Consider the following 57,671-nt stretch of genomic DNA (forward strand, 5'->3'; position numbering starts at 1 on the left):
GTCGCAGCAAAATGGCACAAACCAACACCACAATAGGTGGGATTAGACTTAACGCTGTCGGTTCAGACATGCACTTAGGTCCTCAAATTTAAAGGGCCGCAAGGCCAAATAGTTTAATGGTGCTTTGTTGTTATTCCGTTGCACCCGTTAACTGTCTGGTAGGTTATTCCTTGAGCAATTAAGCATCAGGACACCATCCCAATAACATCTGGCTGAAAATAAATCGCTTATGAACACTAGTCAACCAAATATCTATGCTTAACAACACAAGTGCTTAAGCTCTCGCTAACATTAACCACTTTACAAGTTAATTCAGTTCATTAACTGACCATACCATGCAATTTTAAATGGGGTACTGTTGGGTAATTATACGAGTTTAACGCATATAGATTTATTCATTGGCCTGACGGTTTATTAGTGGAAAATCTCCCCACATGAGAAAATGTCAGCACTATATTTTGCATCTATGAAATTATTTTGAAATTAGCGGATAAATCATCTGAAAAATATAGATATTTTTTTATTTACCTCTTTTTATATGCTTTGAAATTCGCTATTGTTCTCCGTCCAATCTATTTGTTTTAAGCCATCAGCTTCGAGGTAATATGCGGCCCGTAATAAAATCCCATAAACTGGACAGTGTTTGTTATGACATTCGTGGTCCAGTTCATAAGGAAGCCCGCCGCCTGGAAGATGAAGGTCACCGAATCCTCAAGCTCAATATCGGGAACCCAGCCGTTTTTGGTTTCGAAGCCCCCGAAGAAATTGTCCGTGATGTGATCCTGAACCTGCCATCTTCTCAGGGTTATTGTGAATCAAAAGGTCTGTTCTCCGCTCGTAAGGCGATTGTGCAGCATTATCAGTCCAAAGGTATTCACGGCGTGGATATCGAGGATGTTTATATCGGTAACGGTGTATCTGAGCTCATCATGATGTCTATGCAGGGTTTGCTAAACACTGAAGACGAAATACTGTTGCCCTCACCTGACTATCCTTTATGGACTGCGGCGGTGAATCTGGCGGGCGGCAAAGCTCGGCATTATATTTGTGATGAAGAAGCGGACTGGTTCCCGGATCTAGATGATATTCGCAGCAAAATCACCCCTCGCACACGTGGTATTGTAGTCATTAATCCTAACAACCCAACGGGTGCGGTTTATCCGAAAGAGCTTTTGTTAGAAATTGTAGAGATTTGCCGTGAGCATTCATTAATTCTGTTTGCCGATGAGATTTACGACAAAATTCTGTATGACGGTGTACAGCATACTCATGCTGCCAGCTTATCCGATGATATCCTGACCGTGACCTTTAATGGTCTTTCAAAAGCCTATCGTGCTGCGGGTTTCCGCGTCGGCTGGATGATGTTGTCTGGCAATCTCAAGGCGGCAAAAAGCTATATTGAAGGGCTAGAGATGCTGTCCTCAATGCGTCTTTGCGCCAACGTGCCTAATCAGCACGGTATCCAAACGGCATTAGGTGGTTATCAGAGTATTAATGAACTCACTGCGCCCGAAGGCCGGTTAACTTTACAGCGTGATACTTGTTACGATCTGCTGAATCAGATCCCTGGGGTAAGCTGTAAAAAACCTAAGGGAGCCATGTACGCGTTTCCGAAATTAGACGCTAAACGTTTTAGCATTCGTGACGACGAACGGCTAGTGCTCGATCTGTTAAGAGAGAAGAAAATACTATTAGTACAGGGAACCGCCTTTAACTGGGCAGAACCCGATCATTTACGAGTAGTATTCCTACCGTACAAAGAAGATCTACAACGCGCCTTGTTCGCCTTTGGAGATTTTCTCGGGCATTACCATCAGTAATCTGTCAAAGAAGCCGTGCCCGTCACGGCTTCTTATTATTGTCACCACGTCACTGCCATTCCCCTTGCGCTTGCGTTAAAGTACTTAAAAATTCAGTATCATCAAAGAGGATAAGATGAGTCATCTGTTTGCCCACCTCGCCAGGATGAAACTCATCCAGCGTTGGCCGCTGATGCACAATATTCGCCAAGAAAATGTACAGGAACATTCGCTGCAGGTTGCGATGGTAGCCCACGCGCTCGCCATTATCAGTAATCGTCTTTTTAATGGCGCTTACTCACCTGATCGCGCGGCAACGTTAGCCATCTTTCATGATGCCAGTGAGGTGCTGACCGGTGATTTACCCACGCCAGTGAAGTATTTCAACAAAGATATTGAAACTGAATACAAAAAAATTGAAGCCATTGCCGAAGAGCGACTGTTGCAGATGGTGCCGGCAATCTTTCGGGAAGATTATCAGGCATTATTTATCAGTGATGAAAATGAAGCCGATTATCGTAAATTGGTAAAATCGGCGGATACCTTGTGTGCTTATCTTAAATGTCTGGAAGAAAAGCATGCGGGCAACAGTGAATTTAATTCAGCGAAAAAACGTCTGGAAGAGATGCTGGATAATAATCCCGATCCGGCTGTACGTTATTTTCGTAAAGAATTTATCCCCAGTTTCACTCTCGATCTAGACCAGATCAATCAACTGTTATAAACAGGGACGCTATCAATGGAAACTAATCCTTGGCTAGAACGCAGAGAACAAGACCTTAGCCAACGACGAAATGATCATCGGTCACCTTATCAGCGAGACCGAGCTCGTATCATGCACTCGGCTGCATTTAGACGACTGCAGGCCAAAACCCAGGTTTTGGGTGTAGGCATGAACGACTTTTATCGCACTCGCCTCACTCACTCGCTGGAGGTGTCTCAGATAGGGACTGGTATTGCTGCGCAGCTTAAGCAGCGTTATCCAGAAATGGAGCGCTGGCTCGATTCTATGAGTCTGATTGAATCTTTATGTTTAGCTCATGATATTGGTCATCCACCTTATGGTCATGGTGGCGAAACCGCACTCAACTATATGATGCGAGATCATGGCGGTTTTGAAGGCAACGGCCAGACGTTTCGCATTCTGACCAAGTTAGAACCTTATACCGAACACTATGGTATGAACCTGACCCGTCGCACTTTGTTGGGGGTGATGAAATATCCAGCCCTGGCGGAATCGCTGAGAGCCAAGACAACTCAGGCAGCAGTGGTTAATTATCGACAACTGAAACCCAGTGAATGGCCACCGGTAAAAGCAATATTTAACGATGATTGTGCCGTGTTTAACTGGGTACTGGCGCCACTCACTGATCATGATCGTGCGGAATTTATTCGCAGCACAGAAACTGCGACAGGCAAACATCAGCGCACCCTCCACAAATCTTTTGACAGCACCATTATGGAACTGGCAGACGATATCGCCTATGCCGTTCATGATCTGGAAGATGCGATAGTGATGGGCATCGTCAACCGTGAACAGTGGCTAGAGTTTGTGTCTCCCAGGTTGTCCTGTTTGCAGGAGCCCTGGATAAAGGAGCAACTGGATAACATTGACGGTCGCCTATTTTCCAGCAAGCATTACCGCCGTAAAGATGCCATCGGCACACTGGTAAACGCCCTAGTCACCGCGATCTGTATCAAAGAAATCAATGGGTTTACTGAACCATTATTGCGCTATCAAGCAACGATTGAAGCGCCATATGATGAATTGCTAGAAATTCTCAAACAATTTGTACTGAAATATGTCGTGCGTAAGCCGGAGATTCAGATGCTGGAATACAAAGGACAGCAGATTGTCATGGAATTATTTGAAGCGCTGGCATCCGATCCACTGCGGCTATTACCATTCAATACCCAGGAGCGCTGGCAAGCAGCACAACAGCATGGCGGAAATAGCCTGCGAGTTATTGCGGATTATATTGCCGGAATGACGGATGAATTTGCAGCCCGACTGCATCAACAACTGTTCAGCCCTCGGGCAGCATCACTAATGGAATTTAGTCACCTGTGAACTACCCAGCGACACGCGAAGCGTGATCACTGGGCTTCGGTAGCGTTATGCTGCCGATTTTTCCTCAGATCCCGTACTTAACTTTGATAGTTCAAAGACTTTCGTTTTACCAAGTAATTTCTGCTGAGGCATGGGTTTAACCCTGACGATGGTTCCATTCGCCATTAAATCTCGTTCACCTGAGTTTCTGATACTGATGGAGGCTGAATAGTCTCGATCATTGTGTATACCACAATTAACGCAGGTGAAGGTTCTGTCTTTCAAGGTCAGCTTATGTCGGTGATTACATTCGCAACATATGCCTGTTGAGCGTTCGAATCTGCCTATCTCATGATGGATTTTACCTTCAAGCTCAACCTTGTACTTGGTTAAGTCGGAGATCAAGCCCATGATGTTGTCAGCCACCATCTGACCGTTGAATTTCTGCATTGCCTTTACGTTCAAATCTTCAAATACCACAATATCACTCGCATTGGTTATCTGTCGGGCTGTCTTGTGGGCAAAGTCTAATCGTTGTCTGGAGACTTTTCCGTGTAAAGTGTTGATGCGGTTTTTTGTTTTATTCCATCGGGCAGAGCCTTTCTTTCTTCTGGCTAACTGCCGCTGTAGGGTGTTTAGTTTTTCTTTAGATTGCTTGAGGAACTTAGGGTTGCTCACGGTCAACCCATTTGATCCAACCACTGTTTGTTTGGAGTTGATGTCATAGCCGACAATGGAACTAAGTACCTTTTTAGCCTCTTTGCACTCCACTTCCTGAGTAATGCTGCATTCCCATTTCCCATGTCTGAACTGAACGGTGACTGTCTTTATATTACTTACAAGTCTGCGATGAAGAACGATATCGACCCGCCCAATTTTAGGTAGGCTGATGGTGCCATTTTCTATTCTGATGCAGTTGGAGTTATTTACGGCTCTGAAGCTGTCATTATGAAGCTTTTTGATCTTGTAACTCACTTTGAACTTCGGGAATTTCTGGTGTGCGCCCTTAGACGTCCCATTTCTGAGTGCAGTATCTAAGTCGCGGGCAACTTGTTGAGCTGCTGCGGAGTCAAACGCCTTTACCCACGCAAACTCAGGGAGATTTTTAACTTGCTTAATATATGAGGTCATATCCTTGTAAAAAAGAAATGTGCCATCTTGTTCGTATTGGCGCTGATTTTCAGACAACAATAGGTTCCATAATCCACGGGAATAAGAGCCAAACTCAATGAGTTTAGCTTCCTGATCCGGTGTAGGCTTGAGGCGATAATTGTATCTGAGCGTCTTTTTCATATACTGGTATTATGTACAGTATATAGGGGTTGTCAACTATGGAATTCAGCACAAGTTAACATTGTAAGTGACTAATAATATTACATATTATTCTCGTTGTTAAATAGTGCTGACACGGTACGCAAGTACATTCAAGAACAGGGCTAGGCGATTCATCCCAGCGACAGCAGAGCTGATCACTGGGTTTTCTCGCCAACGTTATATAAATCACTAGCCTAGCAAACTTGGGAAAAGCCCTTTTAAGCCGGCGGCCATGACTTCAATACCGATGGACAACATCAGCAATCCCATTAGACGAGTAATGACGTTAATGCCGGTTTTACCCAACAGTTTGTTAATTGCGGTGGCCATACGAAACAAGGTAAAGCTGAGTAATCCAAACAACAACACTGTTACCGACATCGCCAGCACATTAAGAATGCCTTTGTGTTCAGCGGCAAAGACAATGACAGAACTGATGGCACCAGGACCTGCCATCAACGGTAAGGCTAATGGCACAACAGCAACGGAATCCATCATTGAGGCTTCGCGGTCTTCCTCTGGATTACGCTTAACTTCACTGAGTTTTCCTTGCAGCATCGACATAGCGATGATGGCAATCAAGGTGCCACCGGCAATACGAAATGCGGACAGTGAAATACTGAACATATTGAGGATCAGTTGGCCGGCGACAATAGTACTTAGCAAAATTATCACTACTGCAAAGTTAGCGACTTTAGCGGTTTGGTCACGTTCAGCGGCCGATTGATGGCTGGTAAGACTGACAAAGACGGGCAAGAGTCCGATAGGATTGATAATTGCCAATAAACCCAAAAAGAATTTCACGTAAAGAGTGAGTTCCACTTTGTTAACCCTTACAAGACACCAGAATAAGCCACCACGGCATTTCGAGGCGCATAATCTACTCCAGCTTGGGTTAATTACAAAATGAGATTTTTTGTAGTTTTTCCCTTAATTTCTTTATGGATAAATTCACTGGGAAAAGACGCACGATCTAGCAACAACATGCACTTAAACACACGGCTCCATGAGGAGCCGCCTTGATTACCACATCAGATCGTCTGGGATCACATAATCCGCATAGGGATCTTCATCATCATCTTTATTTGGTTGGTCTGCCTGCGACTGCCATAAATAACCCAGCCACTCTGGCACCAACATGTAAACGCGTTCCGCCAATTTATGGGGTACCAGGTAACTGTGCTCTTCGATTCGCACAATGCCGAGCTTTCCGTTCAATAACTGCTGCTGTTGTACATTATCAATGTACACGGAATAAATTTTATTAACTAAGGTGTAATTAAATTTAATATCACCTTCTTTAGCTAAGGTAATTGCCTGTTTTTTGACCTCATTAACCAGGCCTTTAACCAGACCTTTTTCGGTCGCTTCTGCAAAACGCTGTTCGTTTAAATCTTTATCACGCTTGGCCTGTTCGGCTTTTTGCGCTGCAACCTGTTGCTTCAGAGCTACGCTACCGTCATCGATATTAGACTTCCGATTGCGCTTTTTTTGTGTTTTTACATCTTTAACTTTTTGCTTATTCGTCAGGCCAGCTTTGAGTAACTGCTCCTGTAATGCATTTGCCATATTTACGACCTTAAGCCAATCGACTGATAAATCGCTTCAAGTGTGGCCAGCGGATCCTCAGCCTGAGTAATTGGGCGGCCGATGACCAAATAATCCGCACCGGCATCCAAGGCGGCTTTAGGTGTCATTATCCGCTTTTGATCGGCAGCGTCGCTGCCGATTGGACGTATTCCCGGAGTCACGAGTTTGAAATCTTCACCAAACTGGTTTTTTAATGTGTGCGCTTCCTGTGCTGAACATACAACCCCATTGAGCCCAGCCTCATAGGTAAGCTTCGCCAGACGTTTTACCTGCTCTTCAGCACTGGCGTTAATCCCTAACATTTGTAGTTCTTCACTGCTCATCGAAGTTAGCACGGTTACGGCTATCAATAATGGCGCATTCTCTCCATAGGGTAACAGGGCTTTACGCGCGGCTTCCATCATCGCCAAACCACCACTGGCATGGACATTTACCATCCATACCCCGAGTTCTGCTGCTGCAGTTACTGCTTTGGCGACAGTATTTGGGATGTCATGAAACTTCAAATCAAGAAATAAATCAAAACCCCGATTTTGAATGTCACGCACCAGTTGCGGGCCAAACAGAGTGAACATCTCTTTGCCAATTTTCAACCGACATAGATTAGGATCTAGTTTATCAACGAGTTGTAGCGCATTGAATTTATTATCAAAATCAAGTGCCACTACAATAGGTTTTTCCAACATTTGAACTCCAATGGATCAGTAATTCCAGTGGTCTATTCACCATCAAGACCACGAATACGTTTAATGCTGCCCCAATTTTTACAAGAGGGACAATGCCAGTAAAGAGTATGTGACGGAAATCCGCATTCCCGACAACGATAACTGGGCCGAAATTTTATTTGCTGTTCGACTAACTGCTCAAGCATAGCCAAGCTATCACGCGCCTGCCCTTTTTCTGCCTGTTGAATATGCATTTGCATCAATAATTGAAAGCCGCGCATTGTCGGGTGACGATATAGCTTGTCCAAGACCATTGCTTCCGCCACTTTCAGATCACCTCGCTCAATCATATTCAATGCTAAGGCGACGACAACTGACGCTCCGGCACCACTACTTATTGCGCGCGTCAATAACTGCTGATATCCCTCTTTGTCACCTGTGGCTTGGGTCATTTGCTTGGCAAACCCCAAACCATCAGCAAACAGCTCAACATCGGCATCAATCAACTTTTCTAGCATCTCTCGGCATTCATCAAATTGTTCAAATGCCAAATAGATACCCGCAAGTTCCAACAATGCCCGGCCACATTTCGGATCGAGTTTTAGCGCCTGACGTAAAATTTTGATTTTTCCCGACTTGTCAGGATTTTCTTCAGCAAGTTGACAATAAAAATGTGCAATAACGGGTTTTAACGTTTGCTGACTTTTACGAGGTAGTCGCCGCGTAATATCAATTGCCTTTTGCCACTCTTTGGTCATCTGATAGATAGCAATAAGCGCATTTTCAGCGTCTTCAGAATGATCTTCCTGACCAGCAAGATTCAAAAAGATCTCCTCTGCACGGTCATAAAAACCCGCTGCGAGGTAGTCTTTTCCCAACTCCATCATAGCTAAATCACGTTGTTCGTTTGATAGAGATGGCCTAGCAATAAGATTTTGATGAATGCGTATAGCTCTATCGACTTCGCCGCGCTTACGAAACAGCGAGCCTAATGAAAGATGGGTATCGATGGTTTCATCATCGACATCCAACATACTGATAAACAGATCAACTGCTTTATCGGATTCATTGGACAACAGGAAATTAAGCCCGGTGAAATAATCACGGCTCAGCTTTTTTTGCTGTAAATTCTGCTTTTGTCTCAGGTTGCGTCGGCCCATGTACCAGCCATAAGCGGCGGCTATGGGCAACAGCAGGAAAAGCAGTTCCAACATATCAGGCGTCTTGCTCCTGCTGTGAAGCGGTTAAGGCCATAATTTTTTTTCGGGCACTTTTCAGCGAAAACTTCAACCGTAGTATGTAATAAAACGCGATGATCCAACTTACCAGAAAGCCTGCTAAAAATACTACGGCAAGTACTATAGGCAACCGATATTCACCTTGTGCGACAAAATAACTGATTGTGACAACTTGCTCGTTACGGGATCCAAAGATCAACGCCAGCACAAATAACAGTGCCAACAGTATAGTGGCAATAAATGACTTCATATCTGACTCCGGAAATCGTCACTTTCAATCTCCTGATTATCCAGTAATTTGCAGGTACTGACCAGTGTTGCCTTATCGTAGATATAAAAAAGCCTCCAACAAAGGAGGCTTTTCTTAGCAGCAATAATTAAACAATAGTGGCATCTACCCGTTCGCGCAGCTCTTTACCTGGCTTAAAGTGTGGGACGTACTTACCATCGAGTTCGACAGAAGTTCCGGTTTTCGGATTACGACCTACACGAGGTGCACGATAGTGTAGCGAGAAACTGCCAAAGCCACGGATTTCGATACGATCACCGCTTTCCAATGTCTTCGCCATTTGCTCCAACATTTCTTTGATGGCATTTTCCACATCTTTCGCTGACAACTGAGATTCTGCTGTAGCGAGTTTTTCGATCAGTTCGGATTTTGTCATCCTTGCTACCCCTATATTCAAGCCAAACACTGGTGCCTACGAGCAGGAGCAAAGCTCCTGCCATTAAGGTTCATTATTTGCGGGCTGCCTTGAATGCTTCAGCCATAGCGTTAGTCATAACAACGTCTTCCTGTTTGTTCAGGGTCGCCATTACTTCTTTCTCTTCGGCTTCGTCTTTCGCACGTACAGACAAGCTGATGCTGCGGTTCTTACGATCCACACCCATGAACTTGGCTTCAACGCTATCACCTACGTTATAAACGGTAGACGCGTCTTCGATGCGTTCACGGCTGATGTCTGCTACACGGATGTAACCTTCAACAGTGTCCGCCAGTTCTACGGTAACACCTTTAGCGTCAACTGCAGTAACTGTACCAGTTACAATAGAACCTTTCTTCTTATCTGCCAAGTAGGCATTGAAAGGATCATCTTCAGTCTGCTTCACGCCGAGGCTGATACGTTCACGTTCTGGGTCAACAGACAGTACAACTGCAGTGATTTCATCACCTTTCTTGTATTCACCAACAGCTTCTTCACCGTTGCTGTTCCAAGAGATGTCTGACAGGTGAACCAGACCATCGATACCACCGTCCAGGCCGATGAAGATACCGAAGTCAGTGATTGACTTGATCTTACCGGAAACCTTGTCACCCTTGGCATAACGGTTAGCAAAATCTTCCCATGGATTAGTTTTGCATTGTTTCAGGCCCAGAGAGATACGGCGACGTTCTTCGTCGATATCCAGTACCAACACTTCCACTTCATCACCCAGGCTAACAACCTTAGATGGGTGGATGTTCTTGTTGGTCCAATCCATTTCAGATACGTGTACCAGACCTTCAACACCTTCTTCGATTTCTACGAAGCAGCCATAATCGGTCAGGTTAGTAACGCGACCAGTCAGCTTGGTGTTTTCTGGATAACGTTTGCTGATTTCCAGCCATGGATCTTCGCCCAGCTGTTTCAGACCCAGAGATACACGAGTGCGTTCACGGTCGTATTTCAGGACTTTAACGGTGATTTCGTCACCAACATTGACGATTTCAGAAGGATGTTTAACACGCTTCCACGCCATGTCAGTGATGTGCAGCAAACCGTCAACACCACCCAGATCTACGAATGCACCGTAGTCTGTCAGGTTCTTAACGATACCTTTAACTGCTTGACCTTCTTGCAGGTTTTCCAGCAGAGCATCACGTTCAGCGCTGCTTTCAGATTCGATAACGGCGCGGCGAGAAACCACTACGTTGTTACGCTTCTGATCCAGTTTGATAACTTTGAATTCGAGCTCTTTGTTTTCCAGGTGAGCAGTGTCGCGAACAGGGCGAACGTCAACCAGAGAACCAGGCAGGAATGCGCGGATACCATTCAATTCAACAGTGAAACCGCCTTTAACTTTACCGTTGATGATACCGATAACAGTTTCATTGTCTTCGTAAGCTTTTTCCAGAACGATCCATGCTTCATGGCGCTTGGCTTTTTCGCGAGACAGTTGGGTTTCACCAAAGCCGTCTTCTACGCTGTCCAGCGCTACATCAACTTGATCACCAATTGCAATTTCTAGCTCGCCTTGGGCGTTCTTGAACTGCTCGGCAGGAATTGGGCTTTCTGACTTCAGGCCAGCATCAACCAGTACCATGCCATTTTCGATGGCAACTACAGTACCGCGAACGATAGAACCTGGACGAAATTCCAGTTGTTGAAGGGATTGTTCAAACAGATCAGCAAAAGATTCAGTCATGTTAATTACTTAAATTTTAAAACCATACTGCTTCCTGAGCATGGGGTCAGTTCACTAATCTCCTGCGTCCGTGCCGGAGATACCAAAACCGCTGGTATCAGATACCCGCGGCAGATAATTTTTGTTCAATGTGCTTCAGCGCTCGCTGAAACACTTCTTCAATACCAAGACCTGTGGTATCAATCACTAGTGCTTCTTCAGCGGGAACTAGTGGTGCCACGGCGCGATTCATATCTCTGAAATCACGCTCTTTAATCTCGGTTAAAAGGCGTTCGATGTTAACATCAAAGCCCTTGTCTCGCAACTGATTATAGCGCCGTTGCGCCCGTTCTTCCGCTGTTGCAGTTAAAAACAATTTAGCGGGAGCATTAGGGAAAACTACCGTGCCCATATCACGACCATCGGCAATCAGTCCCGGCGCAGTTTTAAATGCTCGTTGGCGACGCAAAAGTGCTTCACGCACACGTGGGAAAGCGGCTACGCGTGATGCGGCATCAGAACATTCTTGAGAACGGATGCTATGCGTAACATCCTCACCCTCTAGTACAACTTTAGTGGCGTCCTTATCTGTTGCTGCCAAAAATTGCACGTCTAAATGAGAAGCTAACAACGTAATGGCTTCTTCATTATCTAATTCCACATTGTGGTGTATCGCTGCGAGAGCCAGTACCCGGTAAATGGCACCACTGTCGAGAAGTTTCCACCCATAGTGAGTGGCCAACATCTGACTAATAGTTCCTTTTCCGGCACCGCTAGGGCCATCAATAGTGACGACAGGCGCCCGTTCAGACATAGATTCCTCCGCAATTTAGTATCTTCCTTGAGAACATTATCCGCTCCTCCGGAATTAAGCGGGCCGTATTATACATGAATACGGCCCGCAGCATCGGCAAATTTTCAAACAAATCAATCGTCGCTGTTAAGCTAACGTGACAACGCGCTAAAGCGTTCAAAATAATCCGGGAAGGTCTTTGACGTACAATCTGGATCATTAATTGTGACGCCGCATTCTGCAAAGGCTAGCAAGGAAAAGCACATTGCCATCCGATGGTCATTATAGGTGTCAATGTCAGCATGAATGACGTTATCTGGAGGGGTGATTTTGATGTAATCATTACCCTCTTCAATATGGGCGCCAACTTTGCGTAACTCGGTTGCCATTGCAGAAAGCCGGTCGGTTTCTTTGATACGCCAGTTATAAATATTGGTCATGCAGGTTTCGCCTTCGGCAAAAATAGCTGCGGTCGCGATCGTCATAGCTGCATCCGGAATATGGTTCATATCCATATTGATACCGTGTAATTTGCTTCCGCGCGCGATGATAAAATCATCACCCCACTCAATATCAGCCCCCATCTTGGCTAAAGCATCGGCAAATTTGACATCTCCCTGAATACTTTGCAGACCGACACCGGTTACTTTGACTTCACCGCCAGCAATAGCGCCTGCCGCGAGGAAATATGACGCGGAGGATGCGTCGCCTTCAACCAACAGCTTTCCTGGCGCAACATATTGTTGTCCAGCCGGGATCTCGAAGCGTTGGTAGTTGTGATTTTGTACCGTAACGCCGAATTTTTGCATCAGCGCCAAAGTGATATCAATGTAGGGTTTTGACACCAGGTCACCCAGCACTTCGATTTCAACCGCAGTTTTTGCCATTGGCGCGACCATCAGCAACGCCGTCAAAAACTGACTCGACAGTGTGCCGGCTATCTGGACTTTGCCGCCATTTAGCCCTGTACCGTGGATTCTCAATGGTGGGAAACCCGGATTTTTAAGATATTCAATATCCGCACCTAGCTGCTGCAGCGCATCAACCAAATCCCCGATGGGTCGCTCTTCCATTCGCGGTTCGCCGGTCAAATCGAATTGGCCATGCCCAAGTGTTAATGCGGCGCATAATGGCCGCATAGCGGTTCCCGCGTTGCCTAAAAACAGTGTTAATGGCGCTGCCATATCAAACGGAGCGGCATTACCGTCTACCAAACAACGAGTCTTATCTTCAGAAAGTTGATAGCTGATACCTAATTTACCTAACGCCGTGAGCATATAGCGGATATCATCTGAATCGAGCAAATTGGTAAGTTCAGTGCGACCTTTTGCCAATGCGGCCAATAATAATGCGCGATTGGAAATGCTTTTAGAACCGGGGATATTGACTTCACCATTAAAGTGAGCGACATGGTCTAGGTGTAATTGTTTCATGATTCAACTATTGCACTCGCCTGCGGTTTTTCAGCAGGTACTGATTTCATTAATGATCGATAAATCTTGTTATCGTTCCCAACTAGATACCCTTACAATTCAGCAAAGGGGTCCTCAAATAAAGCGTAAATCGGTATTTTTGAGCCTAATTAATAAATTGACTGATAAACTGCAGTAATTCAATAGAACTTCCGTTATTAGAAATATTATTTCCAATAGTCGCTCAAAATAACTGCAGATTTAATAAAAAAACCACCAGATTTTCGTTGTACCCAAAAAGAAACCCAATGTTTACAAAATAACACAGTTGCAGCCCTTTCGGGTGATTAACATTCTCGCAAAATGCCGTTATGCTACGTGCACAAACCACTACAAAGACAGAAGTACCGATGTTTAACCAATTACAGCCAATGCCCGCTGACCCAATTTTGGGTTTGCTCAGTCAATTTCGTGAAGATCCTCGTCCTGTTAAAGTCGACCTTGGGGTCGGCGTTTACAAAGACGCTCATGGTAATACGCCTATTCTTGCGTGCGTAAAGACTGCAGAGCGGATACGCACCGAAACTGAAACAACGAAGGTATACATTGGTCCTGCTGGCAGCGATAAGTTTAATCGGCTTATATGCGATTTAGCATTTGGTGAAGGTCACAGTGTCATTGAACAAAATCGTGTTCGTTCAGTATCTACGCCTGGCGGTACTGGATCGCTGAAAGTTGCAGCTGACTTTATCAAGCGTTGTAATCCCAACGCCACGATGTGGGTGAGTGATCCGACTTGGGCTAACCACATCAGCTTGTTTAAAGGCGCTGGTCTGAAAGTAGAAGCTTATCCATATTACGATCAACAAAATAATGTTTTGAAGTTCGACGAGATGTTGGCCGCCCTCAAATTGTTAGGGCCAGATGATGTGGTGTTGTTGCATGCCTGTTGCCATAACCCTACTGGACAGGACCTCAGCGAAGCACAATGGGATCAAGTGGTAGAAGTTGCCGCTGAGCGTGGGTTCACCCCACTGATCGATATGGCTTATCAAGGCTTTGGCGACAGCCTGGATCGCGACGCTTATGGTGTCCGTAAAATGGCTGCTGCAGTTGATGCCATGTTGCTTTGTGCATCCTGCTCCAAAAATTTCGGTTTGTATCGTGAACGTATCGGCGCTTGTGCGGTAGTAACTAAAGACTCTGTCAAAGCCGATATTGCGTTATCCGTGATGCTGCATGTGATTCGCGCCATTTATTCTATGCCACCTGCACATGGTGCTGCACTAGTGGAAACCATTCTGGGCTCCGCTGAGTTAACTCAGCAATGGCACGAAGAACTTGCCGTTATGCGTGACCGTATCAACGGGAATCGTGCAATGCTGGTCGACAAAATTAAAGCAGCGGGAGTTAATCGCGATTTTAGTTTTATTGCTCGCCAGAAAGGCATGTTCTCATTTTTAGGGATCACCCCAGAACAAGTTGAGCTGCTTAAGCGTGATTATGCTATTTATATGGTCGGTTCAAGCCGTATCAGCGTTGCTGGGATCACCGAAGAAAACGTGGATTATTTAGCAAATTCAATTGCCGCAATTCTTTAACTAATTAAAAGATCAAAAAAGCGACTGATTACAGTCGCTTTTTTATTGTTTTTCGTGTGTTTAAGCACTGTGTTTTTCAGCAAAATCGGTCATAAAATCAACCAACTTTTGAACACCTTCTAACGGCATCGCGTTATAAATGCTGGCTCTCATACCGCCAACGATACGGTGGCCTTTCAAAGCAACCAATCCTTGGGCTTCAGCATCTGCCAAAAATACTTTATTTAAGTCTTCATCGGCAAGCTGGAACGTCACGTTCATACGTGAACGGTTTTGCGGATCCACGCCATTTTTATAGAATGGGAGATGATCAATACATTGATACAACAGCTCGGCCTTCTGCTTATTCATCCCTTCAATGGCAGCTACCCCACCAATCTGCTTTAACCACTTAAATACTTCAGCAGCCAAATACCAAGCAAACGTCGGCGGGGTATTAAACATAGAATCGTGCTGCGCAGCGATACGATAATCCATGATAGAAGACGGATTCACGATCGGCAGTTCCAATAGATCTTTTCTGACAATAACAATGCTCAAACCAGAAGGACCGATATTCTTCTGAGCCCCAGCATAGATCAACCCAAATTTGCTCACATCCACGGGACGAGACATTATTGTGGATGACATATCCGCAATGACAGGCCACGGAGCATCTATCTCTTCAAACATTTCGATGCCATTGACTGTTTCATTAGGACAGTAATGCAGATAGCGATATTGTTCAGATGATACGCTGAAATCAGGGACTGTGACTTTATTTAAGCCATTAACTTTAGACACAATTTCAATAGTATCTACTTGGCTTTCACCTACTAATCTGATGGCTTCATCTGCAGCCGATTTTGACCACTGACCGCTGATTAAATAGAGGGCTTTGCCATGATTGCCGAGAAAATTATTCACAACAGCGGCAAACTGACCACGGCCACCTCCGTGCATGAATAATACATGATAGTTATCAGGGATATTCATGAGTTCCCGTAGATCTGCCTCTGATTCTTTAGCAAGTGCAATGAACGGTGCGCCACGATGGCTGACTTCCATCACCGAAACACCCTGCCCCTGCCAATCCAGCAGTTCAGCCTGAGCCTTAGCCAATACCGGTGGAGGCAACATTGCTGGTCCGGCACAAAAATTATATACGGTACTCACTCATTTTCTCCTTGGAACTTAAAACGGTTAGAGACAAAACGAGCGTCACTCAGGACGCCCGTTTTTCACTCTTGCAAGTTATTCAGTAATATCTTCATCCGCGGTGGTATCATCATCCGCGTCCGGAACATCTGGCAATGTATCTACATCAGCTTCATCAACGCTATCATCGTCTTCTGATTGAATTTCGTCAATGCGTTGCAGTCCGACCACTGTTTCATCATCAGCCGTCCGGATAATGGTCACGCCCTGCGTGTTACGGCCAATCAGTGATACGCCGGAAACCGGTGTTCTCACCAAGGTGCCTTTATCACTGATCAGCATGATTTCGTCGTTTTCTGAGGCTTGAACCGCTCCCACTACCTGACCATTACGGTCAGTAACTTTAATAGAGACTACCCCTTTAGTGGCGCGGCTCTTGGCAGGATATTCATCCAGCGCAGTACGTTTACCATATCCATTGGCAGTAACGGTAAGAATGGCTTCATCGCTACGAGGCACAATCAGCGATACGACTTTTTGGCCTTCTTCCAACGCGATACCACGCACACCAGTAGCAGTGCGGCCCATAGGTCGTACGCCTTTGAAGGTAATCTGCACTTCGCCATTTTCATCCAGTATTGGATTGCCATCTTCATCGGTTACAGACGATTCTTCAGCTTCTTTAAAGCGCACCACTTTACCGGCGTCGGAGAACAACATAATTTCGCTGTTACCATCGGTAATATCCACGCCAATCAGTTGGTCGCCATCTTTCAGATTTACCGCAATAATACCGTTGCTGCGTGGACGACTGTATTCGGTCAGCGCAGTTTTCTTCACGGTACCGTTGGAAGTCGCCATGATGATATATTTGCCCTCTTCATATTCCCGTACCGGCAGAATAGCGGTGATGCGTTCATCACCTTCCAACGGCAGCAGGTTTACAATTGGACGACCACGAGACTGACGGCTTGCCAGTGGCAGTTGATATACCTTCAGCCAATACAGCTTACCAAAGTCAGAGAAACACAAAATAGTGTCGTGGGTATTGGCGATCAGTAACTGTTCGACGAAGTCTTCATCTTTAACTTTAGTTGCCGCCTTACCCTTACCACCGCGACGCTGAGCCTGGTAGTCAGTTAGCGGCTGATACTTGGCATAGCCCAGATGTGACAGTGTCACCACTACATCTTCTTCGTTGATCAAATCTTCCAGACTAATATCTGCAGCAGACTCATTAATTTCTGTACGACGAGCATCACCGAACTGGGTCAGCACTTCTTGCAGTTCTTCTTTGATGACTTCCATCAGCCGTTCAGAGCTATGGAGAATATGCAGCAGTCCAGCGATGGTTTCCAGCAGCTCTTCATACTCCTGCAGGATCTTTTCATGTTCCAGACCGGTCAATTTCTGCAAGCGCAGATCCAAAATGGCCTGGGCTTGTTGTTCCGTTAGGAAGTACAGGTCTTCATGAATACCAAACTGCGGTTCCAGCCATTCAGGACGAGCCGCATCATCGCCGGCTTTCTCCAACATTGCCTTCACATTACCCAACGCCCATCCCTGTTCGGTAAGACGTTGTTTGGCTTCGTTTGGACTTGGAGAATTTCGGATAAGCTCAATTATCGGATCAATATTAGCGAGCGCGACCGCTAACGCTTCTAAAATGTGCGCGCGTTCGCGAGCTTTACGCAGTTCAAATACGGTGCGACGGGTGACGACTTCACGGCGATGCAGGATGAAGGCTTCCAGCATCTCCTTGATGTTAAATAACTTAGGCTGGCCATTTGCCAACGCCACCATATTAATACCGAAGGAACATTGCATCTGGGTCTGTGCGTACAGATTGTTCAGTACGACTTCACCCACTTCGCCGCGTTTGATTTCGATGACGATACGCATACCGTCCTTATCGGATTCATCACGCAGGCCACTGATCCCTTCAATTTTCTTGTCTTTAACCAGTTCGGCAATTTTTTCAATCAGGCGAGCTTTATTCACCTGATATGGGATTTCAGTGACGATGATACGCTCACGGCCATTGTCTTCGGTTTCGAAGTCTGCCCGTGCGCGCATGATGACTTTGCCACGACCAGTACGATAAGCCTCTTCAATACCTTTGCGACCATTAATAATCGCAGCGGTTGGGAAGTCCGGGCCGGGGATACATTTGATCAACTCTTCAATTGGCAGTTCTGGATTTTCAATCAACGCCAGACAACCATTGACGACTTCAGTCAGGTTGTGAGGCGGAATGTTAGTGGCCATACCCACCGCAATACCAGATGAACCATTGACTAGCAGGTTAGGAATACGGGTTGGCAACACTTCTGGGATCTGTTCAGTACCGTCGTAGTTAGGTACAAAATCCACGGTTTCTTTGTCGAGGTCAGCGAGCAGATGATGCGCCAGACGCTGCATGCGAATTTCTGTATAACGCATTGCCGCTGCAGCATCACCATCAATGGAACCAAAGTTTCCTTGCCCATCAACCAGTGTATAACGCAGGGAAAATGGTTGCGCCATACGCACGATAGTATCGTACACAGCACTATCACCATGAGGGTGATACTTACCGATAACGTCACCGACCACACGGGCGGACTTTTTATAGGGTTTGTTCCAGTCGTTTTTCAACTCATTCATCGCAAAGAGCACACGGCGATGAACCGGTTTCAAACCGTCGCGGACGTCCGGCAAGGCCCGGCCTACAATTACACTCATGGCATAATCGAGGTAGGAAGTTCTTAGTTCGTCTTCAATATTAATTGGCGAAATGGATGAAGCCTGATCAGTCATAAACTGCTCGATCCCCTTATATTAAGCTGACAACTTTTTGTTCCATGTCGTTGTCGAGCCCTACTAACGTAATGGGCCATTCTAACACAGTTATTGAACCCAGGTAGCCCTGATAACGGTTAGAATTCTACATTTACTCAAACTGCTGTTTATCTGCCGCTTTCAGTGAAAAACTTGTGAGAAATTTGCTTAAAAAACGCCGAGTTGGATGTTTTTTAAACAACACCAGTGTCTTGCCCTTTTTAAATACGACAATCTACCTAAGTTGCTTACCCATTGGTGGTCAAACTGTGGTTATAATGGTGCGTATTTTTATTTATCTCTTAAGGTATTGCCATGCAAGAAAATGCCAACGTAGACCCTCAGGAAATTGCCAAATTTGAAAATATGGCTGCTGGTTGGTGGGATCCTCAAGGGGAGTTTAAGCCATTGCATGAACTCAACCCATTGCGTCTGAATTATATTGATCTCAAGGCCGGGGGTATTTTTGGCCAGCAGGTTTTGGATGTAGGCTGTGGCGGCGGCATTTTGTCTGAAAGTATGGCGAAAATCGGTGCAAAAGTTACCGGGTTAGACATGGGCCATGAGCCCCTGGAAGTGGCAAAACTTCATGCGCTGGAAACCGGTGTTACCATTGACTATCAACAGCAAACTGCTGAAGAACATGCTATCACTCACCCAGATTTCTATGACGTGGTCACCTGCATGGAGATGTTGGAACATGTACCAGAACCTCAGTCCGTCATTCATGCCTGTTGTAACATGGTTAAACCAGGCGGATGGGTATTCTTCTCAACCATCAACCGCAATCTGATGTCGTGGGTGCAAACTATTGTTGGTGCAGAATACTTACTAAAAATGCTGCCAGTAGGTACACATGTTCATGGAAAGTTTTTGCGCCCATCAGAATTGATCGCCATGGTGGAACATACTGACCTGATCTGTCGCGACGCGTTGGGTATTAAGTACAATCCGATTACAAGTATTTTCAGCTATACCCCAAGTGTTGAAGTCAATTATATGATTGCCTGCCAGAAAGTAGATTAAAACTATGTTGCCAACGACCTACTCTGCACTGCTTTTTGACCTTGATGGCACCTTGGTGGATACGGCGCCCGATCTTATCGCGGCAGTAATGGCGACGTTGGCAGAGTCCAGACTCGAGAGTGCTGCCGATTTCGCTGAACTACGTGCTCAAGCATCAAATGGGTCACTGGCAATGCTCCAGGCAGCAGTGCCACTAGCAGATCAGGCACAGCAGGAATCGCTGAGGCAATTAATGTTGCGGCACTATCAGCAAATAAATGGGTCACAGGCCACACTCTTTGATGGACTTAGCGGATTGCTGTCTATCGCGGCAGAGCGTGGTATAGCACTGGGCGTTGTCACCAATAAACCTGCAATGTATAGCAAACCCCTGCTGACAAAACTCGGCTTGTTGTCGAAACTCAAGTCAGTAATTAGTGCTGATACCACCTGTTTTCGTAAACCTCATCCTGCCCCAATGTTACTTGCAGCGCAGCAGCTCAATGCCGCACCAGAGAATATCTTGTATATCGGTGATGCTAAACGAGACATCATCGCCGCTAAAGCGGCTAGTATGCCTTCCGCCGCTGCGTTATGGGGTTATATTGATGCCAATGACGATCCATTACAGTGGGATGCAGATGTGTTGTTACCGCAACCATCGCATTTGACGACGCTATTAACGAAAAGCCGGATGCCAGATCGTTAACGATCGCTGCATATTTTAGCAATCAAACTTCGATAATCTGTTTGCTTAAATTTTACCCAAAAGCCACTAATCCCCGTATTGACGGCGTTTGCCGCATCTGTCAGGGAAGCAAACTAAAGATATCCACAAGATATGCCCCGAAACGCCACTTGCAAAAAGCCGTCAGCCTCACTATCTTGGTATCTTGTAAACACAAAAACACCACATATTGTGTGTAGGTGACAATCACACCCACTAGTCCATGACTAATAAATGACAGTAGTTTGCCGCTAACAATCCATAAAAACAGCGGTGTACGGTCAGAGCTTGATTGTTGTACAAAGGAAGTTTTGATGGTGTTTGCCATCATCATTAAATATAAAAATCAGGGCCTATCTCCAATGAATAGCAATATGACAGTTACCAAACGCAGTGGCGAAAGAGAGAAAATTGATCTCGATAAGATCCATCGTGTTATCACCTGGGCCGCTGAAGGGCTGGCTAACGTGTCTGTTTCAGAAGTCGAATTGCGGGCGCATCTGCAGTTCTTCGATGGCATACCCACAGAAGCCATCCACGAAACCATCATTAAAGCTGCAGCAGATCTGATCTCTCCTGATTCTCCTGATTATCAGTTCCTAGCTGCCCGCTTAGCTATTTTCCATCTGCGTAAAAAAGCATTTGGTCAATTTGAGCCGCCAAAGCTCGCCGACCATGTCACCAAACTGGTTGAAATGGGCAAATACGATAAGCACATCCTTGAAGATTACAGCCTTGAAGAGCTGAATGTCATGGATGGTTATATTGATCATTGGCGTGATATGACGTTTTCGTATGCTGCAGTAAAGCAGCTCGAAGGCAAATATCTTGTGCAAAACCGCGTGACGCATGAAGTCTATGAGAGTGCTCAGTTCCTCTATATGCTGGTTGCCGCCTGTTTGTTCTCAGGTTATCCGCGCGAAACCCGTTTGCAGTATGTTAAAGATTTCTATAACGCAGTTTCTACTTTTAAAATCTCGTTACCGACCCCGATCATGTCAGGCGTGAGAACTCCAACACGTCAGTTTAGTTCCTGCGTATTGATTGAATGTGGCGACAGTCTCGACTCTATCAATGCCACCTCTTCCGCTATCGTTAAATATGTCAGTCAGCGCGCGGGGATTGGTATCAATGCCGGTCGTATTCGTGCACTCGGCAGTCCAATTCGTGGCGGCGAAGCGTTCCATACCGGTTGTATTCCTTTCTTCAAGCACTTCCAGACGGCGGTTAAGTCCTGCTCACAAGGCGGTGTTCGTGGTGGTGCTGCCACACTGTTTTATCCGTTATGGCACTTGGAAGTCGAATCATTACTGGTGTTGAAAAACAACCGCGGTGTTGAAGACAACCGTATCCGCCATCTGGATTACGGGGTACAAATCAATAAGCTGATGTATCAGAGATTGATCAAGGGTGAAAACATTACGCTGTTCAGTCCATCTGATGTGCCGGGTCTTTATGATGCATTCTTTGCGGATCAGGATGAATTTGAACGGCTATACGTCAAATATGAGCAGGATGAATCGATCCGTAAACGCTCGTTGCGTGCTGTCGAACTGTTCTCATTGATGATGCAGGAACGTGCTTCCACCGGCCGTATTTACATTCAAAACGTCGACCACTGTAACACTCATAGCCCGTTTGACCCTCAGGTCGCGCCAGTACATCAATCAAACTTATGTTTGGAAATCGCACTACCGACCAAACCGCTTAATGATGTTAACGACGCAACTGGCGAAATTGCTCTGTGTACATTGTCAGCATTAAACCTCGGTGCCATCGAAAATCTTGAAGAGATGGAAAAGCTGGCAGACTTAGCCGTTCGTGCATTAGATAACCTGCTGGATTATCAAGATTATCCTATCTTGGCTGCGCGTACAGCCTCGATGAATCGTCGGACGCTGGGTATTGGTGTCATCAACTTTGCCAACTATCTTGCTAAACATGGTGTGAAATATTCTGATGGCAGCGCCAACGGTCTTACCCATCGTACTTTTGAAGCCTTCCAGTATTATCTGTTAAAGGCATCCATGGAATTGGCGAAAGAGAAAGGTGCGTGTCCGTTATTTAATGAAACAACTTATGCGCAAGGCATTTTGCCAATCGACACCTATAAGCGTGATCTCGATAAAATCTGTAGCGAACCGTTACATCTTGATTGGGAAAAATTACGTGTCGATATCAAACAATATGGCCTACGTAACTCTACGCTGTCAGCCTTGATGCCTTCAGAAACTTCTTCGCAGATTTCCAATGCCACCAATGGTATTGAACCACCACGAGGACTCATCAGCGTTAAGGCCAGTAAAGATGGGCAGCTGAAACAAGTGGTTCCCGATTTCGAACAACTGAAGCATCGCTATGAATTATTGTGGCAAATGCCAAGTAATGACGGCTATTTGCAATTGGTGGGGATTATGCAGAAGTTTATTGACCAGTCTATTTCTGCCAATACCAACTATGACCCATCAAAATATGACAATGGCAAAGTTCCGATGCAAACTCTGCTCAAGGACTTACTGACAGCCTATAAGTTGGGTGTTAAGACCCTCTACTATCACAACACGCGTGATGGTGCATCGGATCAGCTTGATGATATCAGTATCGAAAAAGAAGATGACGGCTGCGCTGGCGGAGCCTGCAAAATTTAAGGTTTAACGGGGCCTGATGGCCCCTTTGTTTGGACGAACGCAATATGGCTTATTCAATTTTTTGTCAAACACCCAATGACGCCACTCGTGAACCGATGTTTTTTGGTCAGGCTGTTAATGTGGCACGTTATGATCAACAAAAATATGAACTGTTTGAAAAGCTGATTGAAAAGCAGCTGTCTTTCTTTTGGCGTCCAGAAGAAGTTGATGTTTCTCGGGACAAAATCGATTTTGTGCAGCTACCTGAACATGAAAAACACATCTTTCTTTCTAATCTGAAATATCAGACATTACTGGACTCAATTCAGGGGCGTTCGCCGAACGTCGCTTTTTTACCTTTAGTGTCGATTCCAGAGCTAGAGACCTGGATTGAAACCTGGTCGTTTTCCGAAACGATCCATAGCCGTTCCTACACTCACATTATCCGTAATATTGTGAATGATCCTTCGGTAGTCTTTGGTGATATTGTCGTCAACGAAGAGATCCTCAAACGTGCCACGGATATTGCCGATTATTATGATCACCTGATCCAGCTGACACAGGTTTATCACTTGCATGGCGAAGGTATTTTTAATATTGCCGGTAAACAACTTTCAGTGACCACTCACGATATTAAGAAAGCATTGTACTTATGTATGATGTCAGTGAATGCACTGGAAGCAATCCGCTTCTATGTAAGTTTCGCCTGTTCATTTGCCTTTGCAGAACGCCGGCTGATGGAAGGTAATGCCAAGATTATTCGCCTTATTGCGCGTGATGAAGCATTGCACCTGAATGGTACTCAACACATCATCAATTTGATGCAAGGTGGCCGTGATGACGCAGAAATGGGTGAAATAGCCAAAGAGTGTCAGCAAGAAGCGTACGATCTGTTCCTGCGCGCTGCCGAACAGGAAAAGGCCTGGGCAAAATATCTATTTAAAGATGGTTCAATGATTGGCTTGAACGAAGCGATCCTCAGCCAATACGTGGAATACATTACCAACCAACGGATGAAAGCCGTCAACCTCCCGTTGCCTTACCCAGAACGCAGTAATCCATTACCGTGGATGAAAAACTGGTTAGAAAGTGACGCCGTACAAGTCGCGCCACAGGAAGTGGAAGTCTCCTCCTACTTGGTGGGACAGATAGATTCAGCCGTGGATGAAAATGAGTTCTCAGACTTTGATCTTTAAAAAGCGACCAATCGTGCTGCTGCAAGGAGAACCACTGTTGCTGTGGAATTGGCAGCAACAGCCACAAACTTTGCTGCAGGTGCTGGAAGCTAAAAAAGTGCGAATTTTTTCTGAATGCCGCAGCGGCTATTGTGGCTGTTGTCGCACTAAAATCCGCAGTGGTTCCGTATGTTATCTTACGGAACCATTAGCAGAATTACAGGACGATGAATGTCTACCCTGCTGCTGCATTCCAGAAGAAGATCTAGATTTAGAATTATCCTGTCGTGGCGCAGATATGCCATTGTTAGCAGAAAAATACCGCGCTTAAGCCAGTAAAACCGTGTAGTCAGTCAACCACATGGTCACACCCGCATTGCTAATTCGGCGGCATCACGAATGGCCCGCTTTGCATCAAGCTCAGCGGCAAGTTTAGCACCACCGATAATGTGCACAGGAATACCCAGTTGCGCTAATGCTGGTAACAAGCTGAGGTTCGATTCTTGTCCTGCACAAATGACCACATTATCGCAGGGAATGACTTGAGCCTTGTCTTCCACCATAATGTGCAGTCCTTCACTGTCAAAATGATGGTAACTTACACCTGAAATGGTTTTCACCCCGTGACGTTTTAGCGTCATTCGGTGGATCCAACCGGTGGTCTTTCCCAACGTTTTGCCAGGATTACCCGGCTTACGTTGTAATAGCCAAATCTCCTTTTGTGGCTTTTCGTCAGTCATTTCCGCTAATAGTCCACCGCGATGCGCATATAGAGTGTCAATGCCCCAACGTTGATACCATTTAACCGGTTGCAGGGTGGCTGATTGTTGTTCGGCCAGAAAATGTGCCACATCGAAGCCGATGCCACCTGCGCCGATGATAGCAACACGATTGCCTACTGTTACTTCACCACGCAGTAACGATTGATAGCCGACCACCTTTTCTGAGTCAAAACCGGGAAAATTCAATGCCCGCGGGACGACACCAGCGGCGAGCACCACTTCATCGAATTGCTCCGCAGCTAATGTTTGCACCGTCGCCAATGTATTTAATTTGAGGTCAACGCCCAGATGTTCAAGCTGGTAGCGGAAATACCGTAAGGTCTCACGAAATTCCTCTTTACCGGGAATATTTTTCGCCAGATTAAACTGGCCGCCGATTTCACTGCGCGCTTCGAACAAGGTGACTTGATGGCCACGCTGCGCGGCATACACGGCGAAGGCCATGCCCGCAGGACCGGCGCCAATAACGGCTAATTTTTTGGATGTGTAAGCCCGGATGAAATTTAGTTCGGTTTCATATGCCGCCCGCGGATTCACCAGGCAAGTGGCTCGTTGTAATTTGAAGGTATGGTCTAAACACGCCTGATTGCAACCAATACAAGTGTTGATTGCGTCATCATTGTGCGCCGCAGCTTTGTTAACGAAATCCGGATCAGCCAGAAATGGCCTTGCCATAGACACCATATCGGCCTGACCACTTTCAAGCACTTGTTCAATGACTGCTGGCATATTGATGCGATTAGTCGCTATCAGCGGTACTGATACCTCTTTACGCAGTTTGGCTGTCACCCAGGTAAAAGCCGCACGAGGGACACTGGTGGCAATCGTTGGGATCCTTGCTTCATGCCATCCTATCCCGGTATTAATCAATGTGACGCCAGCGACCTCTAACCGTTTAGCCAGTAATACCACCTCGTCCCAGCTTGATCCCTGCTCCACCAGATCCAACATCGATAACCGAAAAATCACAATAAAATCGCTACCAACGCGGCGTCTTACCTCCTCAACAATGTCTACGGCAATACGACTGCGATTAACAAAATCGCCGCCATATTCATCAGTACGCTGATTCGTGCGACTGCAAATAAACTGATTGATCAGATATCCTTCCGACCCCATGATTTCAACGCCATCATATCCAGCCCTTTGAGCTAAATATGCGCTTTGCCCAAAATCACGAATGGTTTTGCGAACTTGTCTGGCTGACATGGCCCGTGGCGTAAATGGGGTGATAGGTGATTTAAGTTTTGACGGTGCAACCGAAAAGGGATGATAGGCATAACGCCCTGCATGTAACAACTGCATGCAGATTTTACTGCCAGCCTGATGTACGGCATGTGTGACAATACGATGTTTGCCGACTTGCCAAGAAAAACTTAATTGAGTCGCATTGGGTGTTAAGCGACCACGAAAATTTGGTGATATTCCACCTGTAACGATAAGCCCTACACCGCCTTTCGCCCGTTCCCGATAAAATGCCGCGAGCTTTTCAAAGCCGTTTTTTTCCTCTTCAAGCCCGGTGTGCATTGACCCCATGACCACACGATTTTTGAGATGGGTAAAACCAAGATCTAACGGTTGCAACATCAATCTCTGCGCAGTCATCTAAATGCCCTTTTTAAACACTTGTTTTAATCCAGCATAACCTTTGGATTGCGTTAGCTCAAGTAGCCAGTGACCTCGAATAACAACAGTTAATTTGTATCAGACATTTACAAATGAGTTTCGCTCATCTGAGCAAATTCGGTTAGCATTGGCATATTCGATGGAATAAGGAAAGGTTATGTCTGCGAAACCTCTGACAACCAAAAATACACTGATATTGATATGGAATGTCATCAACTTTATTCGCAAATTGGTGCTAAATCTGGTGTTCTTCCCGCTGTTCTTCCTCATCCTGATAGTGTTCACCGTAGCACTATTTAGCAGTGATGAAGTGAAAGTTGACGACGGCTCGGCACTGGTACTGGATCTGGCTGGCAGATTAGTGGATCAGAAGCAGGACATTGATCCCTTGGATGCCATTCTGAAACAACGTCAGGGCCGAGATGCTAATGGCGAACTGCTGCTAAGTGATGTGTTGTATAACATCGACAGCGCGGCCAACGACAAACGCATTAGCGCGCTCGTTTTAGACCTTGGCGATATGGCGCCGGGGGGGATCACCAAGATCCAAACCATTGGCCGCCACATTGAAGCTTTTAAGAAAAGTGGTAAGCCTGTCATCGCGATGGGTAACTATTACAATCAGTATCAATACTTACTGGCAACCTACGCCGATACAATTTATCTCAATCCACAAGGTATGGTGACCGTTGAAGGTCTCAGCAGTTACCGGCAATTTTATAAATCTGCATTAGACAAGCTCAAGATCAACACCCATGTCTTCCGTGTTGGCACCTACAAGTCTGCGGTTGAACCCTTCATTCGCGACGATATGTCTGACGCTGCCAAAGAAGCGAACACTGCATTACTGAATGATATCTGGGATATCTACACGACTACCGCCGCCAAAAATCGAGGTATTCAACCTAGCGATTTTGGTCTCGACTCAACCCGTTATCTTAAAGTGCTGAACGATGCAGACGGCCAGTCAGGACAGATGGCGCTCGATATGAAGTGGGTAGACAAGCTCGCTACTGCCGATCAATTCCGTCAGGCGATGATTAAACTGGTAGGTAAAGCCGCTAAAGGTCACAGCTTCAAGCAGATTGATTACTACGATTATGCCAGCCTCAACGCGCCTGCTACTCCGGTCTTACCACAAGACGGTATCGGCATTGTGGTCGCAAAAGGTAATATTCTGAATGGGAACCAGCCTGCCGGTACTATCGGGGGTGACAGTACTTCAGCGCTACTGCGCAAAGCGCGGTTTGATGACAAAATCAAAGCGGTAGTTTTACGCGTAGACAGCCCTGGCGGCAGCGCATTCGCATCTGAGCAAATCCGTCAGGAAGTGTTAGCATTGAAAGCTGCAGGGAAACCTGTGGTCGTCAGTATGAGCAGTCTGGCGGCTTCTGGTGGATACTGGATCTCAGCCAGTGCCGATTATATCTATGCTAACCCAGCCACCCTCACCGGCTCTATCGGCATATTCGGCATGCTCACCACGTTTGAAGACTCCCTTGCTGCGCTGGGTGTTCATACAGATGGCGTCGCAACCACCGATTGGGCCAATTTATCTGTGACCCGACCGCTTTCAGATGGGGTCAAAGCCGTCATTCAGCGACATATAGAACGCGGATATCATGACTTTATTTCGCTAGTCGCCAAAGAACGGCATATGACATTGGAACAAGTCGATAAAATTGCACAGGGTCGGGTTTGGTCAGGTATCAGAGCCAAACAGTTGGGACTCGTAGACGATTTAGGCGATGAAGACGCTGCCATTGCTAAAGCGGCTGAACTGGCGGGCTTGTCACACTATGATACCCGGGTGATTGAAAAAGAACTGACGCCTGAACAGCTGTTCATGCAAAAGTTATTATCCAATGTTGCCGCTTGGGTACCGCCAAGCATTGCCCACACAAGTGCGGCTCAACAGATACTGACTCAGTTAACCGCAGTGGCACAGGAGTTCGCCTCCTTCGACGATCCCAACAACGTTTACTTATATTGCGATAGTTGCAATTATTAAATAAACGTCAATAAAGCCCGGTTATCCGGGCTTTATTTTTTTTTATTGATATAATTTAGTCTCGATTTTTATAGTAACCACAACGCTGTACCCGATGACTAAAAAAAATATCTATATTGCTTATACCGGCGGCACCATCGGTATGCAGAAAACTGAACATGGCTTTGCTCCTGTGGCGGGTTTTCTGACTGAATGTCTTAACTCAATGCCTGAATTCTTCCGAGAAGAGATGCCGGCGTTTGTATTGCACGAATATTCTCCCGTGATCGACTCTTCCAATATGTCCCCTGCACATTGGCAGATGATTGCCAATGACATAGAAGCAAATTACGACAAGTATGATGGATTTGTGATCCTGCATGGTACCGATACGATGGCTTTCACGGCATCAGCATTGTCTTTTATGCTGCAGGATCTCTCCAAACCGGTGATTATTACTGGTTCGCAGATCCCCCTGTCAGAACTGCGCTCGGACGGTCAAACCAACCTTTTGAATGCGCTCTATATTGCCGCGAATTATCCGGTGGCTGAGGTCTGTTTGTTTTTTAACAATAAACTTTTCCGCGGTAATCGTACCACTAAAGCGCACGCTGATGGCTTTGACGCATTTGCTTCACCGAATTTTCCATTACTACTGGAAGCGGGCATCAAGATCCGTTTGCACGCAGGCACGATTGCTAGCAACGATTCCAAGCCGTTAAAAGTGACCCACATTCACCCGCAACCTATCGGGATAGTGACTTTATATCCTGGAATTTCGAATGAGATTTTTAAAAACATCTTACAGCAACCAGTTAAAGCACTGATTTTATTAACTTATGGTGTTGGTAATGCACCACAAGATCCTGAATTATTGCAAACGCTAAAGCAGGCTCATGATAACGGCATCGTGTTAGTCAATCTGACACAATGTCGCCAAGGCAGGGTTAATATGGGCGGTTATGCAACAGGCAATGCGTTAGCAGAAGCCGGACTTATCAGTGGTTACGATATGACCACCGAAGCGGCATTAGCCAAACTGCATTACCTGTTCTCAAAGGACCTCAGTGTCAGTGAGATCCGAGAAAAAATGCAGCAAAATCTGTGCGGTGAACTGACCAACGATTAATCTCTAAAAATAAGGCCCAGAATTCTGGGCCTTATTTTTACAATTCGTCTTCTTTAAATTCGGCAATCGTGTCACCGCGAAAACGTTTCTTAAGTTCGGCCTTTGAAAGCTCAATCACGGTGCCGTCATTACCGATGGTAAAGTGCTCATGCAGATGCAATCGACGTTGCTGAAACAACATGACCACTTGCAAGGTTGAATCTCGCTGGGCTTCAGACAAGGCACTGCCATCTTCCCATTTACCAGTTTCGGCGGCGCTTTTCAGGCGCTCATAAACCTCAAGCGGCATCTCATCTATGACTTTTAACAGATCGGTCATAACTGTTTCCGTTTATTCAGGATAATACGCACGCGAGTAACCAAATACCCAACAAAACCAAAGGCAAAAAGTACGCCACCGATAATCGCACGAGGACCACTGGCAACCTCACCGCCCCAAAACCACACGACGACACCTGCAATAAAGGCAGTCATGGCAATAAAACTATGGGTCATCAGTCTGCTGGACTTTTCAATCTGCTTGATACGTTGCGCAGAGGAGAGATCGCCATCCAGCGCCGTCTGGCAATGAGGACAAGTTTTAGCTTTGTCAGAAATACGTTTATCACAAATTGGACAAGTAGTCAGAGCCATGCTTCCTCCTTAGCGCAACTTATCTACAACAGCGAGCATCGCAGTTAATGAGGCTTCGCCAAGATGGATACAACGCTCCGGCGACCAACCCAACATGGGATCAGCTAAGTTATCGTTGTCCTTAAATGGCATTTCCAAGGTATTAGAAAGACAATTGAAAGTCTGCGCTACCCAATTTGAACCTATGGTTAAATTGGCTTTTCCCGGTTCATCTTTACCATACCCAAATTCAGTCTGGAAATCGGGACTTATCAGCAATAATGCACTTTCAAAGGCGTTCTGTAGGGCTTGCAATCGCTCCGTCCAATCGGGAATACCCGCACAACCGGCAAGGAACACATAGGGCAAACCTTCATCACCGTGAACGTCATAAAACAGGTCAACACCGGTTTGCTGCATCTTTTGCACGACATAATAGACTTCAGGACTATTTTCTAAAGAAGGTGTCTGCCATTCACGGTTGAGGTTAATCCCCTTAGCGTTAGTACGCAGATGACCACGTACGCTGCCATCCGGGTTCATATTTGGGACTATATAAAAATTCGCTTTATCCAACAGTTGCTTAGCAACTGGATCATCAGGGTCCAACAATTTATATAACAACCCTTCGACTAGCCATTCCGCCATCGTTTCACCAGGATGCTGACGGGCAGTGATCCAGATAGATTTTTTCTCTTCGCTATCATCACCAATTTTTACCAGCGTCATATCGCGGCCATCTAAGGTCAGCCCTAAATGTTCCAGCGATACTTTAGGATGGACCTGCACTGAGCTCAGCAAATCCAAGTGTCGTTCATAACTGTAAGGCGCAAAATATGCTATCTGAATGGCATCGGCATCCAATTCGACGGCAATGCTCAGCTTTCCATCTTGATACTGTGTCGGCAAACGAAACCAGTGTTGGCGATCATAACTGGCGACAGCCTGATAGTTCTCCCAGCCTTTGGGATAGGATGAACTACCAGCATTGACGATGTTGAGGGTGTAACTGTTACCGACATCACCTTCAAAACGAAAGTTAAACCATTGATAGAATTCACCACCTTCGTCCTGACGAATGGCCAGTTGAATATCATCTTTATTTGCCAGGCTTAAAACCTGGATGTTGCCACCATCAAAATTGGCGCTGATCCGCATACAAATTCCTTGATTGTCAGCCGGAATGTTTACTACCGGCGAGCCAAAAATCGCCCTAGGATAAACCAAAATGACAAAGGATTAAATGCAACTTAGCCGATGTGGACAGGAATAAGAAAGGCAGCCTTAGCTGCCCTTTTGTGTTAGTTTAATTATTGCTGCAACATCAACTGGCGGATGTATTTAACCGGTGCGCTGCCATAACTTAGAAACTGTTCATTGAATTTTTCCAGATTAAACGCCTTGCCTTCCTTCGCTTTGATCTCGTCACGCAAATCGTAGATCGCCCGGAAACCGGCATAATAACTGGTGAGCTGTACTTGACTTAATGTCGCCCGACGCCATTTACCCTCAGCCTCAGCCTGTTGCTGGAATGCTTCCTTCGTCATTAGATCCATCGCTTCAGCTTTCGTCATACCCTTCACCTGAATGCTGTAATCGAGGATAGTGTTGCAAATCACCCGCAGGTTCCACTTGAAGTACATCAACCATAGTTCTGGCTCAAAGTTGCCATACCCTTCTTCCAGCATCATTCGTTCCGCGTAAACTGCCCAGCCCTCGATCATGGCACCGTTGCCAAACAGGCTTTTGATCAAACTGGGTGATTTATTGGCGTAAACCAATTGGGCGTAATGACCAGGAATCGCTTCATGGATATTGAGGATCTGAAGCACCCAATGGTTATATTCACGTAGATAACTCTCTGCGGCACTGTCCGACATTCCATCAAGCGGCGTAACGTTGTAATAGGTATTGCCACCTTGTTCATAAGGCCCAGGAGCGCTAACCGATGCGCCGGCAACCCCACCAAAATAGGCAGGAGTTTCACGGACTACCAAAGGTTTATCTTTATCCAATTGCACTAAGTGGTGATCATTGACGAACTGAATTAATTGCGGCAATTGTTGTTTAACTTCAGCAACAAAGTTCTCACGCTTCACATGGTTTACCGACAATTTATCTATCAGCTGCCGAATAGCCTGTTTTTCATCTTTAGGCTTTTCAGTTGTGAAATATTTTGACCACAATTTATCGGTGATCTTCGCCATTTCACCTTGAACTTTTTCCTTATCAATTAATGCCTTTTCATATAAGGCTTTAGCGGTCATACCTGACTGAATATCATAAAAAAACTTTTGCTCATAAAGTTTTTCACCGATACGAAAACTTCTGGCACCCTGCTGCTGCAATTTAATTTCAAGTGTTTTGAGGAAACTGATGTAGCCATTGATTGCAACGTTCGCAGCCGCAAAACGGGTTTTAAACAATTGCTTTTCTTCAGCAGTCAGCCCTGAGTCCGCCGCGGTTTGCAGTAACTCATCTGACAACACTGAAAATGCCCCCTGATTTTGTACAATCGCGAGCTGCGTATGTTCCAGTGTTGGATCGTTGATGTTGGCTTCAGCCGCCTTATAGTAAGCCGGAACATTCTCCAAGCGGGCAAGAGCTGACCTTAACCGAACATCTAACGGCGCATAATTTTCATTGATTATCTGTGCAAAACCACCAGCGACATTGTAACTGGAAGGATCCCATTGCCAGGCTCTAAAGGTATTGATTTCCCATGCAGTACTGGCGAGTTGATTTTCAATCAAGCGGTAATCGATAAGATTAGCTGGCGTTAATGATGCGGTGCTGAAGTGACTCAACAATGTCTGGTACTTCGCGATGAACGCCAACATCTCACGGCGACTAGCCGCATCTGGCACCTGTAAATTCGCATCATATTGGTGATAACCACTATATAACGCGTAGGTTGGCGCCTGTTTCCAGAAATCATCGATAAACTGTTGGCTAAATAATTTGAACTGCTGATTTTGATCGGCGTTAGCTGCAGATATTAGATGTTCACTTTTGGCTAAAGTGCCATCCGACTGACATGCGGTAAGGCCGCCCAATGCAATACTTACCACCAGCGGCAATATCAGTTTATTCATGAAGTTGCTTCCTTTCTTGTACTTTTATTGCGTCCGAGTTAACCACGGCATCGGCCAGATTGCAGCTACAAATCAATGATTCTCACAGTTTGTTACAAGTTAACAGATACGATTATTTTGCTATTGGCGAGTAAACGGTTGATTTATCAATACACCAGCCGCCTTTGCCCTCAGGCTTGTCCTGCGGAAAACCGGTGAACAGCTTATTATCAGCGGTATGTTGTAATACCAGCGGTTTAGGCTGGGTTTTGTCATCCCAATATAAGGTCAGCATTAATGCTTCGCCGCCATCACAGGTGTTCAGATGTGCATCAGCCACTTCTGCGTAAGCGCTACCATGATATTCACTAATCGTCGGCTCCTGACACTGAGTATTGTCATATAACCGAGCATCACTGCGATAAGTGTCTTTGCCAAATTCCATCGTGAATTCTTTACTTTTTGCCCCATCAACAATGCAACCACTGCTCCAACTACCGAATAAAGGCAGTTGCTTGGCCTTCTGATGCTGCCAACCGAAAACACCAAGTAAGACTAATGCAACGACAGCCACCGCAATCACAATAGTTTTAGACATCTATGCGCGCTCCTATGCTGAAAAATTAAGGCGCTGTGACAATACCACAGATTGGTTTAGACTGGGGACATAGGAAATAAATTATCTTTCTCTAAAAGATCAGTTAGATATCTACTACTCGGGATCACCATGGCAAATGTCGATTTCTCTCGCCGCATCACCGTTGCACGCCCATACAACATGCGCAACCAAGACAACAGTGATACTAGGCAAGCACTGCAACATGCATTTGAAAGCGATCGAGGCCGCATTATCAATTCAGCTGCCATCCGCAGATTACAACAAAAGACCCAAGTATTTCCGCTGGAACGTAATGCCGCGGTAAGAAGTCGTCTCACGCATTCACTCGAAGTACAGCAAACCGGACGTTTTATCGTACAAAAGATTTTTGAATATCTATTAGCTCAGCAGCATTCCTTAAGCCAACTGGGCCTTAATAATATGGAACGCTCTCTAGAAACGTTGGTAGAAATGGCTTGTCTGATGCACGATGTCGGTAATCCGCCCTTTGGTCATTTTGGTGAAGCGGCGATAAGTGACTGGTTCCAATCGCACATCAACACCATAGCGCCTGCCGACTTCACTAGTAATAGTGGCCTCGTCCGCGACATCAGCCATTTTGAAGGCAATGCTCAGGGATTACGGCTGATGCACACGTTGCTGGGTTTAAATCTCACTTATAGTCAGTTGGCTGGCATTCTGAAGTACACTCGTTGCGGCTCTCTGGACCAAGCCGACATTCCTAAAAGTAAGTCTTACTTGATGAAAAAAGTCGGATATTATGAAAGTGAACGGTCTGTGGTAAACGCCATCTACCAGACTTTGAATATGCCTAAAGATAGTCGCCATCCGGTCAGCTATATCATGGAGGCGGCGGATGACATTTCATATTGTTTGGCCGATATCGAAGATGCCGTCGAAAAAGATGTCATTTCTCTCACCTATTTACAACGACAACTTGCTGAAGAATATCCGCAGCAATGCCAGAAAATGCAGTTACCCTCAACGCATCATGTGCTGATGAACGATGCTATCAGTTATGCGCAAACTGCGGCAGATAAGAATGGTATTAATCCGCAAAGCCAGTTTTTCACTTTCTTGCGTGTGAAACTGATCCATCCATTGGTTGAGCACGCCGCGCAGCGATTTGTCGACAATCTGGACATTATTTTCAATGGCGAATTAAACCAGCCATTGTTGGAAGATAACGGCTACCAACATGCCATTACCGAATCATTAAAGCAGGTCGCGTTTCGAGAAGTTTTCAGCCATAAAGAAGTTGAACAGATGGAATTACGCGGGTATCGCATCGTCAGCACGTTACTAGATTGCTATAAGCCACTGTTAACGCTAACCGCAGAGGGCTTTGGCGAGCTAATGGCCGGTACCGCTAAAGGCTGCTTAATTGAGAAACGATTACTGAAAAGATTACCCCCCAAGCATCTCGCAACATATAGACGCTCAGTTGCTGAGCCCCAGTTACCAGAGTTCTATCATCGCTGCCGGCTGATACAGGATTATATCAGCGGCATGACCGACGAATTTGCGTTGGATGAATATCGATTATTGATGGCGTTAGATTGATCGCGTCTTCGTTAACTACGCCGAATGCGAACTACGCGCATGGTTTCCATCTCAAACCCCGCCACTAATGTTGTTTGCGGATAATAATCGAGCGTGACTTGCGCCCCTTTCAAACTGCGGTATTTTTTCGGACGTCTGAAACGAAATGGTATTTCACAATTCTTGACCATCAAGGTATGTTGAACCCATTCGCCTTCATCTCTTTGGGTGTGTGACAATACTGTACAACGCTCTGTATGGATCAGTGCAGGATGCTGCTCTTGGGATAAGTCAGAAATACTCATTATACTTTACCTCCCGAAACCGTTTTCTGACGTAAAATCAGGCATTAATAGCCCATTTTCTGCCATAAATGACAGCCGCTAGGCAAATTCCGGCGGCAAACAACAACCCTCGTTGCGATAAACAGGGAATCAAAATGTTGTTACCGGAATATCCTAACGGTGTGGCCGCATAGGCGTTGCAATCGCAATGTTTACGACCGAATGTGATTGGTTATTGTAGCAAATTTAACCAGCTTTTGTGCCAATACCCCCAAATTTGTTGGTAATTAAGCATATCCTTATGATTAGTTACTGGTTTTTCATGGCGACAAAAGTGTTCATGCATTAGATTTGATACAAAGTTGTTATTGCCAATTATCCGCCAACAAACAACTATGCTCAGACAAAATCAGGCATTTCAACGGCGTTCGAGGGTGCTATGGGGATTGCAGATTTAAAACGGAATTTAACTGGCCAACTTGAAAATCTTTACCAAAAAACTCAGGCATTATTGAATGCGCCAGCGCCATATTGGCAAAAGTTATCTAATGCACAGCGCGTTTATTGTTTTGCCCTGGTCAGTTTGTTTTTCTACAACGACCACCCATTCGTCACTGTTTGTCTTACTGTAACCGCATTGCTTATTGAGTTCTGGCCACTATTTACTCGGATGTGGCATTCACTAGCGGGGAAAGCGGTAATTCTGCTGTTCTATGCGATCATTGCGAATTTTTCCTTAGCCGATAGCGCATCTATTGTTAATGATGTGACTGGGGTGTCAAGCACACATTTTAATTACACCCACAACTTCACCCTGTTACTGGAGTTACCCATCTGGGCAGTAGTCATTAGTGCGATCGTGCTACTGGTGATGCAGCTCATCATTCCGTTCTATCTTCTGCTGTTATTAGGACTGAAATTGCTGGGGTTAGTTGGACTTAAATGGCAGTTTAAAAATGCCTATCCCGGGATGACTGCAACCGTGCGTCTGGTCCTCTCTGCATTGGTGCTGGTACATCTTCTAATGTTGTTTGGCGACGGCAAGGCACTTGAACAAAAGCTTGGCGATATGAAGTTGAATCTTAATATTGCTCAAGACGAAACAAAGACAATCAGCCATCAACAACCTGCGGGGGCAGTAGCTGCAGCAGAGGAAGTGCCTTTACCGTCATCAGCAGATAAGGAACATGATTACAGCATGTTGCTGCAACGTTATCAGCATTGGGTCCGCGCCAGTGTGGCGTTTTTTGCATATAATTTTGAAGCTGACAGTAAAAGCCGTTGTGAAAAGCCAGAAACCGCACATAGCGTGGAATTAAATGATTATGAGTTACTGCTGCTCACCCCTGATAAGCAGCAAGCTTTTGGCTACCGTTTTAGTGTTATTCCTTGTAAATCGGCAGTCTTTCCTCTAACGGCGAGCCCACCGATGTCAATTAAGTAAGCCAAGGGTTACCAGGCAAGATGCTTGCCCTGATAATCAAAAAATTTGCCACTGTCTTGGGGCTGCAATTGCTCCAATAGTGATTTAATTCCTTGCGCAGAAGTATCAGCATCAATCAGACCGTGTGGCCCGCCCATATCGGTGCGCACCCAACCGGGATGGAGCACCACAGCCTTAATTCCGTCGGCCGCCAAGTCTAACGCCAAACTTTTACTGGCAGCATTAAGCGCTGCTTTCGAAGAACGATAAAGATAACCACCACCACTTTGATTATCCTCGATACTGCCCATTTTTGAGCTGATATTCGCTACCGTGCCTTTGGCTAAACGCAAATTAGGCAAAAAGGCTTCCGTCACTTTTATTGGCGCAATAGCATTTATCTCCATAACTTTACGCCACTCATCAACCGGAATGTCACCTAACAAAACGGCATTGGGACCATAATAGCCTGCATTATTGATCAGCAGATCGATGGGGCGATCACTAAGCTCATGAGCGAGATCTGATAGCGCATCATAATCCGTAACATCTAACTGATAGACTTCAAGACCAGGATTATCGCTAATCAGGTACAGCAGATCATCTGCCTGTGCTGGGTCTCGACAACATGCTACAACATCCCAGCCAGCAGCCAAGTACAGCTCGGTCAGTGCTAATCCTATGCCGCGGTTGGCGCCGGTAATCAACAGTTGTGGCATGTAATCTCCTCTTCAGTAAAAACGTAACTTCACGTGAATAGTCTTGTGCTAATTGTTAGCATTGTGTGACAACGGCACCCAAACGGTCAACTCCGAAGTTATAGGTATAAGTGCAAAAAACTGTAAGAATTCAAACGATATTGCATTAAGCCGAGAGCATTTTTCCGAGCAGCTGAAAATACTGCTGAATCGCGGCAAAAATATCAGGCAAAACATCAAGCGCTGGATAAGCTGGTTTTTCGTGCGCTAAAACATCCTGCGTACCCGATACCAGATATTGATTACGTATCGGCGCACAATGCGCAATCGCAGATTCAAACGCTCGCGCCATTAACTCCGTCGGTCGAGAAAAATAGTAGATACCGTGCGCTTTATCCAGTGTCACAGACTGCTGAACATACACACTGGGATTTGCACCGTTGTCGCGCAAAAGCACGGTTTGCAGTAACGATGCTAACGCTTCGTTCAGCGGATGTTTCTTAAGCGGATACTCCTGCAACCACAAGTCACTGGCAAAGCTAATGGCGAGATCAGGGGGTGTCACAAAAGCAGCTGATGCTAAGTGGTGATCCAGGGCGTGCCAGAATTCATGGGCTAAAGCACCTGCCCCAGCATTTTTAGCTAAGGCCAAAGTGCGACTGCCTGGCGCATAGTGTGCTTGTACGCCTTTTTGTCCGCCGATACCAAAATCCAGATTCAGCGATTGTCTGAGCCCAAGAGTATTGGGTGGCACATTTAAGATAAACGCCAAATCCGCCAGTGAATCAAAAATCAGATTTGCAGCAATCTGCGATTCTTCATCAGACACCCAACGGCCGACTCTCACTGACGCAAAGCCAAAGGTATCTCTTACCGTAAGGAATGACTGTGGCTCACCGAAACGATAGTCAGGCCCCTGGCGGAGGTAACGGGTATGCGTTAACACACTAACAGCACTCGTATAGAAGACCGAAATTTATGATCGCATAGATTGATATCAATGGAAAAGACCAGGATGCAGCCCTTTCCATTTATAACATTAACGGGCGAAGCGCTTGACGGTTTCCAGCAGGTTATGCGCAATTTGTTTAAGATTGTGGATCCGCGATGAAGCCCCTACCGCATCTTCCTGACTGCTGTGCGCCATGACTGAGATATTGTGGATTTGTTGGTTGATATCTTCAGAAACGTGAGCCTGTTCTTCTACTGCAGATGCCATCTGTACTGCCATCTGTGAAATATTATCCAGCTCAGACGCGATACCGCAGAGCAAATTTTCACTATCTTTAACCCGGTCTAGCCCTGTCTGTGCTTTTCCCTGCCCTTGTTGAGCAACATGTACAGCAATACTGGCGCGATCGGCTAGTTCCTTGATAATTCCGTGGATCTCTTTGGTAGATTCTTGAGTACGGCTCGCCAGCGAACGAACTTCATCGGCAACGACAGCAAAGCCTCTTCCCTGTTCACCGGCCCGAGCGGCCTCAATCGCTGCATTTAATGCGAGTAAATTGGTTTGTTCCGCTATCTGTTGGATCATCTGCGCCACTGATGCAATGTTGTCTGTTTGCTCTGACACACTGGCCACAGAACGTGAGATATCATCGACGACGCTTCTCACATCTTCAATCGCTTCACTGGTTTTGCTGGCAACATCTTTGGCTTCTGTTGCGAGCGTTGTCGAACGACGGACACGATCACTCGTCTCAGATACATGGCGTGAGACTTCAGTGATGGTTGTAGTCATTTGATTCATGGCGGTAGCCACTAATTCCGTTTCTTGATGTTGGCTGGCTAAAGTCGCCTGAGTACGCTCGGTTAGCCTTACAGACGCATTTGTTTCATCCACCATAATCGTGGCAGCATGCTCCATTCTCGTTAACACAGTATTGAGATGCGCTCTTTCACTTAAAATCGCGACTTTAATCTTACCGAGTAAATTACGTTGCTCGGTATAACTCTGGACCGCTAATGGATCATCAAATCCGCCAGACAACAACTCCATCAAACTGTTGTAGATCTGCTGCTTTGATATATTGACCAATATTGCGTAGATAATAAAAGACACCGACAGCACGGTTTCAGAAATGCTGCTATGTCCGGCAAAAAACAACACCGTGCATAACGTAACGGCAAGCAAGATAAAAATATTCTCGAAGCTTATTAATCGCTGCCGCTTAAGCCCTTTCCCCGCATTAAGACGGCGGTAAAGCGTCTCGCATCTTTCTACATCTTGCCGTTTCGCCATAGTGCGAACGGATTGAAACCCAATCACTTTGCCGTTATCAGTCATTGGGGTGACATATGCATTTACCCAATAAAAATCGCCATTTTTACAGCGATTTTTGACAATGCCCATCCAGGGTTTGCCTTGTTTGAGATAACTCCACATATTACGAAAAGCTTCTGGCGGCATATCGGGATGACGAACCAAATTATGTGGTTGACCAACAAGTTCCTCTCTGGAATAGCCGCTGATATCGATAAATTCCTGATTACAATCGGTAATAATGCCGCTGAGATCTGTGACGGAAATAAGCTTTTGCTCAACACCAAAAGTTTGCTCTCGATCGGTCACGGGTAAATTCTTTCTCATAGTGCTTTCAGTCCTTTGAATGACTTAAGGGGAACCACGCTTCTGGCGATGCATCAGTACCACAAGTATTAATCAACTTTGTCCAGCTTCAACTTGTTGAACAAAATGTTTTAATGTTTCCAGCCAATCCAGCGCTGGTCATCGTGCGTTAACCGGACAAACGCGAGTTAACCGCTCATTAACATTTTCCATTGCTAATATACTGAATTAATAAATCCCTACCTAGAAAAACTCGTATCGTTGGTACTACATGCTTAAATATTCGCCCCTTTAGGTTATACCTTAGTACCATACCGCCTCGGCTACCTAACTGATAAATTTATCCCGTAAATGATCATCAGCTTTTGAATTTTCATCGGCAGTTTTTAAAAGGCTCTACACTTAAAAATACGATAAGCGCGCGTGGGGAAGTTAACATGACTTGTGCATTAGAGTTGAAGTATCCGCAGGAAGGACCTGAGCGCCTAGAAGCGTTATTGTCATACCTGGACAACTGGTATCAATACCAACATGATATTGATTCCCATACGATTAAAATTTCAGTCACACCGGATTCGGTTAAAAGTGACTTATTTATCCTGAAATCTCACTTCCCGTGGCTACCCGTTGAGAACTTTGTCGTAATGAATAAATGACCGTCACAATCCCACGACATAATGGTCCTGTTTTTAGCCGATTTTAAAGTTATGGATTATCAGCAGCCTGAGTTTTGCGATTAGGAATCCCCTTCCCCTCGATGTGGTGACAGCTAAGCAAGTCATTTGCGGTTCGAAAATTTCCGAACCGCAAGTATCGCATTATTTTTGATATACGCGCTTACCGGCAATCCAAGTCGACAGCACTTGAGTCTTCCATATATCGGATGCTGGCACTTCAAAAATATCCTGATCCACCAGAATAAAATCCGCCCATTTCCCAGGGGTTAAACTACCGATTTTATCTTCCATATGCGCGCCATATGCCGCATCCTGAGTAAAGCCTTTAAACGCCTGTAAGCGAGTCATTTTCTGTTCAGGATACCAGCCATTGACAGGCTGATTGTTGCGGTCTTGCCGGGTAATAGCCGCATGTAATCCATAAAAAGGATTAGCGAGTTCTACCGGAAAATCTGATCCCAGCGGCATATGCACGCCACTTTTAAGCAGTGTCTGCCAGGCATACGCGCCAACCATTCGGGCTTTACCCAACCGATCTTCTGCCATATTCATATCACTGGTTGCATGGGTGGGCTGCATTGATGGCAGCACACCTAGTTCCGCAAATTTACGCAAATCTTCCGGCGCAATAACCTGAGCATGTTCAATGCGATTACGCAAATCTTTGCCGCCAATCCGGGAGAACGTATCAGCAAATTGTTGTAATGCTAAATGATTCGCACGATCGCCAATCGCATGAATATTTAACTGAAACCCCGCGCCAATAATCTGGTCAAACAAGGGCTTAAATTTTTCAGGTTCCGTCACCATTAACCCATTCTGATGGGGGGCATCATGATAAGGAGCAAGCATTGCAGCACCGCGACTACCTAACGCGCCGTCAGCAAAAACCTTAACACTGCGAATCGTTAGAAAATCATCAACACTGTATATTTCACCGTTCGCCAGCATTTCTGACAAATCTGGGTCCGTTGCAGCAACCATGGCATAAATGCGTAATGGCAGTTGCTGAGCGACTTCTTTGGCAAGATAAAAGTCATATACGTCATGACCAATGCCAGCATCTTGCATTGCTGTAACTCCAAGGGATAACAGATGCGGGCCGGCTGCGTTGAGCATTTGCTGGAACTGTTGCGGGCCATCCTTGGGCATTACCGCGTTGACCAGATCCATTGCGTTGTCAACCAGTACCCCGGTCGCATCACCTTTTGCATCCCTGATAATCTGTCCGCCAGCAGGATCTGGGGTGTCTTTGGTAATGCCAGTTAACGCAAGTGCTTGGCTATTGATCCAAACGGCATGGCCATCGACTCGGGAAAGGACAACGGGATGTTCAGCCATGGCTTTATCTAATATCGCAGCTGTTGGGAAACGACGATCCGGCCACAACTCCTGATTCCACCCACTACCAGTAATCCACTGCTGCTCTGGATGTGCTTTAGCATATTGAGTCACAAGTTTAGCGGCATCCTTTGCGCTGCTAGCATCCCGCACATCAACTTGCAACAATGAAGCCCCTAGCATCAGCAGATGTCCATGGGCATCAATCAACCCCGGAAGCATAATCTTTTGCTTGCCATCAATACGCACAGCATCTTGCGGAATGTGTTGCGGGTCTAGCGATGCTATCTTGCCGTCTGCAATCAATGCCGCACTAAACTGTTGCAAACGCCCCTTTTCATTCAGCGTATACCCCTTAACGTTGGTGATGAGGGTTGTATTGGCCTGTACACTCAATGTAAACAGCCCCAATCCCAGAAAGGTCGAAAACAACCATTTCATGCTTTTCATCGCTACCCCCGGTCGCAAAATATCATCTTGTAATGTTAACTGTTTGCCAGCGGACCAATACACGCCACTGTTACAATTTATCCTTACAATACAGCATTAAACGCAGAAACAAAGGTGTTTTAAATACAATTACACAACATTTTATCTACTTTTAAATTTTGTTTACGCAGAAGAGCATGTAGTGAAATAGGCCGCCAGATTACGAACGTATAATTAATACTTCATCAACTGGTATGACTACATGCGCTGACAATACAAACCTACAATTACCTTAAGAAAATGGAATTGCTTTAGGCGGATCCTGACAGGTTATCTAACCATCAATGTGTAAAGTTGGCTTGATACGACGACCGCTACGTAAGGCTTTGGACATTTTTATGCAGGAGGTAGGTAAAATGAACTCCTTCAAAATAGCAGGGTTGATATTAGCGGTAACGTTTACCAGCGCCATCAGCGCAAAAACCTATCAATTCATCGGTACCGACAATACACCAGAAACCCAGTTTTGCGTCAGTGTAGGAAATAATGATTTAGGTGAAATGAAGAGTAAGCTCATGCGATTGGGTCTGTCTGATTTTAGACGAAATATTAATTCACTTACTTGCAATGACCTCTCAGCAGCAAAATTTGCTGATAAATATCAAGCGTATAATACGTTCAGATACTTAAATATGCGTAGTTCAGGTAAAAACAGAGTAAAACCTACTGTCACCATTCGAGATATCTCTAGAGCAGAAAATACAAATGATACCTCAATAGAGGTGGTGTATGTTTCTGCCCACCTAAAATAAACCTGACGATAAAAAAGGAGCGATGCTCCTTTTTTATCTGTATTCATTCTGTTAACCGTTGCCACCCAAAAAACAAGCTCAGAAGAATTCCATATAAATAATTTAATAATCAATTAATTAGTCATTAATTTTAAATCTTCTTTAATTTTTCGCGGATAAACTTCACATGGGGGTTTATATCGATGTTAACTTGTTAACTGAATCACAGGGTTGGTATTGATGGTTGGCATTTTGGTGTAATCGGTTGGCAGATCACAGTTGTAAAATGTTAAAACTTTGACTACTGATGTATATTTTTTATCCGATACCCAGGACTAATGGACTATATGAATGGACTCAAAAATCAAAAAGCGGATGTTGCTGGTCCCATTAGCAATCGCGATAGCGGGCGCCATTGCCGGATTTTTTACGATCTATTTCATTGAGCATCAGTTGACCAACATGTTCCATGCAGTTTCAAAAGCCGACCTAAAATCCCACTTACCACATTTCGTGTACCTCATTTTCGCCTTCATCTTTGCATTACCAGGGCTCAAAGCTCTATTTTCTAACCTCATCACAGTAAGACGATGGAATTCTGGGCTTTCGCCGTCATGCCCCGTCTGTGGCTTTCCAATGATCCAACGCGTTGCTCATAGAGGACCATATCTCGGTCAACGTTTTTGGGGATGCTACCAGTACCCTAGGTGTTATGGCAAAATTCACCTCGGATGACTGTGAAACATCGGGGGTTTACAACCTAAGTTCAGCTAAATAGGCAAATAAATAAAAAGGCAGATTCAATGATCGCTGGAGTTCTGACAGAAGCAAAGCCCACGAAGCCACCAGCCTGCCCTTAGACTTCACCTTTCACGATCTCAAAGCCAAAGGCATTTCGGATATCGATGGCACTCTGCAAGAGAAGCAAGCAATATCTGGTCACAAGTCAGCAGGACAAACAGCCAGATATGATCGGAAGACTAAGCGTGTAAATACTGTCGGTAGCACACACAAATAGCCATCATGTTAGGAAATCATCTTATGAAAATGTTAGGAAATGAACTTTTTAGGAATTACAGGCATAAAAAAAGAGGCAAGCAATTTAGCTTAACCTCTTGATTTACTTATCGATGTAGGTGGTACCCGAGGCCGGACTTGAACCGGCACGCTGTAACCAGCGAGGGATTTTAAATCCCTTGTGTCTACCGATTCCACCACTCGGGCTCATCGATAAATGGAGGCGCGACCCGGAGTCGAACCGAGGTCCACGGATTTGCAATCCGCTGCATGACCACTCTGCCATCGCGCCTTTTTTGGAGCGACATACCGGGTTCGAACCGGTGACCTATACCTTGGCAAGGTATCGCTCTACCAACTGAGCTAATGTCGCATTCCTTCTGCATTCAGAGCTTTTGTCCTGACTGCGGTTTGGCATTCTACCGATTTAACCTAGGGAGTCAATCTGCATTTTGGCATTTTATTGCAATGCTGAATCGTATGCTGGCTATTTGGCCAATTGATTGATTTTCCCGTGCATTCAGTAACCAGTGGACGTCCTTGTCCACGGTATTCAGGTCTTACTTTTAAAGCTTATTTTTCAATTTTTGGCAAACTAACAAACTCTAAACCAAGCATCTTGCGCATTACGCCAACCACCTGGCAGCTGTAACCAAATTCGTTATCGTACCAAACGTACAGAATTGCACGATTGCCTTCGGCAATGGTGGCCTGAGAATCGACAACCCCGGCATAACGAGACCCGACTAAGTCGCTGGACACAATTTCGTGTGACTCAGTGAAGTCTACCTGATTTTGCAATTCAGATTGCAGTGCGATACCTCTCAGGTATTCGTTGATATCTTCTTTGCTCGTTTCTGTTTCCAGATTCAGACTCAGGATCGCCAATGATACGTTTGGTGTTGGAACACGAATGGCGTTACCAGTGAGTTTACCGGCTAATACAGGCAATGCTTTCGCAACAGCTTTGGCGGCACCAGTTTCAGTAATAACCATGTTCAGCGGAGCGCTGCGACCGCGACGATCGGCTTTGTGGTAATTGTCGATCAGGTTTTGGTCATTCGTGTAGGAGTGAATAGTTTCAACGTGACCATTCACAATGTGGTATTTGTCGTTGACAGCTTTCAATACTGGAGTAATGGCGTTCGTGGTACAGCTGGCAGCAGATACAATGATATCTTCTGGCAGGATGTCGTTGTCGTTGACACCATAAACAACGTTCTTGATGGCACCTTTAGCTGGTGCAGTCAGCAATACTTTGCTGGCACCTGGGCATTTCAGATGTTGTCCCAACCCGGCTTCATCTTTCCAGATACCGGTATTATCAACCACCAGCGCATCTTCGATGCCATATTTAGTGTAATCCACTTCATCGGGTGAATTAGCATAAATCACTTGGATGAATGTGCCGTTCGCGATAATGGCGTTATTTTCTTCATCCACTTCTACTGAGCCATTAAACGGACCGTGAACGGAATCGCGACGCAGCAGACTAGCACGTTTTTCCAAATCGCCAGCACGGCCACCACGAAGAACGATTGCGCGCAGACGTAATTTGTTGCTGCGGCCAGTACGCTCAATCAGTAAACGAGCTAATAAGCGACCAATTCGGCCAAAACCATAAAGCACTACGTTACGTGGTTCTACTTCATCCTGACAGGCAATCGCTTCTGCCAGTTCTTCTTTCATGTAACTTTCAATCGCTTCAGTACCAGTATGGTCAGCCCAATATTTTACGGCCAGCTTACCGATATCCACTTTACACTGTCTGACGGGCAACTTGCTGAGCGCTTCCAGGAATGGAAAACTTTCGCGCAACCGCAGTTTTTCACCAACATGGCGTCTTACCAGACGATGGGCTTTGATAATATCGATTGTGGAAGCGTTCAGTAACGGTTTGCCATAAACCACCACTTCAACGCCCTGATTACGGTACAATTTACCCAGCATCGGCTGCATAGCTTCAGCCAGTTCAAATCGTTCTTGCCAACTTTGCAGGTACTTATCAGCGCTCATTTACAGTTCCTTTAGGTCCCAATCTCCAAAAATGACAGGAAATGATTGAGTAACAAATAAAAACGACCAATAATCGGAACGATGACACCTATGCCAGCGTTTTTTGGTCGGCGCTATTTTAAAGAAATCTTGTTTAACAGGCCAGCTTCGAATTTTTGGCAAGCGTGTAGTTTTATTATATTTTTCAGGGTGAAAAGATGCTTTCAGGAAGAAATTTTGTATTAATTACATCATTTTCTACAATAATGCTGCTTTGTGGCTGTGACAGGCTCACTACAACAGCCAAAATCTGTAAGAATAATCCTGAAATTTGTATGGATTTGCATAAAGATGGCTGGTGTCGCTCGCAACGTTCTGAACTTGTTTCTGACCGACTGGAGGTCAAAGAGGCACCGTCCCCGACTGGTGAGCAGTTATATCGGCTACTGATCGCGACTGAAAAATACAATCGCTGTGTCTGGTTGGGCTCAGGTGTCAAACACATCGAGCATCAGGAGCGCAGCAATGATCGCGCGCGTGCATATGGTCTGAGTTCTCAAGCATTGAGCAAACTTGAAGATCAAATCAAAAATCGTCAGGAGCCGATACTGGTATTTTATCGCTGGAGTCGGCTTGGGGATGAATCAGCACTGGACATTCTGCTGCAACAAGAAGCCGAGCAGCGAGTGACCAGACCTGAAATACTGGCGGCGTTGGGCGGTTATTACCTGAAACGAGATTCGCAGAAAGCATTATCGCTATACCTCGATGCCATGCGCCGAGTATCAAAAGAAGAGTTTGACAGCGACTGGCTGTTGGGTGCAGCACAAGCTTATCTGCAGTTAGGCTTACCGCAACAAAGTTACTTAATGTCAAAAACCAATCTGCTTCTCAGTGATAATCCTGTCAATGAAACCCAGTTAAATGCGCTGGTAGGTGACAAACGACAAGTGGCCAAACTTAATGAAGATGCTAAAGCCTTAGCCAATACACTCAGCAGCGGCACATACGCCGATAGTCACTGGCCGGAACGCTTGCGACAAGCAGCAAAACCCGCCGCCCTATCGACGACGAATGATCAGAAATCGGAACAGCAATAACAGTCGTGACATCTTGGCGATTATCAACTATTACGCAAATTCCCTGCCAGTTAGTTATTCCTACATAATTTATTTTCATCAAATGGTAGATGAGATTAATTTTTGCTGAATTTACCCACAAATACTGCCAAAAACACGCTTTTCCCTTGACTGAATTATGCAGTTTTGTAATTTTATTACTAAATGATATTAATGGTCTGAGGGATGATTTATGACTATCCGCATCGCAATTAACGGCTATGGCCGTATCGGACGCAATGTACTGCGCGCGTTATATGAGAATGAAAAGCACTATCCCATTGAGATTGTTGCAATTAATGATCTGGGTGACTCAAGTATTAACGCGCACCTGACGAAATATGATTCGGTACATGGCCGGTTTAATGCCACCGTTGAACATGACGACGAAGCCATATATGTCAACGGCGATAAAATTCTGACCTATTCAGAACGTGATCCCGCCAATCTGCCATGGGCAGCACTCAATATTGATGTGGTATTCGAATGTACCGGAATTTTCACCTCTAAAGAAAGTGCTCAGCCTCATATTGATGCAGGTGCGAAAAAGGTGATCATTTCCGCCCCGGCAAAAAACGTGGATGCGACTGTAGTTTACGGTGTTAACAATCAAATTTTGACTGCTGATATGACCGTGATTTCCAACGCTTCATGCACCACTAACTGTCTTGCCCCCATCGCAAAACCACTCAACGATGCATTGGGGATTGAATCAGGGTTGATGACAACAATTCATTCCTACACCAATGATCAGCGCCTGTCAGATGTATACCATAAGGATTTACGACGCGCCCGCGCAGCAGCCTTGTCAATGATCCCCACCAAAACCGGAGCAGCGGCAGCAGTTGGGCTGGTAGTGCCAGAACTGCAGGGTAAATTTGATGGCTTGGCCGTCAGGGTTCCCACCGTCAATGTATCGCTAGTGGACCTGTCGTTTATTGCTTCTCGAGATACCAGTATTGAAGAAGTGAATGACATTGTTGCCAAAGCAGCACAACAGGCACCGATGAGTGAAGTGCTGGCAATCAATACTGAACCACTCGTTTCTATCGATTTTAATCATAACCCCTACTCTTCTAATTTTGATGCCACGCAAACACGTGTTAAGGGCCGCCTAGTGAAAGTGATGTCCTGGTACGATAACGAATGGGGTTTTAGTAATCGGATGCTAGATAATGCCGTGGCACTGATGAACGCCAAATAACGGTTCAATCAACGACAAAAAAAGGCCTGTGATATTGCAGGCCTTTTTGCATCAATGTCATTCATTTAATTGCTGTTCTAGCTTTCGGCTAACCGCTAATGGTGAACCTGAATGGCGTGCAAGTAACGAATACGCTACGGGGATCACTAACAAGGTAAAGAGCGTCGCCAACAAAATACCAAAAAGTACCACGACACCAATCACAAAGCGGGTTTCAGCACCAGCACCGGATGCCATCACCAACGGTACTGCCCCCGCCGCCGTAGTGATCCCTGTCATCAGAATCGGCCGCAGTCGTTGCCGCGACGCTTGAATGATCGCGTCATGAAAGGCAATACCGCGGTCACGCAACTGATTGGCAAATTCCACAATCAAAATACCGTTCTTGGCCGCCAACCCCACCAGCATAATAATGCCAATCTGACTGTAGATGTTCAGACTTTGTCCAGTCAGCCAAAGTCCGATTAAGGCACCCGACATCGCGAGCGGGACCGTTAGCATAATGACTAACGGATGAATATAACTTTCAAATTGTGCTGCCAGCACTAAAAACACCACCCCTAACGCCAGTAAGAACACAAAATACATTGAGTTACCAGACTCCTGGTAATCGAGCGATTGTCCTTTGTAACTGATGACCGCCTCGGCAGGAAGATTCTGGCGAACCAAATCATTTAGGTAATTCAGCGCTTCACCCAGGGAATACCCCTCCGCCAGACTACCTTCAATAGTAATGGCCCGCATACGGTTGTAGCGGTTCAGCTCACTGGCATCCGCAAACTCTTGTACTGACACCAAATTAGATAAGGGAAGGAGTTCATTTGTGCGTTCTGAGCGGACGTAGATATTCTGTAAATCCGCCGGGGTATTCTGATGACTGCGTTCCCCTTCAATAATCACATCATATTCTTCGCCGTCACGCATAAAGGTAGTGACCAGACGTGACCCCAACATGGATTCGAGTGTACGACCTATTTGGGCGTTAGACACCCCCAGATCAGCTGCGCGGTCTTTATCAATCACCACTCGAAGTTGTGGCTTAGTTTCCTTATAGTCAAAGTCCAATCCTGTCAGCCCAGGATTTTCTGCGGCTTTTTGCATCAGAATATCGCGCCATTGTGCAAGTTCTTCATAAGTGGGGCCGCCCAGCACAAATTGCACCGGCTTATTTACCCCCCGACCAAATGCCTGTCGCATCACCGGAAATGCACGAATACCTGATAAGTCCTTCAGCCGGTTATTAATATCCGCAATAATCGCTTTCGCAGGCCGTCGTACCGACCAATCGTTGAGTACAATAACCGCCATACCATTTGAGAAATTTGCGCCGCCGCCCCAACCTCTTGGAGCTCTGACTAATAAGCGTTTAATTTCCCCGCTATCGACCAGCGGCATCAATCGTTTCTCGACTTCATCCATATAACCCGCAATGTATTCATAGCTGGCCCCTTGAGGGCCATTCACCATCAGAAATAATGAGCCGCGATCTTCCTGAGGGGCGAACTCTTGCGGTACCTGTTTAAACAAAAAGCCACTCACTGCAAACGCAAGGATGACCAATGTGCTGGTCGCAATGGGTCGAGCCATCGCGCGTTCAAGACTTACCTGATAAAAAGCACCGAGTTTGGTCATGCCGTTGTCAACCAACCGCATTAATGCCGTATCCTGCGACGAAGGTTTTAGCACTTTGGAACACATCATAGGACTGAGTGTTAATGCCACCACTGACGAAAATATAACCGCAGCACTCATGGTGACCGCAAACTCTTTAAACAGTTTGCCCAGATCCCCTTCTAAGAAACTGATCGGCATAAATACGGCTACCAGCACAGCGGTGGTTGCTATCACCGCAAACGCCACTTCCCGAGCACCGAGAAAAGCGGCTCGCAGCGGCGGTTCGCCGGACTCGATACGACGATGAACGTTTTCAAGCATAACGATGGCATCGTCTACCACCATGCCAATCGCTAAAATTAACGCCAGCAAAGTAAGCAAATTGATGGTGTAGCCTAGTGCATAAAGCACGATGAAGGTCGCCAGTAATGACACTGGAACTGCTAATGCGGGGATCAGCATTGCCCGTACGCTGCCGAGGAAGATGTAGATCACGACCACAACCAGCGCAACAGCAATGAACAGTGTTTGATAAACCTCTTTGATGGAGGCCTCAATAAACACCGAACTATCGTAAGAACGCTTAATCTGCATGCCTTGAGGCAACGTCGGATTGATTTCATCCACCAAACGATTTACTGCGCGAGCGACCTCTAAGGTATTGGCAGTCGATTGTTTAGAGACCCCAAGGCCAATCATCGACTCACCGTTACCACGAAACATAATGCGATTTTCTTCGGAGCCAAGATCCACTCGCGCGACATCCCCCAGCGTCACCAAATAACCGTCATCACCGCGCTTTACTACTAATCTGGAAAAATCCTTTTCGGTCATAAAGCCACGTTTTAGACGTACGGTAAAATGACGTTCCTGCGATTCGATTGAGCCTGCGGGTAGCTCCACGTTCTCGGCACGCAGCGCCGCTTCGACATCTGCGACCGTAAGATGCCGCGCAGCCAAGGCTTGACGATCCAGCCATATCCGCATCGCGTAAACTTTACCGCCACCAATACGCATCATTGCAATGCCGTCGATAACTGAAAAACGGTCAGTCAGATAACGCCGCGCGTAATCGGTCAGTTGGATAGTCGACAGTTGATCGGACACCAAGTTAAGCCACATGATAACTTCATCACCACCATTGGCTTTTTGCACTTCTGGAGGATCGGCTTCTTCTGGCAAATTATTAAGCAGGCCAGACACGCGATCCCGAACATCGTTGGCGGCCGCTTCAATATCGCGACCGATATCAAACTCCAGCACTACCGATGAACGGCCGTCACGGCTACTGGAGCTGATGTGGCGAATCCCTTCAATGCCGCTGATCCGGTCTTCCACCAACTGGGTAATACGACTTTCCACCACCGCAGCACTTGCACCGCGATAATTGGTTTCAATCGAGACGATGGGCGGATCGATGTTTGGGTATTCTCGTAATGGCAGTTTTTCAAAAGCAACCAGACCAAAGGCAATCAATAGCAAGCTGATAACCGAGGCGAATACCGGGCGTTTTACCGAAATATCAGAGAGGATCATGTTTAGTGCCTCTCATCAGTTGAAGCTTTCAGCGGGTTTGGGGATCACGGATTGACCATCTCGTACTTTCATCAAACCGCGTGTAATGACATATTCCCCTTGTTGCACACCATCGGTAATCTCGACCCACCCACGGCTGCGCAAACCAAGCGTAACATCTCGCTGTTGTGCTTTGTTGTCAGCGGTAACAACATAGACCTGATGTCTTTCCTGAATGGGTACAATAGCTGATTCCGGGATCAATAACCCTTCACGCTGCTGCTTAATCAATTTTACCTTCATCAACATCCCGGGCAGCAGCTGATTATCCGGATTTGGCATCACAGCTCTAACAGTGACCGCACGCGTTTGGGGGTTAATCCGGCTATCGACGGTCGTGACTTCACCACTGTACACTTTGTCGTCGTAGGCAACGGCACTTGCCTGCACTTTTTTGCCTGGCTGCAATTGCGCGATAAATCGTTCGGGTACCGGAAAATCCAATTTAATGGTGGCAATATCATCAAGGGTAGTCATCAACGTTCCTGGCGTGACTAAGCCGCCTTCAGATACTTCCCGCAGCCCCAGTTTTCCTGAGAATGGGGCCCTAATCTGCCGATCATTCACCGCAGAATTAGCCACCTCCACTTGCGCGATGGCACTATCAACCAGCGTTTGCAGCCGGTCCTGCTCAGAAGCGGCAATGGTGCGGCTTTCCACCAATCCACGTATCCGTTTTAATTCACGGCGATTTTCAGCTAATTGAACCTGGGCGAGTTTGAGTTGTGCTTGTTGTTGCGCATCATTGAGTTGCACCAGCAGTTGTCCTGCAGTCACGATGTCGCCGTCATTAAAGTAAATTTTAGTGATTAAATCACTCACTTTGGGGGTGATGACTACTGACTCGTTCGCTTTAACCGTGCCCAGCGCTTCAACTTCATCTTGAATCGAATGCATATCCGCTTGATAGACTACAACCTCTACCACGGCCTTATCAGCTCTACCCGGACTGGGGGCATTTTGGTTAACTAACCACCCGATCCCCAAGGCACTTATCATCACTAAAACCAACCACACGCTTTTTTTCATTAGTTCCTCGGGTATGGGTTTTGTCAGCGTTACTACAGCTGTCGTTAAACAGATGACCAATGAGCTGAATGTTGAAAGCGCATTATGAAAATTGACTTAAAATTGTTAGGTCGCCATTTCAACATCCCCATGTTTTTATTAAGGATATATGTCGATTTAACTGTCAATCTTATCTAATTTCAGTCAATTATAGACAAATCTGATGGTTCACTGAGGATAGTCTGACAGTGGTCCGATGGGCAGGGTTAAGTGTAAACAAATGCAACAACAATAAAAAAAGCGCCTAATTAGGCGCTTTTTTTATCAATGAGTTAATTAACGTACTTTGCGATCTTCGCTCATGACATTGGAAACAGCTTTATAAACACTTTCGACTTTATCATTACTCAGTGGTTGATCTTCGTTGTCACGGATCCTGATTTCAGTCTTATTACTGTCTTTGGCGTCTTGCTTGACCAACAGACGGTAGTTGTCTTTATTCTTCAGCTTAATTTCGTCATCGCTGAACAGCGAACTCCAGAAACCAGATGTGTCATTGAATTTCACATAGTACAAGCCTTTGGCTGAATCCATGTCGATGACTTCAAAACCAACTTCAGGTAATACTATCGCCAGTCTGTCCCATGTGCTTTTCAATGGTGCATCAGCGAGCCAGAAGCTCTCATCTTTGTCCGATGCCGCTGTAACGTAGGTTACGTCGATACCCTTGCTCTGTTTTACACGCATATTCTGAACGATACGAGAACGCTCTTTGGCCATGTAACCGATGGTGCTATTCAGCATGTCAATGGCATAACGCTTTTTATCTTCGTTGTTCAGCAATACCTGGCTATCTTCACCATTGTAACTTTGTTGATGATCCAACAGGTTGATAACCAGATTACCGGTACGACCATGCGGCCTAACTTCCAATAGGAACTCGTAACGCTGACGAACTTTGTACACTTTGTCCGCACCAATCCATGGGCTGTCGATGACTTCATCATGTTCGATCCAGTCAGTATCGATGACGCCGTTATCGTAATCTTCCTTGGCAATGGCGTAGTCTTTGCTTTTAAGGAAACCTTCCACAACCGCAAACATCTCTTTCTTAAGATCAACGGTGCTATCAATGGTTTCCACTACAACTTTAATGTTATCAGCACCTTCTTCGATATGCGTGCCATCTGCCATCGGCAAAATCTGCAGCGGTGGACGGATATCCAGAGCATCACCTACCAACGCCTTATTCGATTTCGTCCCGACGGCTGGAATAGCATAGTCCTGGCTGAATTTGGGGCTTAATAAACCTTCAGGGATTTTCAGAGGACCGGTGCTTTGGGCATTGATATAATCAAAATTGCCATCAGCCTGACGACGAGTTAACGGTGTGGTACAGGCTGTTACCGTAAGTGCAGCGAGAACCAGTGAAATTTCCTTCAATTTTAACATTAAGTTATTTGACCTCTATGCGGGCTTTTTTCATTGCTTGAAGCAACAGACCATGAAACTCCTCAGAAAGTTCAGTCAAAGGCAAACGAATTGTGCCATAACTGATCAATCCCATACGATGGGCAGCCCATTTTACGGGGATTGGGTTAGCTTCACAAAACAGTGCTTTATAGAGATCTTTAATGTCGGCTTCAGCCGCAACCGCAGCGGCGTCATCACCACGCAAAGCCGCGTCACACATCGCTTTAAAGGCTGCTGGCACAATGTTATTAGCCACGGAGATAATGCCATTACCACCAAGTTCCAAAAACTCTCTGCCCGTCGCATCATCACCACTAAACAACAAGAAATCATCGCCGCAAAGTGCCCGCAATTTTTTCACCCGAGAAAGATCACCGGTAGCTTCTTTTACCGCAATGATGTTGGGCACTTCCACCAACCGAGCAACGGTTTCCGGTTTCATATCAACCGACGTACGACCTGGCACATTATACAGGATCTGTGGAATATCGGTTGATTCTGCAATTGCTTTGTAATGCGCAACTAATCCATGCTGGGTCGGCTTGTTGTAATAAGGCGTCACGCCGAGCATGGCGGCGAGGTCAAGGTTTGACATCGCGTGGGTAAGTTCAATCGCCTCTGCAGTTGCATTGGCTCCGTTACCGCCGATCACAGGGATACGACCGGCAGCAAATTTTATCGTTTGGGCAACAACGTCAACGTGCTCTTGCATGGGCAAGGTCGCTGACTCACCTGTGGTGCCGACCGAAACAATGGCATCTGTACCATTGTCGACATGAAACTCCACCAAACGTTCTAAACTGGCATAATCCACAGAGCCGTCTGGGCTCATAGGGGTAATTAAGGCAACGATGCTTCCGCTAATCATGAGATTTCCCCAAATATTCAGGATTCGCTATGGTACTGAGCCAGCGAAATGATCACAAGGGGCGTAGGGCTAACAATTGGAATAAGTTGTGGTAGCATTAGCCAAAGCATAAAAATCTCTCCTGCGTCGCTGTGTTAGCGCAACCAGCGCCCCGAAAACACGAGGAAAATTCATGACCAATTACCTGGTCGTCACCGCCATGGGGACGGATCGTCCCGGACTGGTTGCCAAATTGGCACGTCTGGCTACTGACTGTGATTGTGACATCGTTGACAGCCGCATGGCTCAGTTTGGCAATGAATTCACCATGATTATGATGATGGCGGGATCTTGGCCTGCAATCACTAAGTTGGAGACTTCCCTCCCGGGATTATGTGTCGAACTAGAATTGCTGATGGTGATGAAGCGCACCTCTAAGCACGTGCCATTACGCTATATCTCCAGACTGGAAGTGACGTTTAACGGTCAGGATCAGCGCGGCACCATGCGTAACATCACGCAATTTTTAGCTGATCGCTCCTTAGACCTGGCAATGGTCAGATCCTTTGCTGAAGAACCTGAAAATGGTGAGCAAAAGCAGCATCTGCTGTTCACCATCAATGTTCCAGAGAAAGTTGACCTAGAGAAACTGGAAAAAAGTATTTACGAGTTGGCAGCGGAAATGTCCCTGAGCTGCACTATCCGCAGAATGCAGGGCGTACCGGTGCCAGAAATTGATTGATCTGAGATAACAAGGATACGTGGAAATGAATACGTTGAAAGCAGGTGCCGTTGCGCCTTCGTTTACTCTGAAGAATCAGTACGGTGACGATGTTTCATTGCAGGATAAATTGCAACAAGGGAAGGTGTTGGTTTATTTCTACCCGAAAGCCTTAACACCAGGTTGTACCGTACAGGCCTGTGGACTGCGTGATACCAAGAGCGAGCTGGCGGAACTCGGAGTATCTATATTAGGGATCAGTACGGACCCGGTCGCCAAGTTGCATAAGTTCATGGAAAAGCACCAACTCAATTTTGATCTGTTAAGTGATGAAGACCATGCGATTGCTGACGCCTTTGGCGTGTGGGGCGAAAAGAAATTCATGGGGAAAGTTTATGATGGCCTCCACCGTATCAGTTTTCTGATTGCACAAAATGGCAACGTGGAAAAGGTATTCGATAACTTCAAGACCAAAGATCATCATGAAGTTGTACTAAACTACCTGAAGGGCCAATAGCATTCGCCAACTAAAAAGCCACCGAAATGGTGGCTTTTCTATTGGTGCTGACGCTATTCGGCCGTTTTCGATAAAGCGGCCTGCAGTGCTTGTTCGCCAGAATTTGGCCACACGTTAATAACCGCCTTAACTAATGACGCTAATGGGATCGCAAAAAACACCCCCCAAACGCCCCATAAGCCGCCGAAGATCATCACGGCGGCAATAATCACCACAGGATGCAAATCTACCGCATCTGAAAACAACAAAGGCACCAGCACGTTGCCATCCAGCGCCTGGATAACACCATAGCCGAGCATCAAATAGCCAAATTCAGCACTGACGCCCCATTGGAAAAACGCGACCAACACAATTGGCAAGGTAACCAGAGTGGCACCCACATAAGGAATTAACACGGAGAGCCCAGTGGCTACCCCGAGTAACGCAGCGTAATTCAATCCCATCAAGGCAAAGAAGATGTATGTCGCAACACCTACGATAACAATTTCTATCACCTTGCCACGGATATAGTTAAAGATCTGCTGTTCCATTTCATACCAGACCTTACGTGCTAACTCCCGATTGCTCGGAAAAAAGCGCTTACTGCCTTTGATTAACTGGTCTTTATCTTTTAAAAAGAAAAATACCAACAACGGCACCAAGATCGCGTAAACCA

The 57,671-nt window shown here is 45.9% G+C and carries 49 protein-coding genes and 3 tRNA genes (2 of these 52 only partly in view); 19 read left to right on the forward strand and 33 right to left on the reverse strand.

Annotation, left to right across the window (positions count from 1 at the left end; genetic code table 11):
• Positions 1–70, reverse strand: the 5' portion of a protein-coding gene (locus tag KDN34_RS08890) for a Na+/H+ antiporter NhaC family protein (protein ID WP_212593464.1). The gene continues 1,313 nt to the left of window position 1, outside the view; the window shows 70 of its 1,383 coding nt (coding positions 1–70); its start codon is at positions 68–70; its stop codon lies off the left edge, out of view.
• 535 nt (positions 71–605) lie between these two features.
• On the opposite strand from KDN34_RS08890, the gene KDN34_RS08895 reads away from it, so the two are divergent.
• The 3 genes from KDN34_RS08895 to KDN34_RS08905 all read left to right on the forward strand — a co-directional run bounded on the left by KDN34_RS08895 (position 606) and on the right by KDN34_RS08905 (position 3,870).
• Positions 606–1,820 carry a pyridoxal phosphate-dependent aminotransferase gene (locus tag KDN34_RS08895; RefSeq protein WP_212593465.1) on the forward strand — a complete coding sequence of 405 codons (1,215 nt, stop codon included), beginning with the start codon at positions 606–608 and terminating at the stop codon, positions 1,818–1,820.
• Between the two features lie 115 nt (positions 1,821–1,935).
• On the forward strand, positions 1,936–2,523 hold the full coding sequence (gene yfbR, locus KDN34_RS08900) for a 5'-deoxynucleotidase (protein ID WP_212593466.1): 588 nt from the start codon (positions 1,936–1,938) through the stop codon (positions 2,521–2,523).
• Positions 2,524–2,538: 15 nt separating this feature from the next.
• The gene (locus tag KDN34_RS08905; protein ID WP_212593467.1) at positions 2,539–3,870 is read left to right on the forward strand and encodes an anti-phage deoxyguanosine triphosphatase; all 1,332 of its coding nucleotides are present in this window, start codon (positions 2,539–2,541) and stop codon (positions 3,868–3,870) included.
• Between the two features lie 45 nt (positions 3,871–3,915).
• Here the strand turns inward: KDN34_RS08905 and KDN34_RS08910 are convergent, their stop codons facing one another.
• The 10 genes from KDN34_RS08910 to aroA form a co-directional block, all read right to left on the reverse strand.
• The gene (locus KDN34_RS08910; protein ID WP_212593468.1) at positions 3,916–5,142 is read right to left on the reverse strand and encodes an RNA-guided endonuclease InsQ/TnpB family protein; all 1,227 of its coding nucleotides are present in this window, start codon (positions 5,140–5,142) and stop codon (positions 3,916–3,918) included.
• Positions 5,143–5,352: 210 nt separating this feature from the next.
• Complete coding sequence (locus KDN34_RS08915) at positions 5,353–5,985, reverse strand: YchE family NAAT transporter (protein ID WP_212593469.1); 633 nt, start codon at positions 5,983–5,985, stop codon at positions 5,353–5,355.
• 201 nt (positions 5,986–6,186) lie between these two features.
• Positions 6,187–6,732, reverse strand: coding sequence for a DUF2058 domain-containing protein (locus KDN34_RS08920; RefSeq protein ID WP_212593470.1), 546 nt, complete (start codon positions 6,730–6,732; stop codon positions 6,187–6,189).
• Between the two features lie 2 nt (positions 6,733–6,734).
• Positions 6,735–7,439, reverse strand: a complete 705-nt coding sequence (pyrF, locus tag KDN34_RS08925; RefSeq protein ID WP_212593471.1) for an orotidine-5'-phosphate decarboxylase — start codon at positions 7,437–7,439, stop codon at positions 6,735–6,737.
• A 32-nt stretch (positions 7,440–7,471) separates the two neighbouring features.
• A complete protein-coding gene (lapB, locus tag KDN34_RS08930) occupies positions 7,472–8,632 on the reverse strand; it encodes a lipopolysaccharide assembly protein LapB (RefSeq protein ID WP_212593472.1) in 1,161 nt (386 codons plus the stop codon).
• A 1-nt stretch (position 8,633) separates the two neighbouring features.
• Complete coding sequence (locus KDN34_RS08935) at positions 8,634–8,906, reverse strand: LapA family protein (protein WP_212593473.1); 273 nt, start codon at positions 8,904–8,906, stop codon at positions 8,634–8,636.
• Between the two features lie 127 nt (positions 8,907–9,033).
• The gene (ihfB, locus tag KDN34_RS08940) at positions 9,034–9,321 is read right to left on the reverse strand and encodes an integration host factor subunit beta (protein ID WP_212593474.1); all 288 of its coding nucleotides are present in this window, start codon (positions 9,319–9,321) and stop codon (positions 9,034–9,036) included.
• A gap of 73 nt (positions 9,322–9,394) precedes the next feature.
• Positions 9,395–11,062: a 30S ribosomal protein S1 gene (rpsA, locus tag KDN34_RS08945; protein WP_212593475.1), complete on the reverse strand. Its 1,668-nt coding sequence runs from the start codon at positions 11,060–11,062 to the stop codon at positions 9,395–9,397.
• Between the two features lie 97 nt (positions 11,063–11,159).
• Positions 11,160–11,855 (reverse strand): (d)CMP kinase, encoded by a 696-nt coding sequence (cmk, locus tag KDN34_RS08950; protein ID WP_212593476.1) that lies wholly within the window; start codon positions 11,853–11,855, stop codon positions 11,160–11,162.
• A gap of 131 nt (positions 11,856–11,986) precedes the next feature.
• Entirely contained in the window at positions 11,987–13,267 is a 1,281-nt protein-coding gene (gene aroA / locus KDN34_RS08955) for a 3-phosphoshikimate 1-carboxyvinyltransferase (RefSeq protein WP_212593477.1), read from the reverse strand.
• Positions 13,268–13,656: 389 nt separating this feature from the next.
• On the opposite strand from aroA, the gene KDN34_RS08960 reads away from it, so the two are divergent.
• The gene (locus tag KDN34_RS08960; protein WP_212593478.1) at positions 13,657–14,847 is read left to right on the forward strand and encodes an amino acid aminotransferase; all 1,191 of its coding nucleotides are present in this window, start codon (positions 13,657–13,659) and stop codon (positions 14,845–14,847) included.
• A 60-nt stretch (positions 14,848–14,907) separates the two neighbouring features.
• On the opposite strand, the gene serC is transcribed toward KDN34_RS08960, so the two are convergent.
• Both serC and gyrA read right to left on the reverse strand, forming a co-directional pair.
• Positions 14,908–16,002, reverse strand: coding sequence for a 3-phosphoserine/phosphohydroxythreonine transaminase (serC, locus tag KDN34_RS08965; protein WP_212593479.1), 1,095 nt, complete (start codon positions 16,000–16,002; stop codon positions 14,908–14,910).
• 78 nt (positions 16,003–16,080) lie between these two features.
• The gene (gene gyrA / locus KDN34_RS08970) at positions 16,081–18,783 is read right to left on the reverse strand and encodes a DNA topoisomerase (ATP-hydrolyzing) subunit A (RefSeq protein WP_212593480.1); all 2,703 of its coding nucleotides are present in this window, start codon (positions 18,781–18,783) and stop codon (positions 16,081–16,083) included.
• A gap of 336 nt (positions 18,784–19,119) precedes the next feature.
• Here gyrA and ubiG point away from each other — a divergent pair, with 336 nt between their 5' ends.
• The 5 genes from ubiG (at position 19,120) to yfaE (ending at position 24,669) form a co-directional block, all read left to right on the forward strand.
• Positions 19,120–19,830: a bifunctional 2-polyprenyl-6-hydroxyphenol methylase/3-demethylubiquinol 3-O-methyltransferase UbiG gene (ubiG, locus tag KDN34_RS08975; protein ID WP_212593481.1), complete on the forward strand. Its 711-nt coding sequence runs from the start codon at positions 19,120–19,122 to the stop codon at positions 19,828–19,830.
• Between the two features lie 4 nt (positions 19,831–19,834).
• On the forward strand, positions 19,835–20,518 hold the full coding sequence (locus tag KDN34_RS08980) for an HAD family hydrolase (protein ID WP_212593482.1): 684 nt from the start codon (positions 19,835–19,837) through the stop codon (positions 20,516–20,518).
• A gap of 380 nt (positions 20,519–20,898) precedes the next feature.
• On the forward strand, positions 20,899–23,184 hold the full coding sequence (gene nrdA / locus KDN34_RS08985) for a class 1a ribonucleoside-diphosphate reductase subunit alpha (protein WP_212596587.1): 2,286 nt from the start codon (positions 20,899–20,901) through the stop codon (positions 23,182–23,184).
• 44 nt (positions 23,185–23,228) lie between these two features.
• Positions 23,229–24,359 (forward strand): class Ia ribonucleoside-diphosphate reductase subunit beta, encoded by a 1,131-nt coding sequence (nrdB, locus tag KDN34_RS08990; protein WP_212593483.1) that lies wholly within the window; start codon positions 23,229–23,231, stop codon positions 24,357–24,359.
• Positions 24,328–24,669 (forward strand): class I ribonucleotide reductase maintenance protein YfaE, encoded by a 342-nt coding sequence (yfaE, locus tag KDN34_RS08995; protein ID WP_407695765.1) that lies wholly within the window; start codon positions 24,328–24,330, stop codon positions 24,667–24,669. The genes nrdB and yfaE overlap by 32 nt, the downstream gene beginning before the upstream one ends.
• Positions 24,670–24,703: 34 nt before the next feature.
• On the opposite strand, the gene KDN34_RS09000 is transcribed toward yfaE, so the two are convergent.
• Positions 24,704–26,725 (reverse strand): NADPH-dependent 2,4-dienoyl-CoA reductase, encoded by a 2,022-nt coding sequence (locus KDN34_RS09000; RefSeq protein ID WP_228730299.1) that lies wholly within the window; start codon positions 26,723–26,725, stop codon positions 24,704–24,706.
• A gap of 178 nt (positions 26,726–26,903) precedes the next feature.
• On the opposite strand from KDN34_RS09000, the gene sppA reads away from it, so the two are divergent.
• Positions 26,904–28,757: a signal peptide peptidase SppA gene (gene sppA, locus KDN34_RS09005; RefSeq protein ID WP_212593485.1), complete on the forward strand. Its 1,854-nt coding sequence runs from the start codon at positions 26,904–26,906 to the stop codon at positions 28,755–28,757.
• A 94-nt stretch (positions 28,758–28,851) separates the two neighbouring features.
• Positions 28,852–29,865, forward strand: coding sequence for an asparaginase (gene ansA / locus KDN34_RS09010; protein ID WP_212593486.1), 1,014 nt, complete (start codon positions 28,852–28,854; stop codon positions 29,863–29,865).
• 37 nt (positions 29,866–29,902) lie between these two features.
• Here ansA and KDN34_RS09015 read toward each other — a convergent pair whose 3' ends face one another.
• From KDN34_RS09015 to KDN34_RS09035, 5 genes are all read right to left on the reverse strand, one after another.
• Positions 29,903–30,184: a DUF1315 family protein gene (locus KDN34_RS09015; protein WP_212593487.1), complete on the reverse strand. Its 282-nt coding sequence runs from the start codon at positions 30,182–30,184 to the stop codon at positions 29,903–29,905.
• The gene (locus KDN34_RS09020; protein WP_212593488.1) at positions 30,181–30,498 is read right to left on the reverse strand and encodes a zinc ribbon domain-containing protein; all 318 of its coding nucleotides are present in this window, start codon (positions 30,496–30,498) and stop codon (positions 30,181–30,183) included. Before KDN34_RS09020 ends, KDN34_RS09015 begins: the two co-directional genes overlap by 4 nt.
• A 9-nt stretch (positions 30,499–30,507) precedes the next feature.
• Positions 30,508–31,635 (reverse strand): M14 family metallopeptidase, encoded by a 1,128-nt coding sequence (locus KDN34_RS09025; protein WP_212593489.1) that lies wholly within the window; start codon positions 31,633–31,635, stop codon positions 30,508–30,510.
• A 152-nt stretch (positions 31,636–31,787) separates the two neighbouring features.
• Complete coding sequence (locus KDN34_RS09030) at positions 31,788–33,572, reverse strand: DUF885 domain-containing protein (RefSeq protein WP_212593490.1); 1,785 nt, start codon at positions 33,570–33,572, stop codon at positions 31,788–31,790.
• A gap of 112 nt (positions 33,573–33,684) precedes the next feature.
• Positions 33,685–34,149 (reverse strand): hypothetical protein, encoded by a 465-nt coding sequence (locus tag KDN34_RS09035; protein ID WP_212593491.1) that lies wholly within the window; start codon positions 34,147–34,149, stop codon positions 33,685–33,687.
• 129 nt (positions 34,150–34,278) lie between these two features.
• On the opposite strand from KDN34_RS09035, the gene dgt reads away from it, so the two are divergent.
• Entirely contained in the window at positions 34,279–35,733 is a 1,455-nt protein-coding gene (dgt, locus tag KDN34_RS09040; RefSeq protein ID WP_212593492.1) for a dGTPase, read from the forward strand.
• 11 nt (positions 35,734–35,744) lie between these two features.
• On the opposite strand, the gene KDN34_RS09045 is transcribed toward dgt, so the two are convergent.
• Positions 35,745–36,017 carry a hypothetical protein gene (locus KDN34_RS09045; protein WP_212593493.1) on the reverse strand — a complete coding sequence of 91 codons (273 nt, stop codon included), beginning with the start codon at positions 36,015–36,017 and terminating at the stop codon, positions 35,745–35,747.
• A 418-nt stretch (positions 36,018–36,435) separates the two neighbouring features.
• Between KDN34_RS09045 and KDN34_RS09050 the strand changes: the two genes are divergently transcribed.
• A complete protein-coding gene (locus KDN34_RS09050; RefSeq protein WP_212593494.1) occupies positions 36,436–37,440 on the forward strand; it encodes a hypothetical protein in 1,005 nt (334 codons plus the stop codon).
• Between the two features lie 8 nt (positions 37,441–37,448).
• Here the strand turns inward: KDN34_RS09050 and KDN34_RS09055 are convergent, their stop codons facing one another.
• From KDN34_RS09055 to KDN34_RS09065, 3 genes are all read right to left on the reverse strand, one after another.
• Positions 37,449–38,138, reverse strand: a complete 690-nt coding sequence (locus KDN34_RS09055) for an SDR family oxidoreductase (protein ID WP_212593495.1) — start codon at positions 38,136–38,138, stop codon at positions 37,449–37,451.
• A gap of 145 nt (positions 38,139–38,283) precedes the next feature.
• Positions 38,284–39,063 (reverse strand): CLCA_X family protein, encoded by a 780-nt coding sequence (locus KDN34_RS09060; protein WP_212593496.1) that lies wholly within the window; start codon positions 39,061–39,063, stop codon positions 38,284–38,286.
• Between the two features lie 93 nt (positions 39,064–39,156).
• Positions 39,157–40,710: a methyl-accepting chemotaxis protein gene (locus tag KDN34_RS09065; protein ID WP_212593497.1), complete on the reverse strand. Its 1,554-nt coding sequence runs from the start codon at positions 40,708–40,710 to the stop codon at positions 39,157–39,159.
• Positions 40,711–41,126: 416 nt separating this feature from the next.
• Here KDN34_RS09065 and KDN34_RS09070 point away from each other — a divergent pair, with 416 nt between their 5' ends.
• Positions 41,127–41,345: a hypothetical protein gene (locus KDN34_RS09070; RefSeq protein WP_212593498.1), complete on the forward strand. Its 219-nt coding sequence runs from the start codon at positions 41,127–41,129 to the stop codon at positions 41,343–41,345.
• Between the two features lie 162 nt (positions 41,346–41,507).
• Here KDN34_RS09070 and KDN34_RS09075 read toward each other — a convergent pair whose 3' ends face one another.
• On the reverse strand, positions 41,508–43,157 hold the full coding sequence (locus tag KDN34_RS09075; protein ID WP_407695766.1) for an amidohydrolase: 1,650 nt from the start codon (positions 43,155–43,157) through the stop codon (positions 41,508–41,510).
• A gap of 395 nt (positions 43,158–43,552) precedes the next feature.
• Between KDN34_RS09075 and KDN34_RS09080 the strand changes: the two genes are divergently transcribed.
• Positions 43,553–43,948 (forward strand): DUF3718 domain-containing protein, encoded by a 396-nt coding sequence (locus KDN34_RS09080; protein WP_212593499.1) that lies wholly within the window; start codon positions 43,553–43,555, stop codon positions 43,946–43,948.
• Between the two features lie 1,116 nt (positions 43,949–45,064).
• Here the strand turns inward: KDN34_RS09080 and KDN34_RS09085 are convergent.
• The 4 genes from KDN34_RS09085 to KDN34_RS09100 all read right to left on the reverse strand — a co-directional run bounded on the left by KDN34_RS09085 (position 45,065) and on the right by KDN34_RS09100 (position 46,960).
• A tRNA-Leu gene (locus KDN34_RS09085) sits at positions 45,065–45,151 on the reverse strand.
• A gap of 11 nt (positions 45,152–45,162) precedes the next feature.
• Positions 45,163–45,236: transfer RNA gene (locus tag KDN34_RS09090), tRNA-Cys, on the reverse strand.
• Positions 45,237–45,241: 5 nt separating this feature from the next.
• Positions 45,242–45,317, reverse strand: a tRNA-Gly gene (locus tag KDN34_RS09095).
• Positions 45,318–45,517: 200 nt separating this feature from the next.
• Positions 45,518–46,960: a glyceraldehyde-3-phosphate dehydrogenase gene (locus tag KDN34_RS09100; RefSeq protein ID WP_212593500.1), complete on the reverse strand. Its 1,443-nt coding sequence runs from the start codon at positions 46,958–46,960 to the stop codon at positions 45,518–45,520.
• A gap of 245 nt (positions 46,961–47,205) precedes the next feature.
• On the opposite strand from KDN34_RS09100, the gene KDN34_RS09105 reads away from it, so the two are divergent.
• Both KDN34_RS09105 and gap read left to right on the forward strand, forming a co-directional pair.
• Positions 47,206–48,039 (forward strand): DUF2989 domain-containing protein, encoded by an 834-nt coding sequence (locus tag KDN34_RS09105; RefSeq protein ID WP_228730479.1) that lies wholly within the window; start codon positions 47,206–47,208, stop codon positions 48,037–48,039.
• Positions 48,040–48,250: 211 nt separating this feature from the next.
• Entirely contained in the window at positions 48,251–49,261 is a 1,011-nt protein-coding gene (gene gap, locus KDN34_RS09110) for a type I glyceraldehyde-3-phosphate dehydrogenase (RefSeq protein ID WP_212593502.1), read from the forward strand.
• A 57-nt stretch (positions 49,262–49,318) separates the two neighbouring features.
• Here the strand turns inward: gap and KDN34_RS09115 are convergent, their stop codons facing one another.
• The 4 genes from KDN34_RS09115 to dapA form a co-directional block, all read right to left on the reverse strand.
• The gene (locus KDN34_RS09115; RefSeq protein WP_212593503.1) at positions 49,319–52,411 is read right to left on the reverse strand and encodes an efflux RND transporter permease subunit; all 3,093 of its coding nucleotides are present in this window, start codon (positions 52,409–52,411) and stop codon (positions 49,319–49,321) included.
• A 15-nt stretch (positions 52,412–52,426) separates the two neighbouring features.
• A complete protein-coding gene (locus tag KDN34_RS09120; RefSeq protein WP_212593504.1) occupies positions 52,427–53,479 on the reverse strand; it encodes an efflux RND transporter periplasmic adaptor subunit in 1,053 nt (350 codons plus the stop codon).
• 315 nt (positions 53,480–53,794) lie between these two features.
• Positions 53,795–54,910 (reverse strand): outer membrane protein assembly factor BamC, encoded by a 1,116-nt coding sequence (gene bamC / locus KDN34_RS09125; protein ID WP_212593505.1) that lies wholly within the window; start codon positions 54,908–54,910, stop codon positions 53,795–53,797.
• Between the two features lie 4 nt (positions 54,911–54,914).
• Positions 54,915–55,799 (reverse strand): 4-hydroxy-tetrahydrodipicolinate synthase, encoded by an 885-nt coding sequence (gene dapA, locus KDN34_RS09130; protein WP_212593506.1) that lies wholly within the window; start codon positions 55,797–55,799, stop codon positions 54,915–54,917.
• A gap of 172 nt (positions 55,800–55,971) precedes the next feature.
• Here dapA and KDN34_RS09135 point away from each other — a divergent pair, with 172 nt between their 5' ends.
• Positions 55,972–56,520, forward strand: a complete 549-nt coding sequence (locus KDN34_RS09135) for a glycine cleavage system protein R (RefSeq protein WP_212593507.1) — start codon at positions 55,972–55,974, stop codon at positions 56,518–56,520.
• Positions 56,521–56,545: 25 nt separating this feature from the next.
• Complete coding sequence (bcp, locus tag KDN34_RS09140; protein ID WP_212593508.1) at positions 56,546–57,016, forward strand: thioredoxin-dependent thiol peroxidase; 471 nt, start codon at positions 56,546–56,548, stop codon at positions 57,014–57,016.
• Positions 57,017–57,069: 53 nt separating this feature from the next.
• Here the strand turns inward: bcp and KDN34_RS09145 are convergent, their stop codons facing one another.
• A protein-coding gene (locus KDN34_RS09145) for an AI-2E family transporter (protein ID WP_212593509.1) crosses the window boundary here: on the reverse strand, positions 57,070–57,671 show its 3' portion. The gene runs 490 nt beyond the window's last position; 602 of the gene's 1,092 nt are visible here — the last part of the coding sequence; its start codon lies beyond the right edge, outside the window; the stop codon is at positions 57,070–57,072.

Origin of the sequence: Shewanella yunxiaonensis, from assembly GCF_018223345.1 — a bacterium.
GTDB classification, from domain to species: Bacteria; Pseudomonadota; Gammaproteobacteria; order Enterobacterales; family Shewanellaceae; genus Shewanella; species Shewanella yunxiaonensis.

Bases quoted from the DNA above. Each gene is read 5' to 3' on its own strand.
- KDN34_RS08895 (WP_212593465.1), top strand. From the start codon at position 606: ATGCGGCCCGTAATAAAATCCCATAAACTGGACAGTGTTTGTTATGAC.
- yfbR (WP_212593466.1), top strand. From the start codon at position 1,936: ATGAGTCATCTGTTTGCCCACCTCGCCAGGATGAAACTCATCCAGCGT.
- KDN34_RS08905 (WP_212593467.1), top strand. From the start codon at position 2,539: ATGGAAACTAATCCTTGGCTAGAACGCAGAGAACAAGACCTTAGCCAA.
- KDN34_RS08910 (WP_212593468.1), bottom strand. From the start codon at position 5,142: ATGAAAAAGACGCTCAGATACAATTATCGCCTCAAGCCTACACCGGAT.
- KDN34_RS08920 (WP_212593470.1), bottom strand. From the start codon at position 6,732: ATGGCAAATGCATTACAGGAGCAGTTACTCAAAGCTGGCCTGACGAAT.
- pyrF (WP_212593471.1), bottom strand. From the start codon at position 7,439: ATGTTGGAAAAACCTATTGTAGTGGCACTTGATTTTGATAATAAATTC.
- lapB (WP_212593472.1), bottom strand. From the start codon at position 8,632: ATGTTGGAACTGCTTTTCCTGCTGTTGCCCATAGCCGCCGCTTATGGC.
- KDN34_RS08935 (WP_212593473.1), bottom strand. From the start codon at position 8,906: ATGAAGTCATTTATTGCCACTATACTGTTGGCACTGTTATTTGTGCTG.
- ihfB (WP_212593474.1), bottom strand. From the start codon at position 9,321: ATGACAAAATCCGAACTGATCGAAAAACTCGCTACAGCAGAATCTCAG.
- rpsA (WP_212593475.1), bottom strand. From the start codon at position 11,062: ATGACTGAATCTTTTGCTGATCTGTTTGAACAATCCCTTCAACAACTG.
- cmk (WP_212593476.1), bottom strand. From the start codon at position 11,855: ATGTCTGAACGGGCGCCTGTCGTCACTATTGATGGCCCTAGCGGTGCC.
- aroA (WP_212593477.1), bottom strand. From the start codon at position 13,267: ATGAAACAATTACACCTAGACCATGTCGCTCACTTTAATGGTGAAGTC.
- KDN34_RS08960 (WP_212593478.1), top strand. From the start codon at position 13,657: ATGTTTAACCAATTACAGCCAATGCCCGCTGACCCAATTTTGGGTTTG.
- gyrA (WP_212593480.1), bottom strand. From the start codon at position 18,783: ATGACTGATCAGGCTTCATCCATTTCGCCAATTAATATTGAAGACGAA.
- ubiG (WP_212593481.1), top strand. From the start codon at position 19,120: ATGCAAGAAAATGCCAACGTAGACCCTCAGGAAATTGCCAAATTTGAA.
- KDN34_RS08980 (WP_212593482.1), top strand. From the start codon at position 19,835: ATGTTGCCAACGACCTACTCTGCACTGCTTTTTGACCTTGATGGCACC.
- nrdA (WP_212596587.1), top strand. From the start codon at position 20,899: ATGAATAGCAATATGACAGTTACCAAACGCAGTGGCGAAAGAGAGAAA.
- nrdB (WP_212593483.1), top strand. From the start codon at position 23,229: ATGGCTTATTCAATTTTTTGTCAAACACCCAATGACGCCACTCGTGAA.
- yfaE (WP_407695765.1), top strand. From the start codon at position 24,328: ATGAAAATGAGTTCTCAGACTTTGATCTTTAAAAAGCGACCAATCGTG.
- KDN34_RS09000 (WP_228730299.1), bottom strand. From the start codon at position 26,725: ATGACTGCGCAGAGATTGATGTTGCAACCGTTAGATCTTGGTTTTACC.
- sppA (WP_212593485.1), top strand. From the start codon at position 26,904: ATGTCTGCGAAACCTCTGACAACCAAAAATACACTGATATTGATATGG.
- ansA (WP_212593486.1), top strand. From the start codon at position 28,852: ATGACTAAAAAAAATATCTATATTGCTTATACCGGCGGCACCATCGGT.
- KDN34_RS09015 (WP_212593487.1), bottom strand. From the start codon at position 30,184: ATGACCGATCTGTTAAAAGTCATAGATGAGATGCCGCTTGAGGTTTAT.
- KDN34_RS09020 (WP_212593488.1), bottom strand. From the start codon at position 30,498: ATGGCTCTGACTACTTGTCCAATTTGTGATAAACGTATTTCTGACAAA.
- KDN34_RS09025 (WP_212593489.1), bottom strand. From the start codon at position 31,635: ATGCGGATCAGCGCCAATTTTGATGGTGGCAACATCCAGGTTTTAAGC.
- KDN34_RS09030 (WP_212593490.1), bottom strand. From the start codon at position 33,572: ATGAATAAACTGATATTGCCGCTGGTGGTAAGTATTGCATTGGGCGGC.
- KDN34_RS09035 (WP_212593491.1), bottom strand. From the start codon at position 34,149: ATGTCTAAAACTATTGTGATTGCGGTGGCTGTCGTTGCATTAGTCTTA.
- dgt (WP_212593492.1), top strand. From the start codon at position 34,279: ATGGCAAATGTCGATTTCTCTCGCCGCATCACCGTTGCACGCCCATAC.
- KDN34_RS09045 (WP_212593493.1), bottom strand. From the start codon at position 36,017: ATGAGTATTTCTGACTTATCCCAAGAGCAGCATCCTGCACTGATCCAT.
- KDN34_RS09050 (WP_212593494.1), top strand. From the start codon at position 36,436: ATGGGGATTGCAGATTTAAAACGGAATTTAACTGGCCAACTTGAAAAT.
- KDN34_RS09055 (WP_212593495.1), bottom strand. From the start codon at position 38,138: ATGCCACAACTGTTGATTACCGGCGCCAACCGCGGCATAGGATTAGCA.
- KDN34_RS09065 (WP_212593497.1), bottom strand. From the start codon at position 40,710: ATGAGAAAGAATTTACCCGTGACCGATCGAGAGCAAACTTTTGGTGTT.
- KDN34_RS09070 (WP_212593498.1), top strand. From the start codon at position 41,127: ATGACTTGTGCATTAGAGTTGAAGTATCCGCAGGAAGGACCTGAGCGC.
- KDN34_RS09075 (WP_407695766.1), bottom strand. From the start codon at position 43,157: ATGAAAAGCATGAAATGGTTGTTTTCGACCTTTCTGGGATTGGGGCTG.
- KDN34_RS09080 (WP_212593499.1), top strand. From the start codon at position 43,553: ATGAACTCCTTCAAAATAGCAGGGTTGATATTAGCGGTAACGTTTACC.
- KDN34_RS09100 (WP_212593500.1), bottom strand. From the start codon at position 46,960: ATGAGCGCTGATAAGTACCTGCAAAGTTGGCAAGAACGATTTGAACTG.
- KDN34_RS09105 (WP_228730479.1), top strand. From the start codon at position 47,206: ATGCTGCTTTGTGGCTGTGACAGGCTCACTACAACAGCCAAAATCTGT.
- gap (WP_212593502.1), top strand. From the start codon at position 48,251: ATGACTATCCGCATCGCAATTAACGGCTATGGCCGTATCGGACGCAAT.
- KDN34_RS09115 (WP_212593503.1), bottom strand. From the start codon at position 52,411: ATGATCCTCTCTGATATTTCGGTAAAACGCCCGGTATTCGCCTCGGTT.
- KDN34_RS09120 (WP_212593504.1), bottom strand. From the start codon at position 53,479: ATGAAAAAAAGCGTGTGGTTGGTTTTAGTGATGATAAGTGCCTTGGGG.
- bamC (WP_212593505.1), bottom strand. From the start codon at position 54,910: ATGTTAAAATTGAAGGAAATTTCACTGGTTCTCGCTGCACTTACGGTA.
- dapA (WP_212593506.1), bottom strand. From the start codon at position 55,799: ATGATTAGCGGAAGCATCGTTGCCTTAATTACCCCTATGAGCCCAGAC.
- KDN34_RS09135 (WP_212593507.1), top strand. From the start codon at position 55,972: ATGACCAATTACCTGGTCGTCACCGCCATGGGGACGGATCGTCCCGGA.
- bcp (WP_212593508.1), top strand. From the start codon at position 56,546: ATGAATACGTTGAAAGCAGGTGCCGTTGCGCCTTCGTTTACTCTGAAG.